Source organism: Thermodesulfitimonas autotrophica (genome assembly GCF_003815015.1).
Taxonomy (GTDB): Bacteria; Bacillota; Desulfotomaculia; order Desulfotomaculales; family Ammonificaceae; genus Thermodesulfitimonas; species Thermodesulfitimonas autotrophica.
Genome location: NZ_RKRE01000002.1, coordinates 57,672 through 114,362 on the forward strand (window position 1 = coordinate 57,672; position 56,691 = coordinate 114,362).

Below are 56,691 nucleotides of genomic sequence, written 5' to 3' on the forward strand. Positions count from 1 at the left end.
AGGGTCATCCCCATTGGCACCTCAATCAGCCCGGTGTTACGCGTCTTTCCCGTGATACAAAAGGCCTTCGTCCCCTTGGACCCCTCGGTACCGTACTGCGCGTACCAATCGCCACCGTTCAGAATAATAGCCGGAATGTTGGCGAAGGTCTCTACATTATTGAGACAGGTTGGCATTCCCCATAACCCCTGTTCGACTGACCGGGGCGGGGTTACCCGCGGTGCAGGGCGCTTCCCCTCGATGGAAATCATCAGCGTCGTTGACTCACCGCAGATGAACGCGCCCGCGCCTTTCTTCACGTGCAGGTCGAAGTTGAAGTTAGTGCCGAGGATCCGTTCGCCTAAAAGGCCGCGTTCCTTGGCCTGCTCTATAGCGAGCTCAAGGCGCTTAACCGCCAAGGGGTACTCAGCGCGAACATAGATATAGCCTTCATCGGAACCAATGGCATAAGCGCAGATTAACATTCCTTCTAGGACGGAGTGCGGGTTTCCCTCCATAATCGAGCGGTCCATAAAGGCCCCCGGGTCGCCCTCGTCGCCGTTACAGATGACGTATTTCTTCTCCCCCGGTGCCCGGCGCGCCCCTTCCCACTTCCTCCCCGTAGGAAAACCTGCACCGCCGCGTCCCCTCAGTCCCGACTTCTTGACCTCTTCTATCACTTCTTCCGGATGCATTTCGGTAAGCGCCTTAGCCAGAGCGAGATAACCCCCAACGGCAATGTAGTCCTCAATGTCCATCGGGTTAATTTCGCCAAGATCCTTCATGGCGATCCGCGTCTGGTAACGGTAAAAGGGCATATCCTTTTTCCGGCGGCAGACCATTCCCGTCTCCGGATCACGGTAAAAATGTTGCGGGAGCTCACCACCACGACGAAGGGCAATATCGACTATTTTGGGAACGTCAAAAACTGAAACCTTGTTCAAGAAGAACTGGTAAGGCTCTACAGATACAATTGGCCCGCCCTGGCAGAAGCCCTGGCACCCTACCGGGACCACCTTTGCCTCCAATCCCTGGCGTTCTACCTCCTCTTGAAAAGCCCGGAAAATCTCCTCCGCCCCGCCGCCCATACAGCCGGTGCCCATGCAGACTTTGACTTTTTTTTGAACCTGTGCCCGCTCAGCCGCCAATTTCTTTGCCAAGGCCTCAAGCGCCATCCGGCTTTCAATCCTGGCCAACAGCCTCACTCCTTTTTCAGAACCGACAGAACCTTACCAGGGTCGAGCACCTGTTGCGTCCGCTCATTCACAACTACCACGGGAGCCAAAGCGCAGCATCCTACACAACTAACTGTCTCGAGTGTGTATTTCAAATCTGGTGACGTCTCACCGCACTTAAGGCCCAATCCTTCTTCGAGCTTCGCCAGCACACGGGATGCACCCCGGACGTGACAAGCCGTGCCCGTGCAGACCCGGATGATATTCTTGCCCCGCGGTGTAAAGTAGAAACGCGCGTAAAATGAGGCCACCCCGTAAATTTCCGCCAGGGAGAGACCGCGCTCTGCAGCCACCACAGCCAGAGCCTCTTCCGGCAGATAGCCAAACTCCTCCTGCAGGTCCTCTAAGATGTGAACCAAAACGCCCTCTTTTCCTCTGTACCGCGCCGTAATTTCCCGGGCACGCGCCTCAATGCTGGTCATCGTCTTTTCGCTCTCCTTCAAGCACGTCTTTCAGCTTTGCCACTGCCGTCAAAAATTCACCCCCAGGCTCCCCGCCCTGGTAGGTCATTTCATCGAATGGAAGTACCCCCTTTACCTTTCCGGGGAAAGCAGCCGCAACCTTGGCCGCTTCGTCCGGTGACCGCACCTTATTGCCAACCACGATGATCCATGGCACACCAATCTCCGCGGCCAGCTTTTCCACCAGCCTAGCGGTATGGATGCTTCGCTCGTTGGGCTCAGTAACAATCACCATCACGTCCACGCCGCGCGCCGTTCCACGGGAAAGATGCTCAATCCCTGCCGGCATATCCATCACCACTACCTCGTCCCGTTCGAGAAGCAGCGCGCTAACCAGCGCGTTCAGGAAGGCATTCTCCCGGCAATAACAGCTCGTCCCCGCCTTCTTTAGCTCTCCCATGCGAATAAAGAGAATGTTGTCCAGTCGGTAACAGAAATCGTCGAGCACCTTGCCCAACTCCGGGTTCAGCCGGAAAAACTCCCCTTCGCCGCCCATTACCTCCCGGATCCGGTCTTTAAGCGCAATAACCGGCCGGATTTCCGCCGCCTCTTCCGGCGAAAGCCCAAGGGCCAGCGCCAGTGAGGCATCAGGGTCGGCATCTACGGCGTAGACCCGCCGGTGGGTAGCCGCGTACGCCCGGATTAAAGCCGCCGCCAGGGTCGTCTTGCCCGCCCCGCCTTTACCGGAAACCGCAATCTTTATTCCCCGCACAGCGCCAGGTCCTGCCTCGCCGTTAATTTTGATGCTTAATATAAAATTTCCGCCTCCGGCCTGTAAATACTCGTTAACCTAACGGGCAAAATTAGTCTTTCAAGCGCGCAAAAAGCGAATTTACTGGTCACAAAAACCGCTTGGGAACGGAAGGGCGCGGAAAATTTAAGGGAGCGCAATGCGCCCCCTTCTGCCGGCCCGCGTTTTACTTCGGTGGCGGTGAATCCTGGTTACTTAAACAGCAAAAAACGGCGTCTTAAGACGCGGTACTCGTAAAGGTAACCGAGGCCACTCAACCCTAAAATCAACACCATCGCCGCTTTGAGCCACATTATCGTTCGCGTCAGGCGCAGGATATGCTCTTCCCGGGAACTTACCAGTTGCCCCATATCGCGCTGCAGCCGCGCCATTTTCTCCTTTTCCCGCTGCACCGCCGCCCGTTCCCTCAAGAAACGTAAGTTTTCCTCCCGCGCGGCAAAAAGGGCCTGGCTCAAATCCCTAACCCTTAGCTCCAGCAGGTAGGCTTCGCTCTGGTCCGTGGTCTGCGCCAGAGCATTCCAGAGCACCAGCCCCTCCGCCTCCGGCAAGTTCACCCCCATGAAATAGGCAAGCGTAGGCGCTACGTCGGTAAGCGCTGCGGGAGGGAGAATTACGCCTGCTTTGAGCTCCGGTGCTTTCAGGATCAGAGGTGGGTCACGTGTGGTTCCGGTGACGCACAAAAAGCTGGTTTCAAACGTTCGGCTGCCGTAAAGATAGCTCAACAGGCGTCCGATCTGGGCATCCGCTGCCGTAACCGCTTCCCGATACTCCTGCCCGCTACCCCCCTTTGCCAAAACCGCACCCGGTCCCCGCAAAACCAGCGTCACAAAGTAGGGGTTAACCTCTCGCAGGTAGTCGATAGCCCGGTCTACCAGGCCGGCATCGTCCGGCGCCGTTACCAATTTCCCCGCCCGGCCAGCCGCGCTGCAGTCCTTTTCTCTGCCAGTCACGAAGAGCGCAGTCGCCGTTTCACGCCGCGCCAACAGAGAGGCGAGCGTGACTACACGGGGCTTATCGCCCGGACCGCGGACACCGTGGCGCGCCGGCCCAACGCCCGTAACAATCGAAGCCAGCGCCGCCTCCGAGGTTTGCGGCATCACCCCCGAAACCCGTTCTACACGGACACCGGCAGCGCCGATACCGCTGATGTTCGGTGTAGTCGTCGCCCCAACACACTCGTTCGTCAGGCCGTCCACCACAATCAGGATGAAGCGCTCCGTCCGGGGCGGGGGTTTGGCCTCCTCAACCTGCGTTTCCGTAGCCCCGGCGGGGCAAGGTAACAGCCAGAAAAAAAGAGGAAGAATGATAAGCGCCAGGCTTACCCGCATCTCTCTCCCCCCGGACAAAATGATGACCTTTACCATAATTACGGAAAGCCGGCGCCGCTTATGCCTACCGTGTCTGGTACCCTGTGCCCCATTCCCGCCGAAAAAAATTATTCCGTTACGCATAAAGCCTGTAACTCCCGGAAATAATGTAAACAGCTCCGCTAAAAACTCTATCTCTCCCCATCCAGCGGCTTCACCGCTGGACTTTTTTTTCTCAGCCACGTCTCGCAAGGCCCGCTGATTATTTTACTTGACGCGATGGATCGCTTTCGCTATAATAAATTCTGCGCGGCCATCCCGGGATGTAGCGCAGCTTGGTCAGCGCGCGTGCCTTGGGAGCACGAGGCCGGGGGTTCAAGTCCCCCCATCCCGACCAGCTTGGAGGTTGGAGGTTAGAGGTTAGAGGTTTGAAGACAGAGGAAGGGAATTCGCGCCGCGAATTCCTCCAAAAAATCCGACTTCTAACCTCTGGCGTCCAACATCTAAAACGGAGGGGTACCCGAGTGGCCAAAGGGGGCAGACTGTAAATCTGCTGGCTGACGCCTTCGCTGGTTCGAATCCAGCCCCCTCCACCATACGGGCCACTAGCTCAACTGGTAGAGCAGGCGACTCTTAATCGTCTGGTTGGGGGTTCGAGTCCCTCGTGGCCCACCAGGAAAACAAGCAGCGGCAAGGGTTTCGGGACTGGAAATCCTTGCCGCTTAGCTTTGAAGCACCTTTTAAAGAAAATTCTAAAGAAAAATTTTCTGAATAGGGATCAGCGGTAAAATCAGCGTGAAAACACTCCCCCGGCCGGGTTCGCTACTCACTTCCACCCGGCCGCCGTGCGCCTCGACAATACTCTTGACCAGGCACAGACCAAGCCCAAAACCTTTCCCCTGTTCCCGCGCGGAGTCGGCGCGGTAGAAACAGTCAAAGATTCGCGACAGATCGGCCGCCGCGATGCCGACGCCCGTATCCGCCACATTGAGCCGGGCCTCGTTACCAACCGCCGTGAGGGAAATGGTTACGCTCCCGCCGGAACGATTATATTTAATGGCGTTATCTACCAGGGCCCATACCGCCCGGCGCAGGTAGTCCCGGTCGCCTTTAATCATTATCCGCGGCAGGTCACCCGTTATGATGGTGACCCCTTCGGCCACCGCCCTGGCATCAGCCACCACCTCGGCTACCACCTCGTCCAACGCTACCTCTTCCGGCCGTAATCCCGCTGGCGATTGTACCCGCATCAGCAGCAGGAGGTCGTTCACCAACCGTTCCATCAGCCCCACCGCCCGGCTGATCGCTTCCTCGGCCTCGGCCGCCACCTGCGGGTCGTCTTTACCCCAGCGGCAGAGAAGCCCCGCGTAGCTCTTAACCACCGTCAGCGGCGTCCGGAGGTCGTGGGAAACGGCCGCCAAAAACTCCCTTTGCTTCTGAAAGCCTTCTTCGAGGCGGTCCAACATCCTATTGAAGGCCTGCGTCAGCGCGTAAAGCTCGTCCTGCGGTCCCTTTGGCTCCACGCGCCGCGTCAGGTCGTTAAGGCCTATCGCCAGCATCGTCCGCGTCAGCGTTTTAACCGGTCGCAAAGCCAGGCGGGTAAGTATCCATCCCCCAGCGGCAGCCAGCCCTATACCAATCAGTCCCGATAAAAGGGAAAGATGCAGTAGAGTAAAGAGAAAGCGGTATTCCCGCGTTAACGGCCGGGCTATCTGGACCGACGCCCGCGGCAGCCTCTTACCGAAGAGGATCACGCGTTCACCGAAAAGCCGCCGTTCCACCGGCGGCCCCACATAAGCGGGCAACGCCGCCAGGCCCAGGGACCGCGAGCGCTGCGTTATACCCCCGGGTCCCGTGATCTGCACCCACAACAGGGGGCTGCCGGCCGTCTGGGTCAGTTCCGGGTCGTCCAGGTCCACGTGCTCGTGATTTCCGCTGCCTTCCTCAGGCGCGGCAACCAACGTTTCAACTCTTGCCGCCGCATCCCGCACCTCCCGCGCGGCTTCGGTCACTAACAGGTGCCTCATCCCGAAAAACACCGCTATCAGAACCGCTGCCAGGATCAGCGCCAGCGCCACCGTGTACCAGAGTGTCAACCGCCAGGTAATACCCAATTTATCATTCCTCCCGCAGCACATAGCCCACCCCGCGCACCGTATGGATCAGCTTCCGCGGGAAGGGATCGTCCACTTTGGCCCGCAGGTAGCGGATGTAAACATCAACCACGTTGGTGTTCCCGAAGTAATCGAAGCCCCAAACGCGGTTCAGAATCGTTTCCCGGGACAAAACTACGCCCGCATTTGCCGCCAAGTAATGCAAAAGGTCAAATTCCCGTTTCGTTAAAGCGATCTGCTGTCCGCCCCGGGTGGCGGTCCGCGTTTTTAGGCAAATTACGAGATCGCCAACCGTCACCTTCTCGTTCTCCCGTTCCCCATCTTTCTGCCGGCGCAGCCGCGCCCGCACCCGGGCCAGGAGTTCTTCGGTGGCGAAGGGCTTACAGAGGTAGTCGTCCGCCCCGGCATCCAGTCCCTGGACCCGGTCGGCAACCGCGTCACGAGCAGTCAACATGATCACCGGCACCGTTGACTTCTCCCTTATCCGCCGGCATACCGTGAAGCCATCAATACCGGGGAGCATTACGTCCAGAATAATGAGGTCCCACTCTTCTTCCGCCGCCCGGACCACCGCCGCGTAGCCATTGCCCACCGCCTCTACCGCGTACCCTTCGTGCCCCAGTTCCAGTTCGAGAAAACGCGCCAGACTCCGGTCGTCCTCGACGACCAAGATCCGCGCCTTTTTCGCCTCCTTTTCCACCGCGCTCCCTCCCCGTCACCTCGATTATACTCCACGGAGATTAAAATTCCGTTAAAATCATCCCCCACCACTGCCTCTTCACGCATTTCGCCGCATTGCCAGTTTTCTAACCCAATTTTAATCCACCTCTAACCGTCCTCTAATGAAGCAGCGATAAACTAACAACAACTCCTGAAGAAAAACACAATTGCAAAGGGGGTGGTAAAGGCCCAACAGACAGTGAGGGAACAGGTAAGCACAAGTGCGGCGGAATCCAAAATTTTTTAAGAACAAAAACTCTCAGGAGGTACAAATGATGAAAGCACCCAACAAAAAGTGGGTCGGTTACCTAACCGCCGGCCTTCTATCCGTAACCGCCATCACCGGTATCGGAACCGGACTCGCAAAAGCGAAGGCGAACGCGGCGCCAGCTGTGCCAGCAGTCACCCAAACAGCCACTACCGGTAACCAGACCGGCCGGGAAGATGACCAGCAACCCCTCTACACCGCCAGTATCCGGGTAACAGAACCGCAAAACAATGAGCAAGATGAAGCCAACCAAGCAGCTGAAGCCCGGCAAGAAAAAAATGAGCAAAACGAAGCGGCTTCCCTCAAACAACTGGCCAAAATCACTCCGGACGCGGCTAAAGCAGCCGCGCTCAAAGCCGTCCCCGGCCAGGTTACCAATGTTGCGCTGGATAACGAGAACGGCAACCTTGTTTACAGCGTTAACGTAAAAACCGCTACGGGAACGGTGGACGTGAAGGTGGATGCCGGTTCTGGCCGGGTTCTCGCTCAGGACAGCGGCCAGGATGAGGAAAAGGGCGGCGCGGATACAGAGCAAGAAACTGGAAGCAACGGCAATCTCGACCAGCAGGAGGTAGAACGGTAAGCAAACTCAACCGCGCCGCTCTTCAAGGCCCCCGGATGGTCCGGGGGCCTTGTCTTTTTACCCCTTGAGCTCTTCTGCCACACGAGAAGACACTAGGCCTCTGGTCGCCAGCCGCGCGGCCTATACTCTCACCGCAACGCAGTTGGCCACCGCTCAGCAGAACTTAGGTACGGCGCTCACCAGCAGCGGTGCTACAGCGGTGACGCCGGAAACCAACACCTTTACCCTTACGGTGGGGGGAACCACCTACAACCTTTCGGTGAGCATCTTGTCCACGGACACTAACCAGACCGCCCTGGAGAAAATCGCCAAGGCGATCAACGCGGCGGGTGCCGGGGTCACCGCCACGGTAATAACCGATACGACAGCGGGCACCTCCCGCATCCAGATCACCGCCAACCGGACCGGTACCAACAGCGCCTTCAGCCTCGCCGACGTCACCGGTAATGCGGTCACCGCCACGGGCGCCAACACGGTTAACGTCGCTGCCGCCAACGCCCAGTACACCGTAAACGGGGTAAGCTACACTTCCCAGTCGAACACCGTCCTGCTGGACCGGGGGCACCTCACGGTAAACTTCCTCAAGACAAGTACCGCTACGGTTACCCTGACCGTGACCCCAAACACCCAGGCCATCACTGGCGCGGTCAACAACCTGGTGAACGCCTGCAATACCTTAGCTATCCTTATTGCGCAAAACGCAACCCTTATCAGCCCGCGGCTTAGCCAGGCGTTTAACCAGGCTTACACCGTTAAAGAGCAGGAACTGGCCGCGCTCGGCATCACCGCCGGACCTAACGGCACCCTGACGGTAGACCAGACCAAGCTGACCACCGCCGTTCAAAACAACCTGGGTCTGGTCCAGTCCACCTTCGGCGGCGCCAACGGCTTCGCCGTCAACCTCGGCCTCCTGGGCCAGGAGATCACCACCAGTCCGCTGTGGGGTTTCGCGGCGCCTGGAGCTTACCAGGCGAGTTTCTTCCCCAATACCTACTCCTATCTGTTGACTCTTAACCAGAGCCAGCTCGCCGCAGCGCTCTTTCCGAGCGGGACGATAGTAAACTACCTCGTATAGCGCCGAATCCCCGCTTACTAGCCCCGCCTCTGCGCGGGGCCGGTTTATTTCCCCGAGACCGAGACATGCTTCCGGCGGTCAAACCCCACCAAAACCTCTTTTCCCTCCGTCAAGCCTGTCGCCACACCGGGAAACAGGTACTCAAGCCAAGTTTCGTTCAAAGCCCCCATCGTGGCAGCAGTAGCGTTACCGGTTATTCCGGTTGAAATGCCGCACCAGGGGAAAATTTAACCTGTTCTTAACTTTCGGTTAACGGCCTTTTAAAAAACCGGCGCTACAGTCTTTTAAGGGGGGAGAAATTTACTGTAAGAAAGGGGGGGCAGAGCGAAAAAAGCCATAACCTTTGTCTTCGCAAACATTTTCTAATTCCGCGTAGAGGAACGAAGCACCAATTTTGTTAAGGAGGAGGGACCAATAGTGAGGAAAAGATTTCGGGCGGTCTTGATTACCGTGCTGCTGGCAATTGCCTTAACCGCCGCTGCCGGATGCGGCAAAAAAGAAGCCCAGCCGGGAAGCGAAACACACCCTGCTAAAGAAGCGGCGAAACTAGCGGGAAACATTATCGCAGTTGGCTCCACGGCAATGCAACCGTTTATGGAGGAAGCGGCGAAGCGATTCATGGAGCAATACCCCGGCGTCCAGATTAGTGTTCAGGGTGGCGGCAGCGGCACCGGGCTCAGCCAAGTAAGCCAGGGCGCCTGCGATATCGGGATGTCGGACATCTTCGCCGAGGAGAAGGAAGGCATTGACGCAACAAAGCTTAAAGATCACCCCGTCATCGTCCAGGCCTTTGCTGTAGTAACCCACCCGGACGTCGGTGTGGAGAGTCTCACAAAAAAGCAGCTCCAGGATATTTTTACCAGAAAAATCACCAACTGGAAAGAAGTTGGCGGCAAAAACCAGAAAATATTCCTGGTTAACCGGGCAAAAGGATCGGGGACCCGGGCGACATTTAAAAAATACGTCCTGGAAGGGATCGAGGAAGCCAAGGGGGATGTCGAGCAAGATTCTTCTGGCGCGGTCCACAAAATTGTCAGCGAGACACCCGGAGCCATTAGCTACTTAGGTATCGCCTACCTTGACGACAAGGTGAAGCCCGTCAAGATTGGTGGCGCAGCGCCGACGGAGGAGGACATTAGCACGGGCAAGTATCCTTTTTGGGCGTTTGGCCACCTGTACACCAAAGGCGAGCCGTCAAAAGTGGTTAAAGCCTTTATCGATTTCGTCCTGAGTAACGAGGTGCAGAACGGGTTAGTCAGGGAGATGCATTACTTCCCGGTTAAAGGGATGAAGGTCGAGCGCCGGCCTTAATCCTTAATAACCGAAGCGACCCTTTCAAAAACACGGAGCTAAAGGGGGAGTGACGGCTATCCCGACTCTCCCCCTTCAACTTCCGTCGCGGCCGGGATCCTCGCCCAATTCGGGAGGACAGACCGGTACTACCGGCAAATAAAAGAAGAAACGGCTTCCTTTGTCTAGTTCGCTTGTCACGCTTACTCTCCCGCCGTGAGCCTCCACGATGCGTTTAACGATTGCTAACCCCAGTCCCGCTCCGCCCAAAGCCCGGGAGCGAGCTTTATCCACCCGGTAAAAAGGTTCCCAAATACGCGGCAAACTTTCTTCGGGGATACCAATACCGGTATCCGCAACCTCCACCCTCACCCAACCTGGAAAAGCGACCGCGCTAACGCGAATTTCACCCTGGGGCATAAACTTCAGGGCGTTATCGACCAGATTCAGGAGAACTTGACCAATTAGCTCCGGGTCACCCAATACTGGCGGCAAATCTGACGGAAAATGCACCGTAAATTTTAATCCCTGCTCCCGCGCTCGTGCCGCAAAAACTGGCAGGAGGCGGAAGGTCACCTCGTCAAGCCTTATCTCCCGCCGGGTAAGTGCACTCCGGGGGTTTTCTAGGCGCGACAAGTCCAGAAGACTCTCAATTAACCGCTGGAGGCGCGCGCTTTCCGAAGCGATGATTTCGAGAAATTCAAACGCCGTATCCGGTTCCCTAAGTGCGCCGTTACGAAGCGTCTCCACGAAGCCCCGAATCGCAGTTAGCGGCGTCCTCAACTCGTGCGAAACATTGGCCACGAATTCGCTTCGCAATTGTTCCAGGCGCCTTTGTTCGGTTACTTCCTGCAAAACCACTATTGCCCCAGAACTTACAGGGGTGGTAACCGGAATAACGGTGACAACAAAAATCCGGGATGGATGCGTTGGAAACCTCAGTTCCCGCTTCGCCGGGATACCGGTAGCCAAAACCTGGTGGACAAGCCTTTCGAGCTCATGATACCGGATCACCTCTAAGATATTCTTCCCCTGGGCTTCTCCTGGTTTAACACCGAAAAGATTTTCCAGCGACGCACTGGCAAAGAGAATACTACCGATAGCATCCACTGCAAGCACTACGTCGTTGAGGGAGGCAAGAATACCCTCTAACCATAACTTCTGAGAATGGAGGGTGACAGACACCTCTTGAAGGTGCGCGGCGAGAGAATGCACGCTGGCGCTTAGCAACCCAACCTCGTCTAAAGGCTGTGCTTTTTCTTTTTCGTTAAGTTGAGCTAACGCGGAGGCTGCAATTACTAACTTGCTCAGGGGCCACACCAGCCACCGGTTGATTACCCACAACACCACGCTGGTTACTACCAAACCACTCGCCAGAGCCACCGCCGGATACATGGACCCGCGGTAAACAAGGAGACAAAAAAGCCCCCAGGACAAAACGACGAAAGCGAAACAGGCCCAGATTTGCCCCCGAATAGTCTTTTTCATCCTACATCATCCCGGAAGCGGTATCCCGCACCCCGCACCGTTTCGATAAGCGGCGGCGCACCCAGTTCCTCTAATTTCCGCCGGATGTACCGGATATGGACGTCCACAGTCCGCGAGTCACCGGCAAAGTTAAAACCCCATATTCGATCCAGAAGATATTCGCGGGAAAAAACACGCCCCGGATGAGTAGCGAGAAAATAAAGCAACGCAAATTCTTTTGGCGTAAGGTATTGCGTTGCTCTGCCCTAGGAAACCGTCAGCCGCTCTCCGTCGATCACCAGCTGGCCCCGCACAACCTTATCCCTTTTCTTCTCCGGAGCCCTCCGGCGGAGTTGAGCCCGAACCCGAGCAATCAGTTCGCGAACCCCGAAAGGCTTGGGTATGTAATCATCAGCCCCTGTCTCTAAGCCCAGAACCCTATCCTTTTCCTCCCCCCGACAACTCAAGATAATAACTGGTGTCTCCCGGAGCTTTTCGTCCGCGCGGAGAAATTTCAGGAAATCGAGACCACTCATCCCGGGAAGCATCAGGTCCAAAACGATGAGATCCGGACGTCGAGCATAAGCAACTTTCAGCGCCTCCACGCCATTCCCGGCGGTTAAGACCTCAAAGCCCTCGCGCTCCAGGGAGAAGCGGAGCAAACGCTGGATACTTTCCTCATCGTCAACTACCAAAACCAGCGCCATTACTCTGTGCCTCCGTAAACCGCGCAAGCGCCACCATTACCGCCCTTTAAGTTTATGGCCGCTACCTCACTATCAAAAATAACGGAGAATCTTCCACTCGTAGTTTGGTAGTCATCTCATCATCTACCCGCCCGTTAGCCGGCAGGTAAAGCGCCGCGCCACCCAGCGGGCAAAAAGGTTGAAGCCCAGCACCACCAGTACTAGCACCGCCGCCGAACCGTCCGCTACCCGCCGGACATCGGGAATCAAAGCTTCAGAGTTGATCTTCCAAATATGGACGGCGAGAGTCTCGCCCGGGCGGAAGGGATTCCAGGGGCAGGTAGGCTGGGTGATGTCAAGTTGACTAAAGTTTAGATGGGGAGTGGTCATTCCAGCCGTAAAGAGGAGCGCCGCCGCTTCGCCGAAAACTCGGCCGGCGGTAATGATAATCCCGGTGATGAGGCCCGGCAGAGCGGTAGGCAGCACCACCCGGCAAATCGTTTGCCACTTGGTAGCGCCAAGACTCAGGCTCGCCTCCCGCAAGTCCCGCGGCACGGTGCGCAAGTTCTCCTCCGTTACCCGGACCATCATCGGGAGGTTGATCACCGTAAGCGCCAGCGCACCTGCTACCAGCGAGTAGCCGAAACCAAACATGGTGACGAAAATTAACAACCCGAAGAGGCCTACTACTATCGAGGGAAGCGAGGTCAATGTTTCGATGCTCAAACGGATCAGGTTCGTGAACTGGTTTTGGCGGGCGTACTCGGCAAGGTAGATACCAGCTAAAACCCCCAAGGGGGCAGTCAGCGCCATTGAAAGGAAGAGCAGGTAAAAGGAATTGAAAATGTTCGGGCCGATGCCGCCCCCCGCACGGAGCGTTTCCGGCTCGCTCAGTAAGAATTGCAGGTCAATGGCCCGGTAACCGTGAACAATGATGTAGCCAAGGAGGGAAAACAAAATCAGGACTACCAGCCCCGCGCCAAGGTAAAAACCTGCCGTTGCCAGCTTATCTTTGACCTGGGCTTTCAATGAACCGCTCCCTTCCTTCCAAGCAACCGGATAAGAAAGATAAAGAAAAAGGAAAGAACCAGCAGGATCAGGGCCATAAACCAGAGAGTATCGTTCCACAGTGAGCCCTGAACCGTGTTCCCCATATCCATGGTGATGCCGCTGGTCAAGGTAATCAGCGGGTCGAGAATAGAATGGGGGATCTCCCGCCTGTTCCCGATCACCATCTGCACCGCAAGCGCCTCGCCGAAGGCCCGCGCCAACCCGAGGACCACCCCCATCAGAATCCCGGCCCGAGCACTGGGCAGAATGACCGTCCTGATCGCCTGCCACCGCGTAGCGCCTAGGGCTAGGGCGGCCTCCTTTAGCGTGCCCGGGAGGGCGCGGATCGCATCCGTAGCCATGCTGGCAATAGTCGGGAGAATCATCACCGCTAGCACCATCACACCGGCTAACAGACTAAACCCGGTTCCCCCGATGTTATTCCTAATAAAGGGCACCAGAACACTCAACCCGATATAACCGTAAACAACCGAGGGGATCCCGGCCAGCAGTTCAATAACCGGCTGCAAAAAACGCTGGCCAAGCCGGGGCGAAATTTCGGCCATAAAAACCGCCACCGTAACCCCAAGCGGAGCACTCACCAGAACCGCCAGCGTCGAAGTGATAACGGAGCCGAAAATAAAGGTGAGAACACCTACCTGCGGCCCTCCCGCACCAGCGGGACGGTCGGGCCACCAGTGAACGCTAAAGATGTTTGTCAGGCTTATTTTATGTTGGGTAAAAACTGCCAGTCCCTTCCAGCCGAGAAAGAGGATAATTGCCAAGGTTAACAGAATCGCAATCAAGGCGCAGGAAAAAGTAAGGCTGTAACCCAGAAACTCACGGCGGACATTCCGGTTTACCACTGCCCTTATATTGCTCCTTCATGTAAAGATAAGGTCACAACCCGATGTCTTACACGTTAATTATAAAATACAGGAGGGAGGAAAAGGCAAGTTTTCTCTCCCTCCCCTTATTATCCGGTCACTTTCGGTTACGGCTTACGCTCGACCTTCATCCCCTTTACAGGGAAGTACTTCATCTCCCTGATCAACCCGTTCTGTACCTCATCGCTCAGCACGAAATCGATAAAGGCCTTAACCACTTTTGACGGTTCGCCTTTGGTATACAGGTGGCCAAACGCCCAAAAAGGATACTTGCCGGTGCTAATGTCCTCTTCTGTCGGTGCCGCGCCATTGATCTTGACGGGCTTTACCTTACCGTTAAGGTAAGCAATGGCAAGGTAGCTGACGGCACCCGGCGTCTGGCTTACGATCTGGTAAACCGTCCCACTTGACTCCTGCTCCACATCCCCTTTTGCCTCTTCTTTACCGTCCATTACGTACTGGTGGAAGGTCGCCCGGGTTCCGGAACCTTTCGCGCGATTTACCAGGAAAATCTTCTGGTTCCTGCCCCCGACCTCTTTCCAGTTGGTGATTTTCCCGGTGAAAATGTCCTGAATCTGCTGCTTCGTAAGGTTATCCACGCCCACTTCAGGGTGCGTCACCAGCGCAAACGCCTGTACCAAAACCTTATGGTCCTTTAGTTGACCGGCATCAATACCTGCCTTTTCCTCGGCAAAGATATCGGACATACCGATATCGCAAGCGCCCTGGCTTACTTGGCTGAGCCCGGTGCCGCTGCCGCCGCCCTGAACGGTGATCTGAACCCCAGGGTTGCTTTCCATGAACCTCTTGGCCGCTTCTTCAATCACCGGTTGCATAGCTGTAGAGCCGGCCACCACGATCGTCCCGGTAAGCTTTCCTTCTCCCTGCGGGCCTCCCCCGGTGCCGCTCTTCTGGCCACATCCCGCGGTAAGCGCCAGGGAAACTGCCAGAATAAGAAATATTACGCCAAACCAGCCTTTCTTCGGCAGCAAGACAACCCCTCCCTAAGACTTTCCAAAATTAATTAGGAAATATTTAAGAGGCAGAAAACTGCTCTCTATCCCTCCTTCCCGAACCGCCGGGGTATAAGGCAAATATACCTTTTTCTGGTTAACGGTAGATTAACCTCCGATTAAAAATTCGTTAAGCCTTTGTTTTTTCCTCTGTCAAATACGTTGAAAGAAATGTTAAAGCCAAGAAGGAATCACGGCCTCAAGAGGGAATTTTTTGTGTAAAAATTCTGCTGAAATATGGAGGAAACTGTTGAACCGAGTTATCGATCTATTAGCTAAGATTCCCCTCTTCAAAGATTTTACTCCTGATGGACTGGTACGCCTCTCCCAGTATCTGCGGGCAAACCGGATCCCCGCCAGAAGCGTCCTCTTAGAAGAAGGCGAAACCGCAGACCGCCTGATCATCATCCTGCACGGGCGGGTCGGTATCAGCCGCCGCACGAGGCAGGGCCTCGTCTACGAAGCAGCTGGTCCAGGATCGGTCGTTGGCGTGCTTGATGTCCTCGAACAGGCACCTGCTACAGCAACCGTGCGGGCGGAAGAGGAAACCATTATCCTTTCCATAAGCCGTCAAGATTTACACTCTTTCCTGAAGGAACACCCGCACGAAGCGCTCACGCTTCTGGGAGTTCTGGCGGGCTACCTGCGCCAGACAGGCCTAGTTTTCGACGTGACGGTTCCACCAGCCGCCCCCAACACCGAAAAGGAGGCTCAAGACGAAACCCCGGGCAACCAAAAAGAAAACGGGAAAATGGGGGATTCGCCTTTTTATACGAAGCAACATATCTGCCCCGCCTGTGACGCACAGTTTCCCTCTCTATCCGTGAAATCGAAATACGTCCGCCTCACCAGAACAGACAGCGACTTTTGCCCCCACTACGCAACCGTGAACCCTATGTTCTACGAAGTGCTGGTCTGCCCCCACTGCGGTTACGCCTTCACCGAAGAGATGCCCCGGCTGACCGACCGGGAAAAAGCGATTCTCGCCGCCCAGCTGCCGGAAATCCGCAGTTCGCTTTCCTTCAGCGGCGAGAGAGACTTCGACCTGGCAGTAGAATCATTCCGCTTGGCGATCCGGTGCCTTGAAGCGATAGGGGCTAAAAAGCTTCTTTTGGGGAAATTTTACTTGAAGACGGCGTGGCTCTACCGTATGGCCGGGAAGGAAGAAGAAGAACGCAGAAATCTTCAAAAAGCCCTCGCTTATCTGGAACAGTCTTACCAGACAGAGCAGTCGGCCGACCCTGCGCTGGAGTTGAATCTCATTTACCTGCTCGGCGATCTCAACCTGCGCCTCGGAAACGAAGGGGCAGCTGCCCGCTGGTTCAGCCAAATACTGGAACACCCTAAGCGCACCGCAAATCCCGGCATTTTAAACCGCACCCGTGACCGGTGGTACGAGATCCGCCAGCGGCGCAAGGAAGAAGGCGACGCTTAGCCGGCAACTATTTTGACCAGCACTTTCCGCCGCCGGGGGCCGTCGAACTCACAGAAAAAAACCCCTTGCCAGGTGCCAAGCACTATCTTCCCGCCACTCACCAGGAGCGGGTGGCATACCCCCACAAGGCAAGACTTGATGTGTGCCGCCGCGTTCCCCTCTGCGTGGCGGTACGCTCCAGCGACCGGCACCAATTCCTCGAGCTTGTTTAAAATGTCTTCGGCCACCGTCGGGTCGTAATTTTCGTTAACGCATATACCGGCGGTGGTATGGGGGCAGTAGATGTACGCTACTCCCTCCGTAATACCGCTTTCCCGCACGACTTCCTGCACCTTGCCCGTGATGTCCACAAACTCCTGGTGTTTGTGGGTCACGACTTCAATCGTCTTTAACACCGCGGTCCCTCCTTTTTCGCGCTTTTACGGCAGGTGAGGTGATAGAACCGGCCATAGTTCCTGCAAATCGCTGCAATCAAGGCTTAGGTGGGCACAGGCGCAGACGGCTGGCTCGGCGTTAACCGCTATCCCGAGCCCCACCCTTTCAAATAGGGGGACATCCCCGTGGCTGTCGCCGATGGCCGCCGTTTCCGCAGGCGTAGTCCGGAAAAAGCGGCAGATTGAATCAAGGTGCGCCGGCTTTCCATCCCAGGGCACCCGGATATGCACGCGGCCGTCAACCACCCCGTTGGTAAAGCCGAGCCCGTTAGCCACCCAAACGTCAAAACCAAGCTCTTCCGCCACCCGAGCAACTAAAATGTCGAGACCGGAAGAAAGAAGCGCCAGCCGCACCCCCCGCTCTTTCAGCCTACCCACCAGTTCCTTCGCGCCGGGGCGGTAGGGGATTTCGGCTACGATCGCCGCGATGCGCTCCCGCGGTACACCATGCCAGGCTCCTACGTCACGCCGGGCGAACTCCTCATAGGTAATTTCCCCGGCCAAGAAGGCGGCCAGCGACCGGCTACCGTGACTCTCCCAGGTGCCGAGCGCCTCGTGGATATGCTGCCAGACACTCCGTACCGGTGTAAGCGTTCCGTCCAGGTCGAAAATAACCCCGCGCACCCTTTTTTCAGGCGCCAAGCCGACCATTACCGACTTTTGCTTCACTGCTGCCACCCCCTAAACGAAAAAGAGAAGCATCACAGGGAGTTTAAGACTTGTTAAGCGTTTTGTAAACTTGTTGACCGGTGACGATCCCGGCGAGAAGCGCTATACCGAGCAGCACGACGGCTGGCCCCGGCGGCAGATCAAGGAAATAGGCGATATGCAAGCCACCAAGAGCCATCCCCGTCCCCGCTGCGATCGCGGTGGCCACCGTCCCGCAAAAGCTCCTGTTTACCTGCATGGCGATTAAAACCGGTATGACCACTAACGCCCCGGTAAGCAGCACCCCTACCGCCCTAATCGCCACCCCCACCGTGAGCGCCGCCACTACAATGAAGGCTGCATTCACAAAGGTTACTTTCAAGCCGGCTGCCCGCGCATATTCCTCGTCAATGGCAATAACGAAAAGGTGCCTGTAAAACAAGAAAACCACCGTTGCCACAAAGGCCACCAGCAGCGTGATCACCCGCAGGTCTGTAGGGCTAATCGTTAGCAGGCTGCCGAAAAGATACCCGGTAAGATCAGCCCCGAAGCCCCGGCTTTTGCTTACCAGAATCACCCCGAGTGATAGGCCCCCCGCCATCACCGTTGCCAGAACAGCGTCGGCATGAAACCGTTGCCGCTGCCGCAACCATTCGACCGTGAAGGCCGCTACTACTACTACCACAAGAGTAACCACATGAGGGGAAACGCTCAAGATGAGTCCCAGCGCCACACCGGTCAGGGCGATATGGGCGAGGGCGTCGGCGAGAAAAGAATACCGCCGGGCGACGAGAAAGACCCCGACCAACGGGCAGGCAAAACCGCAAAGCACGCCCGCCGCCATTGCCCGGAGGAAGAAACCGTAACCCCAGATATCCACCCTACCGCCTCCTGCCCGACATTTTCCGGATTTGCCGTTCGGTCCGCGCCGGAACAAAAACCGGCATCCCGTAAAGCAGTGAGAGCTTCCCGTTTTCCAGGCATTCTTGCGGAGGCCCGGCGAAAACGATGCGCCGGTTCAGACAAATAACCTTTTTCACCCGCCGCGAAACCGCGCCGATATCGTGAGTTACGAGGACAATGCTGACGCCCCGCTCCCGGTTGAGCCGCTCCAAAAGGCCATAGAAGGCCTCCTCGCTTGCGACATCGAGCCCTTCCGCCGCCTCGTCAAGGAGCAGCAATTCCGGCTCCGCCGCCAGCGCCCGCGCGATCGCCACCCGCTGCCGCTGCCCCCCGGAGAGGGCCCGGACCGGGCGGCGGACGAGATTCTCGATTCCAAGAACCGCAAGCGCCTCCTTTATCTTTTCCCGGTCGGAACGGTCAAATCTTCGCCACAACCCGGCGCGGGCGATGCGCCCCGCAGCCACCACCTCCCAAACCGTAGCCGGAAAATCTCCGAAGGAGCCCGCCTTTTGCGGCACGTAACCGATGCGGTAGCGCTCCCGGAAGTGGGCACTTTCAACCCCGAAGAGCCTGACCGTTCCCGCCGTAGGCTTATACAGGCCGAGAATCACCTTGAGTAACGTAGTCTTCCCGGCGCCGTTTGGCCCGAGAATAGCCATGAAATCACCGCGCCTGATTCTCAAGTGGACATCTTCAAGGACATTACTCCCGTTAAAGCTAATGTTCACACCATCAAGGCTTACCAGCGTATCCGCCATCGATAGCCCCTCCCGGGGGTCGGACTTCAGTTGTCTCAACACCCTTCACCGCCTAAAGCCGTTATCAGGACGGCGAGGTTATCCTCCATCACCGCGACATAATCCTTTTGCCCCGATTTTTCCTCCGGACTGAGCCCCGCCGCCGGGCTGAGCACCAGGCTCTTTACCCCGGCCTCGCGGGCAAGCGTTTCCGCCAGACGGGGGCTTACGGCCGCATCGAAGAAGATGCACTTTACCCCGTGTTGCCGGACCAGAGTCACAAGCTCCTGCAGCCGCGCCGGCGACGGCTCCGCCTGGGGGGAAAGCCCCGCTACCGGGATCTGCCGCAACCCGTAGCGTGCCGCCAGGTAGCCGAAGGCCGCGTGGGCCGTCACAATTTCCCGGCGTTTGAAGTGGGCCGTCGCTTCCCGGTACGCGCGATCAAGCGCCGCCAGCCGCTCGATGTAGGCTGCCGCCCGCGTCTCATAATAAGCCTTGCCCGCCGGATCCACCCGGCTCAAACCCGCCGCAATCTGCCGGACGTAGTGCTGCGCTCTAACCGGGTCAAGCCAGGCGTGCGGGTCGTAAGGACCATGGTGGTGGTGTTCCGCAGCCGCTTCTTTCCCGGCATGATCTTCACCTTCACCCGTGTAAAGCATAAGGTCGAGCCCGCGCGTAGCCTCGACGACCGCCCGGCCACGAAACTCCGGCAGGACCCTATCCACCCAGGGTTCAAGCCCCGCCCCATTATAAACGAAAAGGTCCGCCCGGAGCACCCGCCTAACGTCCCGCGCCGTCGGCTCCCATTCGTGGACGCTCACCCCTGGCGGGACAAGGCAAGTCACCTCAACCCTTTCCCCGCCCACCTGCCGCGCGAAATCGTAAAGCGGGAAAAAGGTGGCCACAACCTGAACCTTGCCGGCGCCTGTCCCTTCCTTATCGCCAGCGCACCCGCCAAGAAGTAAACATAGCAGCAAAACCACCGCTATGACCAGCCGCACCGCGCCACCGCCTCCTCAATTCCCGGCTTTCCGGCACTCCCCGCAGTAACCGAAGACGGAGAAGCTGTGCCCGTGGATCTCAAAATCCGGGTTCGCCGCAGCCACCCGCATCACGCAATCATCCGGACAAAAAGGGAAACTTACCACCCGGCCGCAACCGAGGCAGATCAAGTGGTGCCGGTGTTCCCGCCGGAGCTCAAAACGCCTCCCCCCATCCGGGAAAACAACCTCGCTCACTAAACCCAGCTCCTTCAAGGTATCAAGCGTCCGGTAAACCGTGCCCAGCCCGATACCCGGAAAGCGCTTATTAACAAGCTCCCCGATCTCTTTCGCGCTGAGCGGCCTTTTCTCCCGCAGCAGAACGCGCACAATCTGCTGCCGCTGGGGCGTTAGCTTCAGCCCTTTCTCTTTCAGCCCCGCCAGTATTCCAGCCAAATTCACTCTTGCGGCCCTCCCTGCCACCGATCCATCCCTAACCGGCACCAAATACTCTTCGTAGCGGTAACATTGCCACGCCTTAAAAGCCGGCCAGTCCCTTCGCAATTGGTGCTCAAATAAGAACCCTTCTCAATTAATATGCTTTACCGGCCGTTAAAAGTCAAGAGGCAATCACCTACGAAGAATTTCCGGCGCCCCGTCCCCGCAGGCCGCCCGTTCCCGTACCCTTAGAAAACCAGGGCGCAACCACTCTGGAAGAGACTCCACCTCAACGCTGGCAAAGGCCACCAGCGCCCGGTCAAACTCCCCCAACCGCCGGCTGATCTCCCCAACCAGATAGCCAACAACCGCCGCCTCCATCCCGGTAAGGCCGCCGAGCGCCGCACCAAAATGCCGCCGCGCTTCCTCCTGGTGGTACCGCTCCGCCTCCCGGTTTTTTTCCTCCCGCGCGCACCACGAGCCTCGCAGGTGAAGGTAAGCTATCTCCAGCGCGCCTGCCCCTCTTTTCCGCGCACTTTGCACCGCCAGCCGGTATTTCTCGCTCCCGGGATAAAGGCGCCGTTGCTCGCGGAGAAACGCACCGAGAGCCCGCTGCAGCGGGTGATACTCACTGTAGTGGGGAAATTCGCAGAGAAAATCAAACTCCTGGTGGTAAGCGGTAAACCTGCACCCGGGGCAAACCACCACGAAAAAGGGATAGGGGAAAATATTACCGGCCCGGTAACAGAGGTCGCTTTCCAGCACCCCTCCCGATCCGGTGCTCCGCATGATTTCCGCCGGGAAAGTCGTATAACACTCCGGGCAGCGGAGGCGGCAAAACTCGAGAATCTGCCCCATAATTCAATTTAGCCCCGGAGGCGGGCCACATTAGCCCCCCATTATTTGTCTCGGGAACCAGATTCGCTACCCGCCACCGTCATTCCTGCCGCCATAAGACTTAAAACCTTTCGGCCCCGATTCCTCAAAGAAAAAATTCTCCGGTCCGGGTTGCCAAAAAATCTTGACGGATACCACCCCGCCCCGCTAAAATTGCTGATAAGACCCAAATGTAGACTTAGTCTCAGTCTCAATAACATGTGACTGTCGCTCAACAACTTGCAGATAGCGGTTTCCCAAAAGCATAGTTCCTAGGGTGAAAATATGCTTAAAGAACTCGAGAGTTTCCGGAATTTCCTGATGACCCGCGGGGGCAAGCTAACCGCAGAACGGAAGGCTATTCTCGAGGCGATCTCTACCTTCCACGATCATTTCACCGCTGAAGAGCTCCTCGACGAGATCAAGGCTCGCGGCGCTAAGGTCTCCCGCGCTTCGGTCTACCGCGCCCTGGAACTCCTTGTCGCTTCCAATCTTCTCCGGAAACTCGACCTCGGCGAAAATCGCAGCCACTACGAGCGCCATTTTGATACCCACCACCACCTGGTCTGCGTGCGGTGCAACCGGGTCATCGAGTTTGCCGCCGAACCGATGAAAAAACTCGAGGAGGAGCTCTGGAGGCGGTACGGTTTCGACGCCCGGGGATTTCCGCAAAAAATCCTGGGCTACTGCTCTGAATGTAACCAGCCCCGCCAAAAGGAGGAGCCATAACAAGGTGATGAACAACGCGCAACTAACCCTTTCGGAACTCAAAAACGGAACGCACGGACGCATCATTAAGATCGGCGGCGGCCAGCAGGCGGTTAAGCGCTTAAGCGCCCTCGGCATTGTACCCGGCAAGGAAATCGTGAAGGTGAGCGGGCTGCCGCTACACGGCCCGGTCATTGTGGATGTGGACCGGACTCAGGTCGCCTTAGGTTTTGGCCTGGCTAAAAAAGTCTTCGTGGAGGTCCTGGATGAAAATTCTGCTGGTCGGTAACCCGAACGTCGGCAAAAGTGTCGTCTTCTCCCAACTCACCGGGACAAGGGTCATTTCTTCCAACTACCCCGGCACCACCGTAGAGTACACCAGGGGCTACCTGAACCTCAACGGTGACCGGGTGGAGGTGATCGATGTTCCCGGCTCCTACACTTTGGAACCGACCTGCAAGGCTGAAGAAGTAGCCGTAGCCATGCTCCCTCACGGGGATATCGTTATTAACGTGGTTGACGCTACCAACCTGGAGCGCAACCTCTACCTCACCCTCGAACTTATCGCCCGGCAGGTTCCGCTCATCGTGGCGCTCAATCTCTGGGATGAAGCGCAGCATAAAGGCATTGTCATAGACGTACCGAAACTTGAAACGCTCCTCGGTGTTCCCGTGGTGCCCATGGCCGCCATCAGGGGCGAGGGCATCAAACAGCTAGTCGCGCGCCTTCCCGAAGCCCGCAGCGGCACCGTTACCTGGCAGACAACCGATGAGCGGTACGCTACCGTCGGCCGGATCGTCCGGCAGGTGCAGCGGGTGACGCACCGCCACCACACCCTACTGGAGCAGCTTGAGGATTTGAGCGTCATGCCCCTGACCGGTTTTATCCTGGGCGGGCTCGTACTCTTCTGCGCCTTCAAGATAATCCGCTTTATAGGTGAAGGATTGATCGGTTTTCTCTGCGAACCCCTTTTTGAAAATTGGTACCGGCCTTTTCTTCAGAAGCTGAGCGTGGCCCTTGGCGGCACGGGACCGCTTCACGACCTCCTTATCGGCCAGCTAATCAACGGGCAAATCGATTTTGTTCAGTCGCTCGGTATCTTAAGCACCGGCCTTTACGTGCCCCTGGCGATGGTTTTTCCGTACATCGTCGCCTTTTACCTGGTGCTCGGCTTCCTCGAGGACTTCGGTTACCTGCCGCGCCTTGCGGTCCTCTTTGACGGTCTAATGCACCGGGTGGGGCTGCACGGCTACGCCATCATCCCGATGATTTTAGGACTTGGCTGCAACGTCCCGGCAGCCCTCTCGATCCGCAACCTCGAAAGCCACCGCCAGAAATTCATCGCCAGCACGCTCATGGCCATCGCCGTCCCGTGCTTCTCCCAGACGGCCATGATCTTCGCGCTGGTCGGCCCCCACGGCGGCCTCTACGTAGGCCAGATCTTCCTGACGCTTTTCTGCGTCTGGCTCACCCTTGGCCTTTTGCTCAACCGGCAACTCGCAGGCTACACCCCCTCCCTGTTGGTCGAAATACCGCCCTACCGACTCCCGGGGGTAAAGGTCCTGGCCAAAAAGCTTTATCTCCGCATCAGTCACTTTTTCAAAGAAGCCATTCCTTTCATCCTCCTGGGAATCCTGGTGGTCAACCTGGCCTACCTCTCGGGTTTCATCCACCTTCTAGCGCGTGCCTGCGAGCCCCTTTTCGCCTTTTTCTTCGGACTACCTGGCGACGCCGCCATCGCTCTTCTCCTCGGTTTTCTGCGGAAGGATGTGGCCCTCGGCATCCTGGCCCCGCTCAACCTCACCCCAGAGCAACTGGTCGTAGCCAGCACCGTCCTGGCCGTTTACTTCCCCTGCCTGGCTACCTTCCTCATCCTCTTACGGGAACTCGGCTGGCAGGATATGCTCAAAGTGACTGGCATCATGCTGGTTACCGCCCTTGCCGCCGGCACCTTTGCAAACCTCGCCCTGAACCGCCTGGGCCTCCTTGCCTGGATTGGCGCGGGTATTCTGCTCAGCCTCCTGATCCTCCTCGAAGTAACTCACCGGAAGAAAGAGGCGTCGGCCTGATAATCCAGGCACAGGTAACTCATCCTCCCATAGCGCACATGAAAAGGGGCTGCCCCAATCGAGGCAGCCCTCACGCAGCGGCTTCCAGTTTACTCTTCGTTTGCTCCCACGTTCGTGGTGGTAACAGAGGCCGTGCTTGCACTCGAAGAAGCTGCCGGACACTGCGGCGGGAAGAGGTCGGGCGGGCAGACGAAGGGAGGCCCGGGCAACACCTGCTCGCACTCCTTGGGGATGCAGAAGCCGTAGGTCGGCACCAACAGCTTCACCACCGCCAGCGACTGGAAGATGATGCAGAGCTCGTAAGTGCAGCAGACCTGCGTGCCCACAATGATGCACGGGCCGCAGGCAACGTTGACCACCTTGCATTCAGTGAAAGTTCCGGCCGGAGCGCAGAGCACCACCGTCTTGGTGAAGCCAAAGTCCTTCGTTTTGTCGAAGATTACTGTTGAATCCTTGGTTATCTTCACCCTCACGGTGACAATAAAGGCAAAAGAGACGTTGGACCGGCCTTGCGCGTCGGGCGGCGTGCGGCTGATCTCCTTGCAAGTAGCGTTTTTCACTTCGCAGGTGATGACCGCACCCTCGGGAACCTGGACCTGACACAGGTCAAAGCAGGCATTATCCCGCCGCTCCCGCTGAAAGCAGAAGTCGTAAACCTTCAGCGTCTCGATGCAGACCACTTCCTGCGGCACCTGCTGGCTGTTAACTTCTGCCATATGTATACCTCCTTTCCAGGAGATGCAATTTCTTCCTCTGGTAGTCTATGTAAGTGGCTGCCTAACTGTTACCACGCGAATCTCAAGCCATCCCGCCGGTAACAAAAGCCGAACGCCGCCAATATAATGAACCAGGAATCATCCTCGCCGAGGTGAGAAGAGGATGCCGCGTTACTGGCACCCGCTATTCGGCTTTTTTACCGTTGAGCCCCGCCGGAGCCGCGCCGCAAAAGCCCCGGAAGAGGGTCATGATAAGCAGACCCAGCGACGCATACCGGCAGAAACTACCGGCACACAGGACAAACTCCCGCCGGACAGCACCATCATCTCGACTAATATCCCGGCAACAGCAGCGAAACCTTCCCCTGCCTCAACACCCCCGCAGCTCTTAGGCGGCCAGTTTGAACCGGTTGCCCCAGGAATCTTCCGCTTCCGCTCCCCCGAAATCGCAGCGAAGGGCGAGGCAGATACCCCTAATCCGGCTCCCGCCAAGGTCCTCCCCCCGCCTCCACTTCCCGCTTTCGAGAAAACAAGCGGAACGCGCGACGGCCTATCAATTTACCGCTTCAGGTGAAAGAAGTAAAGAGGCCGGCGGGTGCCGCCGGCGAAATTAGAAGGAATTACAGGCACTCTTAAGAGACGGACCGGCATCCGTCTCTTTCAGTCGCCTATAAAGAGCTGCGTTACGTAAACGCCGTACGGGGTGGTCACGATTCCGATCCCGATGGCGTCGTGGCGCGGGTCTAATATATTGGCCCGGTGCAACTCACTGCTCATGAAGAGTTGGTGCGCCCTCGCAACCGTCGCCGCCTTGGCGATATTCTCGCCACCCATTACCCGGGCGCTTATCCCTGCCCGCTTCTCCATATCGTAGGCGGTCCCGTAAGTGGGCGAAACGTGGCCGAAATAGTGATTCTGGTACATATCCTGGCTCTTCAGGCGAGCCAACTGGACAAGCCGCATATCCAGTACAAAAGGATGAAGGCCCGCTTTGACCCGTTCCTGATTTACCAAATCCAACATCTCTTTCTCGGCAGCGGTAAGGGCTTCAACCGCGCCCGTGCTGGTCGGTGCAGGATTACTACTTGCCGGCATAGTACTACCATTATTCTCGGGCGGACCGTTCTGGGATGGGGAAGCGGGGGGAATAGGCACCGGCTGAGCCGTCACGGAGGGAAAAGTCTCCCCTAAGAGGCGGGAATAATAACCGGCTCGGTCCGCGACAGGCATGATCACCACGGTCGCGTTCGGAAGGGCAGAGCCAGAGCTAACTGTTACGCCAGGCTTTACCGTACTGGTATTCGTGTTCCCCACACTGGTATTCGTAGTCAGAGAGGGATATGCGGTGCCTGACCTGCTCCATTGGGCGTAGTAATCCGAAACCGAAAGGTAGGCGTGTGCCGCTCCGGCGGTAAGGAATAGCGCCACTACTAACGCCGCGAAGAGTACGGAGACGTGGGCGAACAATTTTTGCCGCATTGCAAAACCTCCCGTGAGAAATGAGGTGCAGTCTGATTTGTTGCCGCAAATACTACCTGAAGCGTACCTGCGCCGCTCTCACCCCATCTCCCTGGCAGCCACCCCGCCACCGAAAGCGATAACCGGCAACAAATGGCGGAAACGGAGGATATTGGCCGCTATAAAATGCCTGGTGTAGCTATTTTAACTTATTTTTAAAATTTAAATCAAAATCGCTATTTTTCGCCATACGACGACATTCCTTGTTCTGTCAGCCCCACCACAACTTATAGTTTTCTATCAGAAAATGGAGGCGGCCTGCGCCCGCGGAAGAGGTTATTCCAACTTTCCACCAGCTTAACCACCTCTTTTCCGGGGCAATCCAATCTTAATTACCGCGTCAATCTCCTCGCCCCGGAAGCGAAGCCTGGCAAGACTCTCCTTAAATTGGCCGCCGTTTTCTGTATTTTTATCTTGCCAAAAACAACCTTTTGGGGATCTTATCGAGCCGTATAACCTCCATCTATGACCAACTCGCTACCCGTGACAAACTTTGATTCATCAGAGGCAAGGTAAAGGATACCGTAAGCAATATCATCTGGCTCTCCAACATGCCCGATGGGATGGAGGCTCGCCAGTTGCTCCCTTCCTTCTTCGGGATCGATACCCGATGATTTGAGGTAATTTTCCACCATCGGTGTCCAGATAAATCCGGGATGGACCGAGTTCACCCTAATGTTATCCCTTGCGTAAAAGAGAGCATCGGTCTTGGTCATCAGTCTCACGGCACCTTTTGATGCGTGATAGGGCGGAACATCCGGGGCGCTTATGATGCCGTAGATAGAGGACAAATTGATTATACTCCCACCACCGGCCTGCCGCATGTAAGGGATCGCATGTTTAGTGCAAAAGAAAACGCCCTTGACATTTACAGCCATCACCTTGTCCCATTCCGCCTCAGTTATCTCGTGCGTCGGCTTGCTTACTCCGGCAATTCCCGCGTTATTAACAAGCACGTCAATCTTTCCGAATTCCCCGAAGATGGCGGCAAAAACCTTTTCCACCTCCTGCTCGTTCGTAACATCAAGATGCCAGAACTTCGCTACTCCACCGAAGCCTTTGATTTCACCCCCTACCTCTTCGCCCTCTTTATCCAGGACGTCGGTCACGGCAACCTTTGCGCCTTCTTTCGCCAGAAGCAGGCAGGTCGCCCGACCAATTCCCACCGCACCACCTGTTACAACAGCTACTTTACCTTCCACTCTGCCCATTTTTACCTTCTCCTTTCTTTCGTCTTTTTTCATTAATTCTACCCTGGTATCAGTATACCCCGCTTCGCCCAACGTTCCCACTTCAATCCCTCAATGGTCTGATTTTAAGTCGCTAGTCGTCGCCCGTTCGTGATCCCCTGGCCAAAGGGAACTCCCGGTAAGTCTCCTCATCAACCGTCTCCTTAGCCGCCACCAGTTCTCGGAGCACCGCCATCGCTTCGTCCTCCCTGTCCCTCATCAGGAAGAGCGCGTAACGGTAACGGCCGAAGTGCCAGTCCGGCATCGCGGTCATAACCGCGTGGTAGATTGCCTCCGCTTCGTCCCTCAAGCCCGCAGCGGCCAGAAGATCCGCCATTGCAAAGCAGATCCCTTTTCTCCTCTTCACCGGCCGCCATTGCGAGCAACTCCTCAGCAACCGGCAGCCCCCTGCCCCCCAACTCCGCCTCAAACTCGAGGTTCAGGTCCAACAGGTCCTGGAGCGCCTTCTTCAAATAACAGCTCGCACCGCCGAAAAGGATGCCGGACCCGAAAAACGCCGGGGCTTTCGGGGAAAGAAGAGTTGGCCGGTCTTTTGCGAAGCGGAAAACTGCCCGAGGAGCACTTTGTTCAGGTGGCCAACTTCTTCAGCGACGTGTCCCTACGGGCGATGGTCGAGTTTCTCGAAAGGCACGGTCTCTCGGCAGAAGAGCTGCGGGAGTACTACCAAAAGCACGTGAGAAACGTTTACCCGAACCGGGATCTGGAGGAGATGCTCGGTTGACTTCTTGGGAAATCTTGTTCGGTAGAGCGATGGAAGTTCTCGACGCGGCAGGCATTCCCGCGGAGGAGTGGACCTTCGGCGGGGGAACCGCGCTGGCTTTTCGCTTCAACCACCGGGTGAGCCGGGGCGTGGACATCTTCCTGACCGACGCGCAGCTTCTGCTGCTTGCCACGCCTCGCCTCAATGCCAAGGTCGCGGAGCAGGTTTTGAATACGAAGAGGCGGCATCGTTCTCCAAGTTGTCTTTTCCGGAGGGTCTGGTGGACCTCATCGTGGCGCCCCATCTCACGCAGGATTACTTCGTGGCGGAAACCATTTGCGGTCGGAGCGTGCGCGTCGAAACGCCAACGGAGATCGTGCTAAAGAAGCTGTTTTACCGGACTGAACTCTTGAAGGTCCGCGACGTGGTGGACGTGGCCGCCGTGCTGAAACGTGACCCAGAAACGGAAAGCCAGCAGCTAAGAATAATGGCCTGCGACTATAAATTGTTTGTTGGCCGGACCGGAACCCGAAGAATTGGGTTCCGGTTTTTCTTCTTTCAGTCCCCTTGTCGTCGGGGAAATGGCTGCAACTTTTACATAGAGACATTTAATCGGCTTGCCCAAGGAGAATCGGCAGGCTTTGCCACAACAGAAGGCGCCGCTTTTTCTTTTAGTAAGATTACTTATTGCCTTTGGTAAGAATTATTGATAAAATCATTCTAAAAAGTAACAGGGAGGGAGCAGGAAAATGCAAAACCGTTTTGTAAGCCCGACCGAGCGCGGGCAGGTGACCATCCCGAAGGAAATCCGGCAGAAGCTGCGGATTACGCCCACCACAAAACTCAGAGTCTACGTGGAAAACAATAAAGTGGTCCTCGAACCGGTGACCTCTCTCGAAGTTTTACTGAAAGACCTGGTGGCCGAAGCTAAAGATAAAGGATATACCCGTCGGGAAATCGAGCAGGAAATAGAGGCCGTTCGGGAACGGCTTTTTAGAGAACTCTACGGAGATCAGGCATGAGGGTAATGCTTGATACCAACGTGCTGATTTCCGGGATGGTTTTCCACGGACCGGAGCGCCGGTTATTGGATACTATCCTCAAGAACGATCACATTTTGGTGCTGTGCGAACAGACAGAAAGAGAGGCCGAGATGGTCCTGCTGCGCAAGTTTTCCGTCTCGGAGAGGTTCCTCCAAAACTTCCTCCGGCTGTTTCATGTCGAGCGGGTATCCCTGCCTTCGCGGGCGGCGATTGAAGAAGCCCGCAGCCTTATCCGGGACCCGAAGGATGCTCCGATTCTAGCCGCTGCCATTATAGCCCGGCCCGATCTGTTCGTTACTGGCGATAAGGACTTCCATACCCCGGAGGTAAAGAAACTGATCCCGGTTCAAACCACCTCCCAGGCCTTAGGCTCCCTTTAAGGATGGAGTCCGAATTCTTCCCTACCGTTGCTTCAAGCTGGACTTTGTTTTTTTATCTTGGGCAAACGCTTCTCCCGAAAGGCCAATCCCCCCATCGGTATTTCTTTGGCGCTCTGGCACCTACCGGGAAGTCGAAGTGCCCACTTTGGTGGGTACAATAAGAGGTTGAGCTATGGAACTCTTTAAAACCAGAAAACCGGCGAACTCGTGGCCTTTCTCCAGCGTGACTCCACCAACAACCTCTATTTTTTCAGTTACCTGGACGAACTCTCTCGGCTGGACGCGGAAACCGCTATCTATGTAGCCTGGAAAGACGGCGCGATCGTGCTGGCGCTCCTCGTTTCCCCGGTCCACTGCTGCGTTTCGGCTGCAGACTGTAGCTTCATTGATGCCCTTGCCGGCCGGCTTCCCTCTCTGGAAAGCGTCCACGTCTTGGGGCGCAGCGATCTGACCTGCAGGTTGTTAAGCCTCGCCCGTAGCCCGGCCCGCCGGCAGAAGTCCTACACGTTCTGTAAGCTGAACCCGGAACGTCTCCCGGATGCCGGAAATTGCCGCAGCATAAAGGCCGCCGCGACAGACCTGCCCGCCCTGATACGCCTTTACGCCAAGAGCAACATCCTTGCTTGTCAGGGTGAAAGTTACTTTCAGTCCCCTTGTCGTCGGGGAAATGGCTGCAACTTGTAACCGTCGGCGGCGATAGAACCGTTAGCTTGCACTTTCAGTCCCCTTGTCATCGGGGAAATGGCTGCAACATCTTTCCGGCCACTACAAAAGTAGCGGTGACAGGCGCTTTCAGTCCCCTTGTCATCGGGGAAATGGCTGCAACCTTTTTCCACTCCCTCAAACCCTCGTCTAACGTCCACCTTTCAGTCCCCTTGTCATCGGGGAAATGGCTGCAACTGCGAAGGGGTCAAGCCCCAACCGCTTGGCGGTGAGCCTTTCAGTCCCCTTGTCATCGGGGAAATGGCTGCAACGCCTGGCAACGTCAACAAATTTCAAGAGAACAAGCACCCTTTCAGTCCCCTTGTCATCGGGGAAATGGCTGCAACCCCGGCCGGGCGCGGCAGGGCCGGGCGAGGCCAGGCACTTTCAGTCCCCTTGTCATCGGGGAAATGGCTGCAACTGTACTGCTCGTAGAGCTTTTCCGGCGTCGGGAGGAACTTTCAGTCCCCTTGTCATCGGGGAAATGGCTGCAACATTGCAGACGACTTCGGCGGGGACGAGAACAGGTTCCTTTCAGTCCCCTTGTCATCGGGGAAATGGCTGCAACTTTTGTAAACCCTTGCACCCGAACGTTTCCCCTTTGACTTTCAGTCCCCTTGTCATCGGGGAAATGGCTGCAACCGCTATGTCCCGGTAGCGGAGGAAGATATAACGAACTCTTTCAGTCCCCTTGTCATCGGGGAAATGGCTGCAACAGAAGAAAGGCGGAAATAAAAACTTCGCCCAGCCGGGCTTTCAGTCCCCTTGTCATCGGGGAAATGGCTGCAACTCCGGCGTTTGTATCCTTCAGGCCCCGCTCGCCGCACCTTTCAGTCCCCTTGTCATCGGGGAAATGGCTGCAACGCACCACCTGGGCAGTTTACCGCAACGCCTGGCCGCTCTTTCAGTCCCCTTGTCATCGGGGAAATGGCTGCAACCTTGACCGCCGTTTCCATCTCGCTGCGAGTCCAGCGCCCTTTCAGTCCCCTTGTCATCGGGGAAATGGCTGCAACCCCGGAAATCTGCTCGTTCGGCGTGCCGCCCAGGACGCTTTCAGTCCCCTTGTCATCGGGGAAATGGCTGCAACGTCTTCGGACTTCGCCAGGTAAATCGTCCGATCGTAGACTTTCAGTCCCCTTGTCATCGGGGAAATGGCTGCAACAGAAGTTAAGTTCGGCAGCCGGAAGGTCGGCACCACTTTCAGTCCCCTTGTCATCGGGGAAATGGCTGCAACTGCGGCCATCGCCGCGGGCGGTAGCGCTGTGGCAGGCTTTCAGTCCCCTTGTCATCGGGGAAATGGCTGCAACTATAAGTGGTTGGAGGGTGTCGACTTCGTGGCGTTGACTTTCAGTCCCCTTGTCATCGGGGAAATGGCTGCAACCGGGTGGTTCAAGGAAGTGACCGGAGCCGCGGAGACCCCTTTCAGTCCCCTTGTCATCGGGGAAATGGCTGCAACTCCCAAGCGAGACGGGAGGCATTATGCGATACTCTACTTTCAGTCCCCTTGTCATCGGGGAAATGGCTGCAACTTTAAGCCCCTTACCCCGCGCCGCCGCTGTGAATCCTTTCAGTCCCCTTGTCATCGGGGAAATGGCTGCAACCGGGGAACGGGCCGGGCCTGGGGGGAATTTCAAAGAACTTTCAGTCCCCTTGTCATCGGGGAAATGGCTGCAACGCTCAGATGCAGGAGCCATATCTCCTGCACCCGTGACCTTTCAGTCCCCTTGTCATCGGGGAAATGGCTGCAACTTTGAGCGGTGAATAGATGGCACGCGCGTTTAGATCCACTTTCAGTCCCCTTGTCATCGGGGAAATGGCTGCAACTCGAGTGCATCCCAGTTTGCCCCGAAATTTGTTACCACTTTCAGTCCCCTTGTCATCGGGGAAATGGCTGCAACTCCATTGCGAATCGCCGTAATTTCCGTTGGTATGAATCTTTCAGTCCCCTTGTCATCGGGGAAATGGCTGCAACCCGTTTACAGCTTGCAAACTTCACGGCTGGCGAAGCTTTCAGTCCCCTTGTCATCGGGGAAATGGCTGCAACGGCCTTCCCGCAGCTCAAAGACCGGGCGTTTGTTGACCCTTTCAGTCCCCTTGTCATCGGGGAAATGGCTGCAACTCCGGAAACCACCAGCTTGATCATCTGCCCTCGGGTCCTTTCAGTCCCCTTGTCATCGGGGAAATGGCTGCAACTCCCAGCCCGTCTTCACCGGGTCGGCCTGGAACAGCGCCCTTTCAGTCCCCTTGTCATCGGGGAAATGGCTGCAACCATTGTATCCCTCGCAGTGAGCGCCAATGGTTTCTTTCTTTCAGTCCCCTTGTCATCGGGGAAATGGCTGCAACTGATCCGGCAGGGCGTTGACGCTGAAGATACGCCGCTTTCAGTCCCCTTGTCATCGGGGAAATGGCTGCAACTGAGGGCAACCTTTTCACGGCGTCGAAGGATTACGAACTTTCAGTCCCCTTGTCATCGGGGAAATGGCTGCAACGAAGTCCAGGCCCCGAAACCGGCCAAGGTGGTGACGCCTTTCAGTCCCCTTGTCATCGGGGAAATGGCTGCAACGTTACCTCCAGGTGATCGGCCCTGCGGTGGACTACCCTTTCAGTCCCCTTGTCATCGGGGAAATGGCTGCAACCAAGCCCGTTGAAATGCTCGCACCTTGCCCTTGGCCCTTTCAGTCCCCTTGTCATCGGGGAAATGGCTGCAACAACCTGAAGGAGAGCCTCAAACCCGGTGACCGGGTGCCTTTCAGTCCCCTTGTCATCGGGGAAATGGCTGCAACAGACAGGCTTTACAAGGGGCAGCCCGGCACGACTGACTTTCAGTCCCCTTGTCATCGGGGAAATGGCTGCAACGTTGCGGTATATTTTCGGCGTTAAAGACCGGGTATTTCTTTCAGTCCCCTTGTCATCGGGGAAATGGCTGCAACCGTACCGCTTCCCGGGCCAGATAACGATCCATCGCCCTTTCAGTCCCCTTGTCATCGGGGAAATGGCTGCAACTTAAACCCCCGCTACCGCCGGGAAACTACCGCCGGGCTTTCAGTCCCCTTGTCATCGGGGAAATGGCTGCAACATGTCCCGGGAGCTATTTCCGCCTCGGCAACTGTCTTCTTTCAGTCCCCTTGTCATCGGGGAAATGGCTGCAACTTTTGCGGTTAGGTGCAAGCCCCCGAATTTATTCGGCTTTCAGTCCCCTTGTCATCGGGGAAATGGCTGCAACACCGCACCGCGTTTATTCCCGCCGCCCCTTGGAACCTGAGGCTTTCAGCCACCAGCCAGCGTCTCCAAATACGCTCTTTTTTCGAAAATGCCCTTTTTGCATAGAGACTCCTTTTTCTTTCGAAAAACCGCCGGACGTTTAAAAACCGTCAGCCACAAGGATTTGCGCCCTCCGCCTTGGCAACGCCATACTTTTTTGCTGCCAAGATTTAGGGGAAAACCTCTTCATTTTCGAAAAAACTTTTTTCTAACCAGCCTAATCCACCTTCCCGCTAACGTAACTTAAAATTCACCACCTCCAAGAATAAACCCTGCCCAAAAGTCTAAATTTTTCAGCCTCCAAATTAGCTTAAAAGTTAAGTCCGCCCTTAATGAACAGGAAATACCCAGCCGCTCACCCGGGTAGTCTCCAACTTACCCAAAACAAACATGGTGATACGGGCAACCCTCGTAGCAATCCCCCGTCCCCGGATCGATCTCCTCCGCCACCAGGCGGGCCTTCTCGTCGCGAGTTTCGATGAACCACTGGCGGAGCTCGTCGCTGATGATGTGGATGTCTTTTTTCACGATCAAGCGGTCGCCGCGGAACTCACCATAGACTATACAGCCGAGGTTTACCGGAAACTCGTAAAGCGCCTCCATTACCAGGGCGTAGCCAGTGGTGGTCAGGCGGTGAAAATCGCGCGGCTTGTCAAATTTCAGGTCAAGCACCATCGGCTCCCAGAAGACGCACGCGTCGGTGCTAAGGTTGGGGCTCAGGCCTAAAAACGACCCATCTAACTTCTGCTCCACCACTACCGGCAGCGCCAGACTAACTAATGAATCCTCGCCGATGTAAGGCTGTTTGGTGAGTATTTCCTGCAGCCGCGCCAGCACGCGGGTTTTCTCGAAGGCCGCCAGGATTTCCACCTTCGAAGCAGTATCGGCAAGCTCTTCCGGGGTAAGCTGCTCCGCCCAAGCGTCAAGCGGCAAAACAGGGTGGTTCTGCACCCGCTCCACGATTGTCCGGTAGTTAGCCACCCCTTCGCCATAGATCGCCCGCTTCGCGGCTACGATCACGTCCGCGACCACGGCGTGGAAGATCGCCCCCTGAAGCATCGCCAGGTTGGGCCGGCCTTTCTCCCTTTGGACCCGGCGCAGGAAAACGTCGCGCCCGGTCGGGCAGTAGGCGTTGGCCACTTCGTAAAGCGCCAGGACTACGTCGCGGTAAACCGGCTCCAGCGGCGGCTGGTGCCAGTTCCAGCCCCGCAGCTCCTCGGCAACGCCGCGCTCCCGCGCCCTGGGCAGGTGGTAGCGCAAGAGGTGCTTCTTCTCCTCATCCGTGAAAAAGTACATTATCCCACGTCCCCGCAGTAGTTCCGGTACTCGCAGTCGGCGCAGCGCCCGCGCCGCCGGGGCATTTCCGGAAAGTGTTCCCGCGCAACGAGGTTCCGCACGGCGCCGATCAGCCGCCTTGTGTAAAGCCGGGCGTCGGGCGTGAGCTCGATATAGTGCGCCCGTTTGTGCGGAATGAGGTAGATGAAGCCGCCGCGCACCGGCCGGCCAAAGTGATCCTCCAAAAGCAGGGCGTAGGCGATCAGCTGGTACTTGTGGTTGAGCGCCACCCGGCAGGCGTTCTTGAAGTCGACCGGGAAATGACCCTGCGGCGTGGCAACGTACATATCAAGCACCCCTTCGAGTCCCAGACGCGCGGAGTAAAAATAGGCATTGAACCGCCGCTCCCCTTCGGAAAGCCTGTAGGCCCGCAGCCGGCGCCGCTCCTCTAACCGCGCGGTGGTGAAATGCTCCTCCTTGCCAATCGCCATCTTCGCCGTGACCTTTTTCTCCACCGGCGCCACGTAGGTAAAATAAATGATCCGCGGGCAGTAGAGGTATTGCTTCAGGTCGCCAACCTTAACGACCACCGCCCAGCCCCCTCAGCCTGCATCCTCAATAAATCAGCGGCCCCCCACCGCCTTGTGCTCCCCGCGCCCGGCAGGCTACTTCCTCCGGCACCGCAATCTCAAGCATCAACGTCAGGTCCTTGTCACAAATGGGACAGATGATAATTTTCCCTTCGTTTTTGCCCAAAACCCGCCGCAGGCGCTGGTAAAGCTCCTGCCGCCGGTTCTGGTTGAGTGGCCCGAAGAAGGCCGAATACTGGATGTGGGTGAGGCCATAGTCCTTGCAGGTTTCGAAAACCTTTGTCCGGATGCGGTCATCGGGAATGTCATAAACCACTAACGTCTTCACTGCCTAACACCTCGTGTCAAAGGATGAAGGATGAGGGATGAAATATGAATTAGCGACGCTTCGATTTTATTGTTCTCACCATAGTCACAAAGATCGCTATTAACTCGTTGCATTCCTGCCGGAGCGAGGTCGATTTGTCTTCGTTAATTAGGCTGCAATCCTGCAAGAGTTCTAACCAATATTGCGTTTCTTCAAGTTCCTGCAATGCTCCCTCAACTTTATTAATAAAATCGGCGTTTGATTTTGCCCTTTGCGCCTCCCGGTAATGTGCTCCTACTGATGTTCCGGACCGGAGCAACTGTTTACCGAGCACCTGTGCTTCCGTCGTTTTCGGTAAGGCCGAGTACAGCCTAATAACCTGCAACGCAAAGTCCTTCGTCCTAACCCTCAAATCCCTATTTTTCCCAATTTTCATCTTTCATCTTTCATCCTTCATCCTTCATCCTTTCTTCCTACCACCCGGCCACAAACGGCTTATACCGCCCCTCACCCCGCAAAAAACTCGCGACCCGCCGCGCCTGCCGCTGGATGATTGTCTTGAGTTTATGCTTTTTACCGTCATAGTTTTCTTCCGCTTCCAATCGTTCCAATACCCGCTGCGCCAGCTCCCGCCTGGTTTCGTCAGTCAGGCGTCCTTCTTCCATTTTCACCGAGCCGCCCCGCAGCAGCATTCCCACGATCGTCCGGTCTACAATGCAAGCCCGGAACTCCTCGGTAAGGTCGAGCACCAGGCTCGGCTTCCCCGGTCGGTCGGTATGCAAAAACCCGGCGAAGGGCTCCAGGCCCGCCAGCATTACCGCGCCCCACACCTGGGAGTACAGTATCCCGTACCCGTAGTTCAGCGCCGCATTTACCGGGTCCTCGGCGCCCCGGCGCTCCCGGCCCGCAAATTCAACTCTTTTCCCAAGCAGGAGCCCGACGCCGTCCCAGTACTCCTGGGCCGCCCGCCCCTCGATGGAAAAAATGGTGCCGCGCAGCTCGTCCACCGTTGTTCCGGTCAAATTCCCGAGTTCGCCGCGGATATCCTCCAGCCGCTTCAGCTGCGCCTCAAGCTCACGGTAGAGTGCCGGGTCGGCCGCCCGCCGGTATTTGGCAAAATACTTTAAGACGTTCGCTTGGTTTTTAAGCTTTCCTTCGATAAAAGCCACGGCCAACGCCGCACCACGCTCGTCGGTGTAAGCTAAAATCTGCTCCCGGCGCGTGAGCACCGTCCCGCTCAACTGCGGCGAGGTCACCTTGGCGTAAGGCTTGCCGGAAGAAGTAAGAAAATTTATCTGGATGCCGTGCTCAACACACTCGCGAATCACATCCGAGGAGAGTGAAACCCCACGCGTAGCGATAGTGAGCGCAGAGATGTCCCGGAAGGGAATCTCCTGAACCACCTTACCCTGCTCTTTGATCAAGAGCCGCTCGCTTTTTTTACCGAGGGTTGTCCCGAAGTTGATGATAAAAACCTCGGCCAGCACGCCTCACCCCCGAGAGCCCATCATGCCACCATCCCGGCTTTGAACACTCGAAGCCAGTCTCCACGAGCTTCTGGCTCCCCTTTAAGGTATCAAAGCAGCGTGTCCTTCACGCCTTCGCTGCTCTCAGGCTGCCCTCCCCGGCTGGCCCGAACCAGTGCCGACGTGTTCTCGGCAATGCGGAAGAGAACGATAATTGTCTCCATCCAAACCCGGCCGCCGATCACCCAGAGGAAAAAGAAGACCACCGCCCAGATCAAGCTCAGAAAGAAGCTGCTCCCCGACCAGCCGTAGCCGAAACGCATTATACCTACGCCGCCCGTAAGCATACCAAGCGCCACTATGACCCCGATGGCGATCCAAAGGCCATACAGAACCGGAATGATTTTCAGGGTGACGAAGGAAGAGAAGGAAAAATCGAAAAGCCGGGACCAAAAAGATTTTTCGGTCATTCAAGATACCTCCTGCTCGCTCATAATAACCTCTCTTGCTTAAGGAGCTCGAAGTAAAAGTCTGGTACGCAGAGACCACTGTTGGGAAAGGCAAATTCTACGTAGCCGACTTCTTCTCGGGTGGTTCCTCGCAAGATGATATACCGCAGAGTAGCAGCCAACACTTCAAAAGACTCAAAGCGCTGCCAATACTGGCGATGGTTGGCATACAACTCCAACCAGCCAGTGATGCATTTCCCGCGTTTCCATCTTCCCTCAACTACCCCGGAAAGCTCCACGATCTGGAACATCGTCCTTTTTTTGCCTAGCAGGAAAGTCTGGCCTTCGGCAAACCTCTCCAACAATTCAGGTCTGGCCGAAAAGCCATAAGTTACCAACCGCTGGTCGGGCTTGATTGCCTGGATGGTACCGTAGGTCGGAACATAGTAAGGCCGGTCTTTTTCCTCCAAGCTGCCCTTTTTGTATATGTAGATTCGGCTGGTGCTGGGATAGAACTCGTGCACGACGTTGAAGGCTGTAGTGTCTAGATAGACATCGGGCAGGCGATGGCTTCCCTCTGCGATGAAGATCCCTGGTAAGAACCAAACAGGCATAGCCGCCACGTCATAGGCCTGGGTAAAGGCGTCCGGGTCGTTTCTCAAGTTTATCAGGCGTGGCTGCCAAGTGGCACCCCGTGTGAGGCTGGCATAGAGGGCCTCGCTGGTCACGTGGGTGTGGGTTCGGTAATCCGACCCGAAGTCAGAGGCTACCACAGTAAAGCGCCCGCAGTTCCTGAGAGTGATGGCCCTAGCGTAGAGCACCGCCCATCACCCCTTATCCCAGAGCCGTAAAGTACTCTTCGAAGGCCTCCGTAAGTTTACCCGCCAGGGCTTCAATCTCCTCCCCAAAGAGAGCCACGCTGCCGTTCAGGTCATCAAAGTGCACCTTCCGCTCGTCAAACCGGCTTTCCAGCGTCCCTTCATCGGCCCATTTCAGCATATCCAGTACCGAGAAGCGGGGATAGCCTGTGGCCACCACCAGGAACTCGGTATCGAACTTGCCGTGGTTGGCCGAGTACTTGCCGTAGCCGTGTTCGTCAGCCCGGCGTACGGTGTGCAGGTAGCCGACTACGTCAAGCAGCGTAGGACTTTCGATAATCGTAATGAAAGGGAAGCGGGTGCCAGCCTTCACGTACTCGTATAGATGGTAGGTTTCGGCACCACGGCCTTTGTTCACGTCCTCATAGACCTGGTTGCCGATGCCCATCCCTTCCTCGCTGCCCTCCATGGCTATGCAATCTACAGCATCTTCAACCGAGTAAGTGTCAAAATAGCGGATGCGGGAGAATGTAGCCCCTTTACCGGCTTCAAGCCCGCCGAAGAGGGAGCAGTTCCAGCAAGCGATACACAAGCTATCTGGAATGGTGCATTCTCTGTCAAACTTGGCAGTGAAGTAAGCTTGCCAACTGCTACTGGTCTTCTGTTCTACCAGCTCCCGAAAAAGACTCATGTGAGCGCGACGCTCAATCCCTTTAAGCTTACGACTGATAAATTCGGCTCGCGTCTTACCTAGGAGTTCCAGTTTATCCACATAAGACTCGTTACCATAGCCTTCGTGGGAAACCGGCAGAAAACGGGTTTTCACAGTCTTTACGCCGACAATAGTGACCACCCTGCGGGTGTAAATAGGCTGGGCCACACGCCGTTTGTTGACCACCTTAGGAACCAGAACGTTAACATTGGCCATTCGGTTAACAAAGAGTTCAATCTGGCTCATGGGACTTCCCTCCTCGTTTTTGAGATCTTCAAACAAAGCCTTACTTCAAAATTAGGTTCCAGCCGCCTCTCCAGGTGCTTCCATAACCTCCATTTCCCGCAGCTTCCAGCGATAGCGCTGGCGGTTGGCGATAAGAAACTCCTCGGCTTCGGCAACGATGGCCTGAAGTCGCTCACCTTCGCCGTATATCTGGGCCAGTCTGGCGATGTGCGGCTGAACCACTTGCCGGAAGTTGGCCCGGACAGCATCTTCCTCTAGAGCGTCCGGATTTCCCCGGTTGGCCTCGGCGTAGGTCCCGGTGAGCAGCCGCCGGGGGTAGAGGTACTCATAGACCCGAGCGTAGAGGCTGCGCTTAAGATGGTTCAAGTTGTCCTTGCGCCCCTCAAAAAGGTTCCGATGCTCCAGGAGCCATTTCTTGAGGGCCAGGAGTTCAGGGAATTCCTGTTGCCGCCGGTAGTCGCTGGCATCCCGCAGCACCTTGCTCTTCCACTCCTCAAAGCCAGCCTCCACGTTGTCGTAGTAGCGGATGTGGCCCAGGAGCAGGCGGGGGTATTTCTCATAGGCTGTGGGCCGTTCGCTCAGGAAGAGCGGCAGAAGGTCTCTATCCCGCTTTCCGCCCAACCGGTCTAAAGCGCGGAAGAGAAGCTGACAGAACTCGTCCAATTCCGTTGTGTTTACCTGTCTTGGCATCGTCTCACCTCCTCGATTTGCTGACGCCGCAAACGGCTGGGGTCATAATTGTTTGAGTTGCTCTATCAGTTTCAGATACTCTGTCCCATCAATCACCCCCATTCCTTTCGCGAACTCATTGGAAAGGCGTCTGTATCGGGCTTCGCGCAAGTCGTCGCCGACTCGTAAGGGCGAATCCCGCAGGACCTCCGAGAAAGTGCCCAGAGGATCTTCTTGAAGCCGCTCGGCTAAGAGAATCCAGTCGGCCAGAAGCGAATGCCCTTCCTGCCGCTTGACTACTCGCCGGGCGAAGTTGGCGATGGCGCTGAAGTGCCGGATGGCCTCGTCGGCGTTTTCGGCCTTGCCCTGGACGTAGAAGGTGTTGGCGTCGAACCCGCCAGGGGCCAGAGTAGGTACAGACTGAAAGTAATACGGCCCATCGCAGCCGCACAGCTTGCGTAAGAGGGCCAGCAGGGTGAAGGCGGCCAGACGGCTCCGGGAGAAACGCCGCTGGACGAAATCCAAGGCCTCGTCGCGGCCCGGTTGGAGCTGGGGCAGGATGAAGGCCAAGAGGCGGTAGTCGCCCACTCCCAGCGGCAGGACTTGGGCCTGCACATCGGTGCGCATCTGGCCCAGGGTCTCCAGACCGGGGGCCACGGTGTCGTCTGCAATTAGCGCAGCGAAGGCTTCTTCGGCGCTGGGGATCTCCCCTGCCGAGCGAGGTTCCGCGGCCTGGCGTTCCCTTTCCCACCGAGCCAATTCCTCCCGCATATACTCCACTGAGAATGGTTTCTTCTCCTCCCGGGCCCTCTGCTGGAAAGAACCGATTCGGTCAAACAAGTAGTCAATCACGGCGGCGAGCCGCTGGGCTCCTGCCTCGTCGTGGTGGCCGTAGTGGAAGAGGAGGTTGTAGAGACGAGGAAGTTGGGGCAATTTACCTCCCAGCGGGGCTGGCCCAGAACCCAGCACTCTCTGCTGCAAATAGGCCGATAGGGCACACTTGGCACATGTGTTGGGATCGTCTTTCCGGTCAGATTTCTTGGCACTTTCATTGTGGAAGCGGAAGACATTGACACCAAGGGTGATGAACCGATCCCGTACCCTGGGAAAGCGAACACCACATAGACGACAACCTACCTCACCTTCGACTACTACTGGAACAGCAGGCGACGCATAGCCCATTTGAACACCTGTCAGAGCCTCGCTCAGAAATTCTTCTGGTGTTATCTCTATCAACTTTCTGTCCTTCCGGATAAATCCCAGTAACCATTCATCTTTGCCTTGTTCAATCTCTGCCTGGAAGTAGGCAAGTAATTCTCCAAGCAGGTTTCGCAGATCTTCTCTGGAAAACTGCCCTGCGTCTATCTTGTCTTTGATTTCATTTTTGGTGACTTCTTTGATGCCAAAGACCCTGGCAACCGTCTCGGCAGGCAACACTCTGTACACATCAACGAGCCTGTACAAAAACATAGCAAAGCTCTGCGCGTCGCCCAGTCCACCGCTGGTCTGACCGTAGAAGAAAGAGAGGGCAGCCATGGCCTTGCGAGCATTTTTATCAAAGTCCTCTTCTGAGAGAAGCCTTTGAATCTGTCTCCGGACACCTTGCTCTAAAGGCTTGGCCAAGAAATGGGGGACAGAATACACAGGAAATGGTTCAAAGTCACTCTTCTCGAAAGTAAACATTCGCTCCAACTTGCCATGAATGCCCCGGGCCGGGTCCTCATCGCCAAAGTAAAGGTTGGGCAGACTGGAGAGAATCTCTTGCCAGAAGCGTTCAGCCATTTGGTCCAGAGCCGCCTCTCCGTGGTAGAGATAGTAATAGTTCTCCAGATCGTTGGCTAAGAGCGCCATACGACCCAGGCCGCCTTGCTCCACAGCCCGCATCAACGCCTTACTCAGAAAATCGTTAAGCAGCACGTTACCCAGGAAGACCTCCTCCCGCTGCACCACAGGCGAAAAGAGACGGATCACGGCCAGATGAGAACCGTCTGGGAGGGCCCGCTCCCAATAGGCGGCGCCATCGGCTACCCGAGAGGCCACAGTATGGCTGCTGACCGTGTCGGCCAAACCCCAATTATTCAAGGTCTCCTCCGTCGCTTGAACAACGAATGCAAAGGGGTTCCTGTTCATCGAATTCCTCCCGCTATCAGTTTCAGGGTTTCCTTTAGCCCGTAGTCTCTGGGGTCATAGAGTTTGATCCCCGCTTCGATCTCATCGGCGTACTCGGTGAGGTGCGCGAACACCTCCCCAAGGCTCGATGCCTGGCTAAAAAAGGTCTGGTAGTCCTTCCCCTGTTCGTGGCAGTACGAAGCCACAAGATCGCCAATCATCACCAGGCCGCCCAGAGGATGATAGGCGAAGAGCAGGTCCACCAGTGTTATGCGCCGCTCCTCATTGGGGTAGAAGGAAGTCCACTGGCGGCGAATGAGGGGGCGCAGGATACCGGCTTTGTCTCGCTCATAGGACACGTGAAAGAGCCCGTGGTGGGTCACGGCGAAGGCCCACACATGATCCATGGCTTCTCCCGCCACATGCTTCAGGTCCAGGTCGTACCCGCACGCTCCCCGCAGTTCCTGCCGGATGGCTTCCTTGTTCTCTTCCACCAGGCGGGGATGGTCGTAGTCGAAGGTGCTGGCCTCATGTTTCACCTTCTTCCCAGGTAGGGGCTGACCACTGGCAGCTGCCTCCAGCATGGCCTGGAAAGCCGGATCGAGCTTTCCCACGTCATGTACGAAGGCAGCAAAAACCAGCCGATCCAGGCGTGGCCCCGGTTCCTCGCCGGCCAGCCGGGCCACCCGTAGCGCCACCTCCACGCAGGACAAAGAGTGATCGTAAAGGGTTTGCCGGCCTGTGGACTTGCCCAGCGCAGCCTTATACCTATCTATCAGCATACTCCACCAGCCTCCGATAGACATGGAAACAGGCCCCGGCCACCCGGTCGAGAAGCACCGGACCAATGCTTCCTGGCACCTGCAGGGCGTTCCAATCGTAGATAACCTCTTCTAAATCAAGGACGGAAGCTTCTCTCAATCGCTCCTCCGCCGCCTCCTTGGTATGGTCGTATAGAATTAACCAGGTTTGGTCGGGCAGCACTAGCGGGTTGCCAAGTTGGTCCTCCACCGGCTCAGCAATACCATCCGCATCCACCCGCAGAAGATGCACATCACCCTGGCCCAGGACGAGGCGAGAGTAAGGCTCGAAGAACAAGGGTAATGCCTCTCCTATCCGAACCAGAAGCTGAGGAAGTGGCTTGGACGCCTCAGGGCGTATCTTCGAGAGAAATCCTTCCAAATCATGCCGAATTTGCTCCTCCAATGCCTTTAAGAGAACTCTAACGGGTTGCCCTTTGGCGACCGGTTCGTTGCTAAATAACTTCACATAATCCGCGGCGATACCATAACCGACCCGTAAGTGCCAGCGGCCATTTTGCCACCAAAAGAGCGCCTGGCTGGCTTCCAATGTTGCCTTGGCGTCCACTACAATGGCTTTCCATGGCGCCGGCTTCCATAGGAATTCAAGGTACCACATCTCGGCCCTGGCCATTTCGAAGGGAGAGTCGCTGTGGAGGAGCCGCTCATTGGATACCTTGCACAGGATATAGAACGGGTCTCCGCCCGCGCCACCTTGCAGAACGACCTCTGGAAGCGTCCCCCGCAGGCCATAAGTGAAGGGCAGGCTCGCTTCCCGCAACTTCCGGCCCAAGGTGGCCACTTCGTTTCCAAACATGGCCTGATTGAGCCATGTGCCGATCTCTCCCAGTTGGGCGTTAACCATCCAGTGGGTAGCGTCTAAGAAAGCCGAGCCTTCGGCGTAAAGCCGGGCCGGAAAGAGACCGTCTGCAGGATCGGCGATGAAGGCGGAGAACTCCTCCCGGCTCATCTGGGGCTGGTGGCACTGAAACAAGCGCACGTAGGCCTCGCCATTCCTTACCAGAACGATTACTTTGCCCTGGATACCCGGACGGCGCCCCACCCGTCCGAAGCGCTGCAAGAAACTGTTACCGTCGCATTGCTCGGTGATCAAAACATCAGCAGCGAAATCCACCCCGACTTCAACGGCCGGCGTGGAGATCAGCACTGCTCTGGGAAGCTTACTAAAGGCATCTATCAGTCCCTCGCGCTCGGCCCGGGACATCTTGCCGGTGTAGATGACGACCGGCACCCCCGTCTCGCCCCAAGTAGCGATGTGGCGGGCCTCAACCTCCAGTTCCTTCGCTGCCAAAGCCTGATGTATACGCTCAACCAGTGCCTGCTGCCGTGAGGGATCCGCGACTAACCAGTCCAGCCAAGAAAGGGCCACGCGCCGTTCGGCCAACTTCCCGGAAGACATCCTGTGTTCCACACCACTTTGTTCCGGAAGCTCTACCGTGTGCCTGAGATGGCGGGTAATTGCCTCGGCCAATTCCGGGCCTGCTCCTGCCTGCTGTAGAGATTCCGTGATCTCTCTGCAGGCCGGAGCGGTCACCCGCAGCGAGTCCTCCGCCCAGAGACGTTCCAGCCCGGTCTGAATAAGGCTCATATGAGCCTCTAAAGCCTCAGCGACAACGTTAACATCCGCTTCCCGGTTCAACTTCGGCCTGACCTCATTCCACAGCAACCGGGGCAACATTCCTTTGCCTCTCAATTGCCGGTCCATGGCTTCAATCAAGTGCTGTTCTCCCTCCCGATTTAGGGAGTGGAGGAGACGCCTGAGGCCCCAGGTCTGACCCTCCAACAACCGGGCTACCCTGGCGGCCAATGTCTCACTGGACAGGTCAACCCAGGTTCCCTCATCCAGGTCCTTTAGGTAGAAAGGCCCTTCTCGCTTTAGCCACCTCTCTATCTCCTCCATGGTTTCCATCGCAATCCCTTCCTGCCCCAGCCAGGCCTTGAACTTGTCCCACCGGATGCGTCCAAACCGCCACTGCAGGTCGGGCGGCAAGTCGGGTCGGGATCCGCCCTTGATGCCTTCAAAGACCCGGTGGGCCAGGTCAGCAGAGTTGAAGACCAGAAGCACCTTCTGGGCACCATCGGCCAGGGCCGATTCGACAGCGCCAATCAGTCTGTCCTGACGCTCTTCGTAGCCCCTCGCCGGGTCAAGAAATGTCACCTCTACATCGCCGCATTTGGACTGGCCCCGCACATCCGCTCCGCTCGTAAGACGGCGCAATTCTGGCGTGGGCGTAGCGGTGAGGATGTGCCACCGCGGGCGCTTGCCCAGCCTTTCACCAAGCAGACATATTCTTTGCTTGAAATGCCTCAGGTTTCGTAGCATCAGGCCGTTGAACAGGTGTGCTTCGTCCAGAACAAACTCGTCCACCAACGCCAGGCCGTAGAGGAGCAAGCCGCCATACTTCACATTCTTGCGGAAGAACCAGTAAACCTCGTCAGGAGTGGCCAGAATGACCGGCCTGTTGAGCGCGGCCATCAGTTCTATGCGCGACATCCCGCCCCGCAATTGGCCTATCTGCAGGCCCATAAGCTCGGCCAAGGTATCCATCACCCGGCGCTGGTCTTCCATCAGGGCTATGGTGGGATACATCAGCAAAACCTTGTGAATGCGCCCCTCGCGCAACTTATGAAACAGCGGCACAGCGATGGCCAGGGTCTTTCCTGCAGCCGTCCCCGCCACCAGGAATATCTCCTGATCTTCCAAGACCCGACGAAAGACTTCAGCCTGATGGCGGAAAGGAAAGTACGTTTCTCCGTACTTAACCCGAGTGTAGGCTTGGAAAAGATTTTTCACCGGTTCAGGAACGTTTTCGTCAGTTTCGGGTGGTTGGTTAGTAACTAAAACCGACAAAGGCACTCGTAAATTCGCCCCTTCGCCAAATAAAAACCTTGGTTAGGTTCATCTAAAACTTAAACTTCGACCTCTGGCTATCTTTTCCTGCCGGCTGGTGGAGGATTTTGCCTTGTGGGCTGTGCGGCGTTTTCATTGCTTGCGAATGCTTCCCTCCTTTAATTCTACCGCTGCCGGCTCGTAGGAAACTAGGCGGATCGTGGCGGCGGAGCCGTCGCGCCGGACTTCGATGTGCAGCCGCTCGTTGGGGTCGTAAGCTTCACCGCAAAACGCCACGACGCGGGCGGTAAAGGACTCGCCCTGCTCGCAGCGGGTGGTGAGGACGGCCGCCAGTGGCCGGTGCAGGTAGCCCAGCGGTGCACCCCAGGGGGTGAGCACCGCAACGGCGCTCGGGTCGTGCGGGTTCTCGGGTTCCCGGACCAGGTAGACCGGCATCCCCGGCGCGAGTTCCGCTGCTTCTGCCAGGCGCGCGCCGTGGCGTAGTCCCACAATACGGGTGATAAAGCATGGCGCGGTGACAAAGTAATTCGGCACCGTTAGTGCCGCGGGGCCCAGGATAGCGCCAAAGATTAAAAGTAAACGCTTGTCCCGCTTAAAGGCATTATGGTAAAGTTCAGCGGTAGCGTTCAGAAGCACCTCCTCCGGAACGTACTTCGCCAGGAGTTTAGCGGCCAGCGCGTGCCACCGCCCGACCGCTTCCAGGTCCCGGATGCCGGCCCAGAGGGCTCCCTGCTGCAGGTGCCGGATGCCCCGCAGGAGCACAACGAGGTCAGTCCCGTCATCGTCGGGCCATTCCTCAAGATAGCCGAGCCGGGCAACGTCTTTCAAGAGTGCGAGCATGCCGCTCCCTCCTTTCGGTGTGGTAACACCCCTTTTATAACATAACAACGGGAACCTTGTGGTTCCCGTTGTCTAAAGCGTCAGATTTTCTTATTTTACTGCTGCTTTTTGTTGAAGTCAGGTACAGGCAATGTCTGGAGGTTGCAGTCAGGTAGCTTCTCTCGGATTAGCTCATAGTGCCGGTCGTGATGCACCAGCATGCAGGAGTAAACGATGGCGAAAGCAGCGATGAGAACATCAATCAAGGGTATGGTGCATCCTTTACGCCGCAGGTTAAAGGCCAGACTGGCAGCCTCTTCGTAAACTGCGTCGGAAGATGGCAGTTGCGATAAGGCATCAAGTTCTTGCTTTAGTGAGGCGTAATGTGCTTCATCCCTAGCGCCGAGCAGGAGTTCGACTTTTACGAGCGGCACCAGGACTACCTCTTCCCTATCAAGGGCGTTATGCAGCCAAGCAGCCGCTTCGGAGGAGCCATCTTTGCGCAGGGCCAGTACCCACGTTGAGGTGTCTACGATAAATAATTGCTTACCGTTCACTGCGCCACGCCTCGACATCCTTCAGGGTAATCGCTAACTCTTCCTTACCCAGCCGCTCCCGCAGGCGAGCAACCCGACGCCGGCGAACGAACTCTTTCAGGGCTATATTCACCACTTCGCTCTGTTTCTTGCAGCCGGCGAGACGCATCGCCTCTTCCAGAGCTGCCCGGTCAATGTTGACGGTGGTCCGCATTATCATCACCTCTCGATATCATTATATGCTTTTGTTGAGCATCGAACAAGAATATATTTTGGTGTCGGTACGGCTTTGTCCGGCAACTCAATTCTTAACCAACCCCCGAGCCCAAGATTTCCGCAGCCAAATTTAAAAGGGGCCTGCGCGGCGGTGCGCAGACCCCTTTACCTTTAAGTCCTTATTGCGCCGGCTTAACCGAAAGCACCCGGAGGATCGGCCCGCGCATGTAGATGTTCGGGCCGGTTTCGAGATAACCGGTGACGGTGAGCATTTTGCCTTCGCTCGCCCTAAGCAGATTCGCGGTGAGGCGGTCGGCCGGGTCCGGCAGGAGGACGTAAGTCTCCTTGTCGCTCACCAGCTCCCAGTGGGTCTTCTCCACCGTGCTCCAAGTGAGCTTGCCGGTGACGGTGACCGTCTCGGTGTAAAGACCGCGCCGCTCGGCGAGGCGGTAGAGGATCGCGGCCGCCTGCGCCCGCGTCACCGGAGCCTTGGGCGCGAAGCGGTTCTCGCCCACGCCGGACATTAGCCCCGCCGCCGCTGCGGTGGCGACCGCCTGCCGCGCCCAGGGGGCGATCTCCTGAGCGTCGGCGAAGGCGGGGGTGAGGTCCTGGGTGCTGATGCCGGCTACGCGCAGGGCTACCGCCGCTAGTTCTTCGCGGGTGAGGGTAGCGCTCGGCCGGAACTTGCCGCCGGCGCCGGACATCAAGCCCTCACTCTGCACCGCGGCTACCGCCCCGGCGTACCAGGCGTCAGGCGGCACGTCGCTGAAGGCGCTCGTGGTCTCCGTGGTTTTAAGCCCCAGGAACTTCGCCAGCAGCGCCGCCAACTCGGCCCGCGTGAGCAGTTTTTCGGGCTTAAAGCTGCCGTCCGGGTAGCCGGCGATCACGTCCCGCGCGGCCAAAACGCCGATCTCCTTCGCCGCCCAGTGGCCGGCGGTGTCGCTGAACTCCTTCCGTACGCCAAAGACCGCGTAGTTCGAGAAGTGGTCGAGCACCACTTTAACGGCGTTGGCGCCCCGGTCGAACTTGCCGCCAACCGGTACCCAGGCGCCGTCGTCCCGCTCGCGGAAGACCAGACACGCCCGCGGGTCGAGGCCGCCGAGCTTCGCCGGGTCGAGAGCAAAGGCGACTGCGATGGGTTTGGCCGGCGCGGTCGCGCTTTCGATGCTGATCACGGGGCTCACCGCCAGCGCACCCGCAGGAGGTTTCTCCGGCATGTCGGCGGCGAGCTTAACCGTCACCTTTGTCTCCTTTGGTAGAGCGCCCGCGGGAATCGCAAGCGTTACCTTGCCGTCAAGAAGCGCAGCCGTCTGCTGCTCACCGGTGGCGGTTACAACGGCGGTACCGGCCGGCAGCTCCTCTTTCTTAGGCAGTGCGGCGCCGCCGCCTCCACCACCACCGCCGCCACCGCCGCCGGAGGGTGCAGCCTGGGTGGTGAAGGAGAAGCTAAAGTCGCCGTTGGCCTGCCCGCCGAAGTCGGTCACGGCGTAGGCGGCCAGCCTAACGGTGTAAGTGTGGCTGTAGGCAAGGCTCAGGCCCGAAAAGGTGATGTCGAACCCGTCAGGGCTCAGCTGCGGCGTAACCCCGGTAACTTCCGTATTGCCGTCGTAAACCGCAACCCGGGTAGGATCGAGTGCCTTGAGCAGCTTGTTGGCGTGCACCTTCACGGCGGTCGTAAGCGGCACACCCGTTGCGCCGTTGGCCGGCGTAGGTGTCAGCACCAGCGGCTTGGCTGCGGCCGCCTGCAGGAGCGCCCCGGCGTTGAGCGTCCCGCCAGAGGCGACGTAAGTCGCCAAGGCCACCGACGGCGTCGCCGTCTGCTTGAGCAATTCGATCGCCCCCGCCGGCGACACCTCGTAAACCGACGCCAGTAGCCCTGCGGCTCCGGAAACGAAGGGCGCCGCCATCGAGGTGCCGGACCAAGCTTCGTAAGGCTGGTAGCTAAGAACAGCCTTAGCGTTGGGATTTGCAGGCCTGAGAACATCAATAAACAGCCGGGGGCCATTTAACGGCCACGGATCCATTGGGTATGACGCTCCGGTGAAAGGTTCATATACACCTGTGACTGTTGAAGGCCCGTCCCATTCATATACAAAGATAGCACCCAAATAACCGCGGTAAAACGGGCTATCTTCAACACCAAAGCCGGCGTCGCGCCCGCAGAGGAAGACCTTGCCGCCGGCCTCCAGGTACTGCGATAGGTAAGCCTGGTCGCTTACCGTAAGATTCGGGACAGTTCCAGTCGTGGGATCGCTGCACCAGGCATGTCCTGTGAACCAGATCGCGCCGCTGTAAACGGTCCCGTCAACCGCCGGGCCGTCGGCACCGTTCGGCACGGGGTAAAGGGTGTAGACGTAGCCAGCGGTGGTAAGGGCGTTGCGGTAAAGCGGGCTCACGTCAGGTAGGGTAAAGGTAACAGCTTGCCCGTTGATGGTGATCGTATACGTTCCGCTCTGGTCGTCGTCCACGACCAACAAAGGCTTGGTCTGTGTATCCGCCGGTGTTACTCCGAAGAAATTATATACTGTCCGAATAATGCTATCGTAGACCGCACCTGTGGTGCTGGTACCGCCGGAGGGGTCGTTCAGGTCCTCCGCGCCAAAGCCCCAGAACATCACCTTGTCCCCGTAAACCGCGTCGTAAACCGCTAGGGCCACGCCGCCGTCCGCCGGGGGCGCGGGAACGGTGCTGTTGATGTTTTCGCCGGGGGCGGCAAGACCGACGGAGGTCGCTCCGTAGTTGGAAAATAAGGCGAGAGCTCCAGGGTTAGAAGCTGGGTCGGCCAGTGCCGCCACGGCAATGATATTGGGCAGGTCATAACAGGCCGGGTAAATAGGGGTTGTATCGTTGTTATCGCCTATGCCGTCCGCCCCGCCGTTCCCCGCTGCCGCCACGAAAAGAATATCCGGGTGATTAGCGATAGCGTTGTACTGATACTGGTCAAAAGAATAACCGCCAAAACTCATATTCACCACTTTCGCCCCGTGGCTCGCAGCGTAGTTGATACCGTCCACCACCGAAGCGGTAGTCCCGCTCCCGTCGGCGCCCAGCACCTTCACCGCCATCACCTTCACGCCTGGCGCGATCCCGGCTACGCCCGTCCCATTCAAGGCCGCGGCGATGATGCCCGCCACGTGGGTGCCGTGGCCAAAGTCGTCCATCGGGTCGTTGTCCCCGTTATAAACGTCATAACCCACCGCGTTGGTCTGCGGGTCGTGCCACATATTAGCCGTCAGATCCGGGTGGTTGTAATCCACGCCGGAGTCAAGCACCGCCACTACAATCCCGTCGCCGTAGGTGTACTGCCAGGCAGTTTCCGCCTGCACGCCGTAGACCGCCGTTATGCCCCAACTGACTAGCGGGTCGCTTACGGCGCAGCACCGGTAGATGAAGTTCGGCTGGGCGTATTCCACCCGCGGGTCGCGCTGTAGCGCCGCCACCGCCTGCGGCACGTCCGCCGCGGTTTTGAAGAGCGCCGCGCCGTGCGGCAGCGTCCGCGCCATCCGAAGGCCCAAGGCCCCGTGCGCCGCCGCGAAATCCGCCGCGGCCGCCGCGAAGGCTTTGCCCTTTACCGCCTCGCCCTTAAACTTCACGATCACCTCGCCGGGCACGTATCCGGGACCTTGGACCGCGCCTGCCTGCACCTGCATTTGCCGGCTAAAAGGCCGAGGCGCCGCTACTGCCGGCAAAACCGCGCCGAGGACCAGCGCCGCCGCTAATAAAAGCCCTATTCCCCGGGACAAAGAACCTTTTCGCTTGACCATCTCTTTTCCAAACCTCCGTCTCACCTAATCTTTTTAATTCCACCAAGCCCACACTACCACCTGCCGGAACTTTTTCTCCCTCCGCAAAAGAGCGCCACCACCCCCCTTGCTAACTCGACGCATCCTTCACTTTGGCTTAGCAAAATTAGAACACGGCCGCGGGAAGGATGCCCTTCCCATTTTCGTTAGCGAACCACCACAACAGGAATTTTTTTCTTATTGCTGATTTCTGCAAAAAAAACTCCTCCCTCAAGGGAGGAAAAATTTTGCGGCTCTGCGCCACCGGATAAAGGGCGGCACGTAAGAAAGCGCACCTTCCGGAAAAACCGCTACTCGCTTCTGCCTCCTGGCCCCGGCGCGGCGCCCGGTGCACCGTTCACTTCCGCCGCCCGGCGGTGCTCCGCGGCCAATTCTTCCCGAAGCTCCGGTGGTGCCAGCACCTCGACGCGGCTGCCGTAGTAGAGCAGCCAGTTGATAAAATCGGGCGTAATGGCGATGTGCAACCGAAAAAGAACGCTGCCGTCAGGTTGTTCCGCCACCTGCTGGCTCGGGTGCCAGCTTTCCTCTGCCACCCGCCTTCCGGCTTCCGGCGTGAAGCGCAGGACCACATCCACCGGATCGCTGGCCGCTCCCCGCATGACGCCCCAAACCGGACCAAGGTAGGCCGCTACGTCGAAATCTCCCGGAATCCGGTAACACTCTTCGAGAAGGACGGCCTTGCGGATGCGGTCCACTTTAAAGACCAGCACGGCCTCCCGCCACTCGCAGTAGGCGATCAGGTGCCAGCTCCGCACGTGCGGCAAGAGGTGGTAAGGGCGCACCACCCGTTCGGTCTGGGCGCCGCCGCGCGAGTGAGTAGTGTAAAGAATCCGCACCTTGCGGCCCTGAATGAGCGCCTGGTTGAGAAGCAGCAGCATCCGCTGCCGGTGCTCCCGCTGCGCCGTGACCGCAGGGAGGCTGGCCGCCTGACGCAGTAGCGTACCGAACTCCGGTGGAAAAAGCGCGGCCAGCCGGTTGAGGGCCGCAGCAAGTTCCGGCGACCCGGCGCCGGAAACGTGGCGTGCTGCCTGAACAGCCAGGAGCAACGCCAGGGCTTCGCTGAAGGTGAACTGCAAAACAGGCAGGAGTGGCGTTTTCTCAAAATAGTAGCCCTGGAGCGACCGGACAAGCGGTAGTTTGAGGCCGTGCCGGATGATATCAAGATCCTTCTGGATGGTCCGTTCGCTCACCCCAAAGCGCGCGGCAAGATCGCAGCGACGGTAGCGGCGCGGGGAGACCGTAAGAATATGGATGAGCTCGAGGATGCGCGAGACGCGCTTCAATTCCTCTAAGGGCCGGCCTGAACCGGGAAATTGGCGCTCGATTTTTCCTCGCCCCCTCTTTAACGGTTCCCGTAGCAGCTCAGATTTTAGTAACGCGGAATTTCCCCTGGCCAAAAACGGAACCCTTGCCGACGTGGAGGAGTTTCCCAAGGCGCAAAAGCGGCCAGAACCCGCCCAGTGGCCCGCTATAAGCGGCCCAGCCGACCAGCCCGCCGCAGGGCACTTTCTTATTCTGGCGGAACGAGTAGCGCTCCCACGTAATCCACCGGGTACTGTGCACAACCAGCCGGACCTGCGCGGCGCAGGCAATGATCGCCGGAAAATCGGCCTCATAGGCAAAGCCGTGGTGGAAGTAACAGAGCGACGAGATGCGCCGCAGCAAGTTGCGAATAACGATATGGAACTCCGGCACAGTAACGGGCTTCCCCGCAAAGGTAAGCCGGGTGGGTGTGAGAAACTCCAGTCTTAGTTTTTGCTGGTCCGGCGCGAAGCTCGCGAAACTAATTTCGCCTCCGGACGGAGAGCTTGCAGGACGGCTGTTCTCCTGACCGCCTGAATGCATCCAGACATCCTTCGCGGTAATGCTCAGATCTCGGGGACGCACTATGCGGTCGGCGCCATTGTAGATTGTTGCCCTCTCCCCGGTCAGCGGGTTTAAGGCCTCAATCCGCTCGATACTGAAAGGCCGGCGCCCCCGGCCGATGCCGTGGCGACTAAATTCGTCAAGCGTAACAATAAAGTAAGGGAGAAGGTTGAGCGCGCGACCGAAAAGCACAAGGTGAAAAACCACCGGTTCGCCGGGCGCATATTCGGTTTTCGTTTCCAGCGGCGGCTCTAAAATGAAAGGGCGGGGAATGCTCTCGTAATTCCGCAACGCCTCCGCCCCTGGCGGCGGCTCGCTCTCGAAGACCAAGGCATAGGGGCATTCCTGCTTTAGCGGACAGGGTTTGCACTGCCGCGTTCCGGTACTGCAGACCAGACGTTGAAAGGTGCCAGCGAAGCCGCCGCGGAACGTTGAGCCCTTGTAAGCCGGCAGGGAAAGGCCCATGGGCCCCGCAAGCAACCGAATGCGGTACCGGGCAAGAGTCAATTTTTCCGGACAGGGCACCAAAACCACGCCGTCGCACCGTGTTTCGAGGGCATTTTTGTTTTTATTCGACCCAGAATCTCTTTTTCCTGCCTGTGGTAAACGCGCGATCAACCACGCGAACCACAGCCCCCCGAAACGCAAAAAGCCGGTCTTTCCGGCTTTTATCCCCGAATAGCAGTAAAATCGTCCCCAGCAAAATGCCGCAGCGACTGGGTAAAGATTCGCGAAATTATAGAACCCTTGAAAATACTGGTGCCGGAGGCGGGATTTGAACCCGCACGGGCTGCGAAGCCCCCGGGATTTTAAGTCCCGTGCGTCTGCCTTTCCGCCACTCCGGCCACCAAGCTACATTGTAGCAGAAAACCGGGTGAGCTTCAACCACCGGTATTCAACCGCTTGCGCCAGGTGAAGGGACCGCGACGGCTTACCTGCACCGTGTTTGGTCTCCAAACACCAAAGCTGTTTACGTGCATAGCCGACCCGGCGCAGGCTATTCACCCCGGACCCGTGGCGCTACCAGCGGAAGCGATACGCCGCGGGCTTCCAGGTAGTTAAAGAGCGGGCGGCCAAAAACGAAAAGCTCGTAGTCCGGGCACAAACCCAGTTCCCGCTCCGCGTAAAGGCGGAGGGCCAGGTCCCGGCGGACGAGAGTGGTAAGCCGCGCCAGGGCTTTATCCCGGTGATGTGGGGTAGACAGTGCCGCGATCAGCCGTTCCACCTCTTCGCAGGAGCACTCCCTCTCGTGCAGGGCGATCATTTCGAGGATCGGGTCGCCGGGGTTAATGAGGTCCGCCCGGACCAGCGTCTCCTTCCCGACTACAGCAAGAAGGTCAGCGGGGTCCCAGCATTTTAAAAGGCGGCACTCGCGAAAGCGGTGCGGGTAGATGGTGCACGCAGAGCGCGCCGCGTCAAAAAAAGCGCAGCACCACTCTTTTCCCCGGCCGCGAACCTTAACGAGTTCCTGAGCGGCAGGCCGCAAGCCGTTAGAGAGCGGATCGAAAGCCATTTCGCCCCTTCTTATCGTTATCAGGTGCTGGTAGCCGGCGTGCCCGGCGCGGATGATTTCCTTGTCCTGGTGGTGGAGAACCGGGCCGCCTTTCCGGCAGCAGGTGCCGCACCGGATGCACCCGCGTTGGCTATGTTTACCCATTCTTCAAGTCCTGAGCCACAAGAATTGTTTAGGTCTTCTTTCGCCCTTTCCCGTGCGCGTTCCTGCTTTTAAACCAATAAAGCCTGTAGCCGAAGTTTAACCTTTTTTAACGTAAACAAAAACCTTTTCGGTCACCGCCTCGCTACGCCCCCTCCCTCAGGAGGTCAGCGTAGGTACCAAGACGCACCGTCATAGCCCTGAGCCACTCCTTTAGTTCTGGGTCACAGAGAACCCCGAGTTCTCCCTCCCGTTCAGCAACATAGCCGCTCAGCCGGGCCAGTTCCCGGTCGGCATATCCCGGGTGGGTCATTATCTCGAGAGAGAAAAGGCCGCGGCGCAACGCGTTGGCGACAAAGACCGTAAAAGCCTCCAGCGTGGCTTCGGCGGCAAACCAGTCCCCGCAGAAGGCCGCCGTAGTTTTCACACCGGCAGCTTCGAGAATAGCCCGCATTGCCGGAGTGAGGTGACGGACTGCCAAGCCGTAACTTTTCGCCACTTTTACGAGCGCGGCAAGGACCACCGGGTGGGTATGGATGTGGTGGTGGGTGTCCAAGTGATCAAGGGGAATGCCGTAAGAACGGACGAGCTCTACCTGGGCAAAGAATTCCCGCGCGACTTCCTCCCCGGAGAGCTCACCTGATAGCAACGCCCGCCGCCCTTTGAAGTTGCCACTTTTATCGGTAAGCGAAGGAATTTCCTCCGGGGGCGAAAGGGGGCGCCCCTTGGTAAGGCAAAGGTGTACACCGACACCAACACCCGGTAGCGCGCCGCGCCGAAGCATAGCCAAGGCTTCGGCCGTCCCGGGCTGGTTGGGAAGCACGCTCACACTGGTAACAAGGCCGCAGGCAATCGCGCGGGTGATGCCGGCGTTTACTCCCGGTGTATAGCCGAAGTCGTCGGCGTTAACGATAAGGAGCATTTTTTTCTGCCGCCTTCCCCCTTTGCAAACCCTACTTGTCGCCTTCTTCCGGGACGATACAGAGAAAAATTAGCGCCTTGGTACCGGTATTCAAAAACTGGTGTTCTGCCCCGCCTGGAATGTAGGCGATGGTGCCCGGTTCGAGCTGATACTCTTGGGCCTCCAGGTAAAGCTGCCCTGCCCCTGCAACCACGTAATTTATGTGGGGCCAAGGATGCTGGTGGCGCGGCGTAAATCCGCCCGGCGCTAAAGTAAACTGGCGCATTACCCAGCCCGCCCAGCCTTCCGCCGGGCCTATCAGGCTCTGTTTGGTCACCCCGGCGGCACCCGGAAGATTTACCGTCGCCTCTTCTTTTTCGCGAACGTGACCGACAAACAAAAGGATCCCTCCTTTAGTGTTACGGCAGCCCTTCCAGCCGCACCCTCGTTCCCGGAGCAAGAGGCAGAAGGGCAACCGCACTCCCTTCTCGCACCGAAAGCTCAAGGGTACCTGCAGACCCGGTAATCACGAAGGGCTTCCCCGGCGGTGCCGCCGCATAAGTCTCGAAAAACGGGAGATCTAAGCTAAGATTCGCCGCCGTAAGGTGGTAGCGGCGCGCTCCCGGTTCTGGCGGCAGGTTGGTAACGATATTCCCGAACGCATCTACATGAACCACTTCGCCTTCCCGGCCTTCCAGGTAAAAAAGAAGCCGCGTTTTGATTTTACCCGGCGCCCCAAGGGCCGATAGCGGTTCCCCCCGGGCCAAGCGCGCGGCGGCTGGGGCAAAGATGTCGCGCGCCTCAAAAGTCAGTGAAGCTTCTGGCGGCCGGGGGAGGACCACCGTCTCCTTTATTCCGTCAGCAGAAGCCGCCGGGTAAAGTAGCCCGTTGTCGGGGCC

The 56,691-nt window shown here is 57.4% G+C and carries 56 protein-coding genes, 4 tRNA genes, 2 pseudogenes and 1 CRISPR repeat array (2 of these 63 running past the window's edge); of the genes and pseudogenes, 15 read left to right on the plus strand and 47 right to left on the minus strand.

Translation table 11 applies throughout. The features are described 5' to 3' along the window. From EDD75_RS04085 to EDD75_RS04100, 4 genes are all read right to left on the minus strand, one after another. Nucleotides 1-1,154 carry the 5' portion of an NADH-quinone oxidoreductase subunit NuoF gene (locus EDD75_RS04085; RefSeq protein ID WP_123930288.1) on the minus strand. Its footprint begins 691 nt before the window's first position, so the window shows 1,154 of its 1,845 coding nt (coding positions 1-1,154); the start codon lies at nt 1,152-1,154; its stop codon lies off the left edge, out of view. 26 nt (nt 1,155-1,180) lie between these two features. Beyond that, nucleotides 1,181-1,636 (minus strand): NADH-quinone oxidoreductase subunit NuoE, encoded by a 456-nt coding sequence (gene nuoE / locus EDD75_RS04090; protein ID WP_123928512.1) that lies wholly within the window; start codon nt 1,634-1,636, stop codon nt 1,181-1,183. Next, a complete protein-coding gene (locus tag EDD75_RS04095) occupies nt 1,623-2,387 on the minus strand; it encodes an ATP-binding protein (protein ID WP_211328090.1) in 765 nt (254 codons plus the stop codon). The genes nuoE and EDD75_RS04095 overlap by 14 nt, the downstream gene beginning before the upstream one ends. A 230-nt stretch (nt 2,388-2,617) precedes the next feature. Beyond that, nucleotides 2,618-3,754 carry an alkaline phosphatase family protein gene (locus EDD75_RS04100; protein WP_170157703.1) on the minus strand — a complete coding sequence of 379 codons (1,137 nt, stop codon included), beginning with the start codon at nt 3,752-3,754 and terminating at the stop codon, nt 2,618-2,620. Between the two features lie 298 nt (nt 3,755-4,052). Between EDD75_RS04100 and EDD75_RS04105 the strand changes: the two genes are divergently transcribed. The 3 genes from EDD75_RS04105 (at nt 4,053) to EDD75_RS04110 (ending at nt 4,408) form a co-directional block, all read left to right on the plus strand. Beyond that, nucleotides 4,053-4,130: transfer RNA gene (locus EDD75_RS04105), tRNA-Pro, on the plus strand. A gap of 113 nt (nt 4,131-4,243) precedes the next feature. After that, nucleotides 4,244-4,329 (plus strand) — tRNA-Tyr (locus EDD75_RS11275). Nucleotides 4,330-4,332: 3 nt separating this feature from the next. Beyond that, nucleotides 4,333-4,408: transfer RNA gene (locus EDD75_RS04110), tRNA-Lys, on the plus strand. A 77-nt stretch (nt 4,409-4,485) separates the two neighbouring features. Here the strand turns inward: EDD75_RS04110 and EDD75_RS04115 are convergent. Beyond that, on the minus strand, nt 4,486-5,847 hold the full coding sequence (locus tag EDD75_RS04115; RefSeq protein WP_170157704.1) for a sensor histidine kinase: 1,362 nt from the start codon (nt 5,845-5,847) through the stop codon (nt 4,486-4,488). Between the two features lie 4 nt (nt 5,848-5,851). Beyond that, on the minus strand, nt 5,852-6,547 hold the full coding sequence (locus EDD75_RS04120; protein WP_123928520.1) for a response regulator transcription factor: 696 nt from the start codon (nt 6,545-6,547) through the stop codon (nt 5,852-5,854). 295 nt (nt 6,548-6,842) lie between these two features. On the opposite strand from EDD75_RS04120, the gene EDD75_RS04125 reads away from it, so the two are divergent. From EDD75_RS04125 to EDD75_RS04135, 3 genes are all read left to right on the plus strand, one after another. Next, nucleotides 6,843-7,418: a PepSY domain-containing protein gene (locus tag EDD75_RS04125; RefSeq protein WP_123930294.1), complete on the plus strand. Its 576-nt coding sequence runs from the start codon at nt 6,843-6,845 to the stop codon at nt 7,416-7,418. A 49-nt stretch (nt 7,419-7,467) separates the two neighbouring features. After that, the gene (gene fliD, locus EDD75_RS04130; RefSeq protein ID WP_123928522.1) at nt 7,468-8,493 is read left to right on the plus strand and encodes a flagellar filament capping protein FliD; all 1,026 of its coding nucleotides are present in this window, start codon (nt 7,468-7,470) and stop codon (nt 8,491-8,493) included. Nucleotides 8,494-8,907: 414 nt separating this feature from the next. Continuing rightward, on the plus strand, nt 8,908-9,804 hold the full coding sequence (locus EDD75_RS04135) for a phosphate ABC transporter substrate-binding protein (RefSeq protein ID WP_211328129.1): 897 nt from the start codon (nt 8,908-8,910) through the stop codon (nt 9,802-9,804). A 75-nt stretch (nt 9,805-9,879) separates the two neighbouring features. Here EDD75_RS04135 and EDD75_RS04140 read toward each other — a convergent pair whose 3' ends face one another. The 6 genes and pseudogenes from EDD75_RS04140 to EDD75_RS04160 all read right to left on the minus strand — a co-directional run bounded on the left by EDD75_RS04140 (nt 9,880) and on the right by EDD75_RS04160 (nt 14,865). Further along, nucleotides 9,880-11,271 (minus strand): sensor histidine kinase, encoded by a 1,392-nt coding sequence (locus tag EDD75_RS04140; protein WP_123928526.1) that lies wholly within the window; start codon nt 11,269-11,271, stop codon nt 9,880-9,882. Next, nucleotides 11,268-11,486 (minus strand): annotated as a pseudogene (locus EDD75_RS11550) (winged helix-turn-helix domain-containing protein); the annotation flags it as partial. The gene EDD75_RS04140 and the pseudogene EDD75_RS11550, both read right to left, overlap by 4 nt. Before the next feature lie 30 nt (nt 11,487-11,516). Continuing rightward, complete coding sequence (locus tag EDD75_RS11555; protein ID WP_425451643.1) at nt 11,517-11,957, minus strand: response regulator; 441 nt, start codon at nt 11,955-11,957, stop codon at nt 11,517-11,519. Between the two features lie 123 nt (nt 11,958-12,080). Then, nucleotides 12,081-12,965, minus strand: coding sequence for a phosphate ABC transporter permease PstA (gene pstA / locus EDD75_RS04150; RefSeq protein WP_123928529.1), 885 nt, complete (start codon nt 12,963-12,965; stop codon nt 12,081-12,083). Next, the gene (pstC, locus tag EDD75_RS04155; protein WP_245963063.1) at nt 12,962-13,852 is read right to left on the minus strand and encodes a phosphate ABC transporter permease subunit PstC; all 891 of its coding nucleotides are present in this window, start codon (nt 13,850-13,852) and stop codon (nt 12,962-12,964) included. Before pstC ends, pstA begins: the two co-directional genes overlap by 4 nt. Before the next feature lie 128 nt (nt 13,853-13,980). Continuing rightward, nucleotides 13,981-14,865, minus strand: a complete 885-nt coding sequence (locus EDD75_RS04160) for a phosphate ABC transporter substrate-binding protein (protein ID WP_170157705.1) — start codon at nt 14,863-14,865, stop codon at nt 13,981-13,983. 271 nt (nt 14,866-15,136) lie between these two features. Between EDD75_RS04160 and EDD75_RS04165 the strand changes: the two genes are divergently transcribed. Beyond that, on the plus strand, nt 15,137-16,321 hold the full coding sequence (locus EDD75_RS04165; protein WP_123928536.1) for a DUF2225 domain-containing protein: 1,185 nt from the start codon (nt 15,137-15,139) through the stop codon (nt 16,319-16,321). Here the strand turns inward: EDD75_RS04165 and EDD75_RS04170 are convergent. The 7 genes from EDD75_RS04170 to EDD75_RS04200 form a co-directional block, all read right to left on the minus strand. Beyond that, entirely contained in the window at nt 16,318-16,716 is a 399-nt protein-coding gene (locus EDD75_RS04170) for a secondary thiamine-phosphate synthase enzyme YjbQ (protein ID WP_123928540.1), read from the minus strand. The genes EDD75_RS04165 and EDD75_RS04170 overlap by 4 nt on opposite strands. Before the next feature lie 24 nt (nt 16,717-16,740). Then, nucleotides 16,741-17,424: an HAD family hydrolase gene (locus EDD75_RS04175; protein WP_245963064.1), complete on the minus strand. Its 684-nt coding sequence runs from the start codon at nt 17,422-17,424 to the stop codon at nt 16,741-16,743. A 43-nt stretch (nt 17,425-17,467) separates the two neighbouring features. Then, entirely contained in the window at nt 17,468-18,283 is an 816-nt protein-coding gene (locus tag EDD75_RS04180) for a metal ABC transporter permease (protein WP_123928543.1), read from the minus strand. Nucleotide 18,284: 1 nt separating this feature from the next. Next, nucleotides 18,285-19,064, minus strand: a complete 780-nt coding sequence (locus tag EDD75_RS04185) for a metal ABC transporter ATP-binding protein (protein WP_123928545.1) — start codon at nt 19,062-19,064, stop codon at nt 18,285-18,287. Nucleotides 19,065-19,099: 35 nt separating this feature from the next. Then, nucleotides 19,100-20,044: a metal ABC transporter substrate-binding protein gene (locus EDD75_RS04190; RefSeq protein WP_123928548.1), complete on the minus strand. Its 945-nt coding sequence runs from the start codon at nt 20,042-20,044 to the stop codon at nt 19,100-19,102. A gap of 15 nt (nt 20,045-20,059) precedes the next feature. After that, nucleotides 20,060-20,485 carry a Fur family transcriptional regulator gene (locus EDD75_RS04195; protein ID WP_170157706.1) on the minus strand — a complete coding sequence of 142 codons (426 nt, stop codon included), beginning with the start codon at nt 20,483-20,485 and terminating at the stop codon, nt 20,060-20,062. Between the two features lie 168 nt (nt 20,486-20,653). Next, a complete protein-coding gene (locus tag EDD75_RS04200; protein WP_123928554.1) occupies nt 20,654-21,319 on the minus strand; it encodes a DUF2225 domain-containing protein in 666 nt (221 codons plus the stop codon). Between the two features lie 303 nt (nt 21,320-21,622). Between EDD75_RS04200 and EDD75_RS04205 the strand changes: the two genes are divergently transcribed. From EDD75_RS04205 to EDD75_RS04215, 3 genes are read left to right on the plus strand one after another with little or no spacing between them, the layout of a single operon-like run. Next, on the plus strand, nt 21,623-22,066 hold the full coding sequence (locus tag EDD75_RS04205; RefSeq protein ID WP_123928557.1) for a Fur family transcriptional regulator: 444 nt from the start codon (nt 21,623-21,625) through the stop codon (nt 22,064-22,066). A gap of 7 nt (nt 22,067-22,073) precedes the next feature. After that, a complete protein-coding gene (locus EDD75_RS04210; protein WP_123930305.1) occupies nt 22,074-22,334 on the plus strand; it encodes a FeoA family protein in 261 nt (86 codons plus the stop codon). Then, nucleotides 22,312-24,114, plus strand: coding sequence for a ferrous iron transporter B (locus EDD75_RS04215; protein WP_123928561.1), 1,803 nt, complete (start codon nt 22,312-22,314; stop codon nt 24,112-24,114). Before EDD75_RS04210 ends, EDD75_RS04215 begins: the two co-directional genes overlap by 23 nt. A gap of 89 nt (nt 24,115-24,203) precedes the next feature. Here the strand turns inward: EDD75_RS04215 and EDD75_RS04220 are convergent, their stop codons facing one another. The 5 genes from EDD75_RS04220 to EDD75_RS04240 form a co-directional block, all read right to left on the minus strand. After that, on the minus strand, nt 24,204-24,830 hold the full coding sequence (locus EDD75_RS04220) for a hypothetical protein (protein ID WP_123928564.1): 627 nt from the start codon (nt 24,828-24,830) through the stop codon (nt 24,204-24,206). A gap of 246 nt (nt 24,831-25,076) precedes the next feature. Next, nucleotides 25,077-25,322, minus strand: a complete 246-nt coding sequence (locus EDD75_RS04225; protein ID WP_123928567.1) for a hypothetical protein — start codon at nt 25,320-25,322, stop codon at nt 25,077-25,079. A 168-nt stretch (nt 25,323-25,490) separates the two neighbouring features. Then, nucleotides 25,491-26,309 carry a CAP domain-containing protein gene (locus EDD75_RS04230; RefSeq protein ID WP_211328091.1) on the minus strand — a complete coding sequence of 273 codons (819 nt, stop codon included), beginning with the start codon at nt 26,307-26,309 and terminating at the stop codon, nt 25,491-25,493. 479 nt (nt 26,310-26,788) lie between these two features. Continuing rightward, the gene (locus tag EDD75_RS04235; protein ID WP_211328092.1) at nt 26,789-27,631 is read right to left on the minus strand and encodes an SDR family NAD(P)-dependent oxidoreductase; all 843 of its coding nucleotides are present in this window, start codon (nt 27,629-27,631) and stop codon (nt 26,789-26,791) included. A 40-nt stretch (nt 27,632-27,671) separates the two neighbouring features. Continuing rightward, complete coding sequence (locus EDD75_RS04240; RefSeq protein WP_123928570.1) at nt 27,672-27,914, minus strand: hypothetical protein; 243 nt, start codon at nt 27,912-27,914, stop codon at nt 27,672-27,674. 204 nt (nt 27,915-28,118) lie between these two features. Here EDD75_RS04240 and EDD75_RS11165 point away from each other — a divergent pair, with 204 nt between their 5' ends. The 5 genes and pseudogenes from EDD75_RS11165 to EDD75_RS04255 all read left to right on the plus strand — a co-directional run bounded on the left by EDD75_RS11165 (nt 28,119) and on the right by EDD75_RS04255 (nt 29,721). Beyond that, nucleotides 28,119-28,319, plus strand: a complete 201-nt coding sequence (locus EDD75_RS11165; RefSeq protein WP_170157707.1) for a hypothetical protein — start codon at nt 28,119-28,121, stop codon at nt 28,317-28,319. 29 nt (nt 28,320-28,348) lie between these two features. After that, nucleotides 28,349-28,489: pseudogene (locus EDD75_RS11560) on the plus strand (nucleotidyl transferase AbiEii/AbiGii toxin family protein); the annotation flags it as partial. Between the two features lie 68 nt (nt 28,490-28,557). Continuing rightward, nucleotides 28,558-28,998, plus strand: a complete 441-nt coding sequence (locus EDD75_RS11170; RefSeq protein WP_170157708.1) for a hypothetical protein — start codon at nt 28,558-28,560, stop codon at nt 28,996-28,998. 49 nt (nt 28,999-29,047) lie between these two features. After that, nucleotides 29,048-29,320: an AbrB/MazE/SpoVT family DNA-binding domain-containing protein gene (locus tag EDD75_RS04250; protein ID WP_123928577.1), complete on the plus strand. Its 273-nt coding sequence runs from the start codon at nt 29,048-29,050 to the stop codon at nt 29,318-29,320. After that, nucleotides 29,317-29,721, plus strand: coding sequence for a putative toxin-antitoxin system toxin component, PIN family (locus EDD75_RS04255; protein ID WP_123928580.1), 405 nt, complete (start codon nt 29,317-29,319; stop codon nt 29,719-29,721). Before EDD75_RS04250 ends, EDD75_RS04255 begins: the two co-directional genes overlap by 4 nt. 641 nt (nt 29,722-30,362) lie before the next feature. Beyond that, nucleotides 30,363-33,646: a CRISPR direct-repeat array (repeat unit 37 nt; unit sequence CTTTCAGTCCCCTTGTCATCGGGGAAATGGCTGCAAC). 413 nt (nt 33,647-34,059) lie between these two features. On the opposite strand, the gene cas4a is transcribed toward EDD75_RS04255, so the two are convergent. The 23 genes from cas4a to EDD75_RS04370 form a co-directional block, all read right to left on the minus strand. Further along, nucleotides 34,060-34,980 carry a type I-A CRISPR-associated protein Cas4/Csa1 gene (gene cas4a, locus EDD75_RS04260; RefSeq protein WP_123928584.1) on the minus strand — a complete coding sequence of 307 codons (921 nt, stop codon included), beginning with the start codon at nt 34,978-34,980 and terminating at the stop codon, nt 34,060-34,062. After that, nucleotides 34,980-35,549, minus strand: a complete 570-nt coding sequence (gene cas4 / locus EDD75_RS04265; protein ID WP_123928588.1) for a CRISPR-associated protein Cas4 — start codon at nt 35,547-35,549, stop codon at nt 34,980-34,982. The genes cas4a and cas4 overlap by 1 nt, the downstream gene beginning before the upstream one ends. A 25-nt stretch (nt 35,550-35,574) precedes the next feature. Further along, nucleotides 35,575-35,877, minus strand: coding sequence for a CRISPR-associated endonuclease Cas2 (cas2, locus tag EDD75_RS04270; RefSeq protein WP_123928591.1), 303 nt, complete (start codon nt 35,875-35,877; stop codon nt 35,575-35,577). Nucleotides 35,878-35,926: 49 nt separating this feature from the next. After that, nucleotides 35,927-36,292: a four helix bundle protein gene (locus EDD75_RS04275; protein ID WP_123928594.1), complete on the minus strand. Its 366-nt coding sequence runs from the start codon at nt 36,290-36,292 to the stop codon at nt 35,927-35,929. A 37-nt stretch (nt 36,293-36,329) separates the two neighbouring features. Then, nucleotides 36,330-37,343: a CRISPR-associated endonuclease Cas1 gene (gene cas1 / locus EDD75_RS04280; RefSeq protein WP_245963065.1), complete on the minus strand. Its 1,014-nt coding sequence runs from the start codon at nt 37,341-37,343 to the stop codon at nt 36,330-36,332. An 89-nt stretch (nt 37,344-37,432) separates the two neighbouring features. Then, complete coding sequence (locus tag EDD75_RS04285) at nt 37,433-37,792, minus strand: DUF4282 domain-containing protein (RefSeq protein WP_123928596.1); 360 nt, start codon at nt 37,790-37,792, stop codon at nt 37,433-37,435. 20 nt (nt 37,793-37,812) lie between these two features. Then, nucleotides 37,813-38,592: a hypothetical protein gene (locus EDD75_RS04290; protein WP_123928599.1), complete on the minus strand. Its 780-nt coding sequence runs from the start codon at nt 38,590-38,592 to the stop codon at nt 37,813-37,815. A 13-nt stretch (nt 38,593-38,605) separates the two neighbouring features. Further along, complete coding sequence (locus tag EDD75_RS04295) at nt 38,606-39,547, minus strand: type I-D CRISPR-associated protein Csc2 (protein WP_123928602.1); 942 nt, start codon at nt 39,545-39,547, stop codon at nt 38,606-38,608. A 51-nt stretch (nt 39,548-39,598) separates the two neighbouring features. Then, nucleotides 39,599-40,237: a hypothetical protein gene (locus EDD75_RS04300; protein ID WP_123928604.1), complete on the minus strand. Its 639-nt coding sequence runs from the start codon at nt 40,235-40,237 to the stop codon at nt 39,599-39,601. Nucleotides 40,238-40,279: 42 nt separating this feature from the next. Next, nucleotides 40,280-42,346, minus strand: a complete 2,067-nt coding sequence (locus EDD75_RS04305) for a hypothetical protein (RefSeq protein WP_123928606.1) — start codon at nt 42,344-42,346, stop codon at nt 40,280-40,282. Further along, entirely contained in the window at nt 42,343-43,107 is a 765-nt protein-coding gene (locus EDD75_RS04310; RefSeq protein WP_123928609.1) for a CRISPR-associated endonuclease Cas3'', read from the minus strand. The genes EDD75_RS04305 and EDD75_RS04310 overlap by 4 nt, the downstream gene beginning before the upstream one ends. Next, nucleotides 43,094-46,003 (minus strand): DEAD/DEAH box helicase, encoded by a 2,910-nt coding sequence (locus tag EDD75_RS04315; RefSeq protein ID WP_123928612.1) that lies wholly within the window; start codon nt 46,001-46,003, stop codon nt 43,094-43,096. The genes EDD75_RS04310 and EDD75_RS04315 overlap by 14 nt, the downstream gene beginning before the upstream one ends. A 126-nt stretch (nt 46,004-46,129) precedes the next feature. Next, on the minus strand, nt 46,130-46,837 hold the full coding sequence (locus EDD75_RS04320) for an HIRAN domain-containing protein (protein WP_123928615.1): 708 nt from the start codon (nt 46,835-46,837) through the stop codon (nt 46,130-46,132). A 95-nt stretch (nt 46,838-46,932) separates the two neighbouring features. After that, nucleotides 46,933-47,373: a type II toxin-antitoxin system VapC family toxin gene (gene vapC, locus EDD75_RS04325; protein WP_170157709.1), complete on the minus strand. Its 441-nt coding sequence runs from the start codon at nt 47,371-47,373 to the stop codon at nt 46,933-46,935. Then, nucleotides 47,363-47,566 carry a type II toxin-antitoxin system VapB family antitoxin gene (locus EDD75_RS04330; protein ID WP_170157710.1) on the minus strand — a complete coding sequence of 68 codons (204 nt, stop codon included), beginning with the start codon at nt 47,564-47,566 and terminating at the stop codon, nt 47,363-47,365. Before EDD75_RS04330 ends, vapC begins: the two co-directional genes overlap by 11 nt. 181 nt (nt 47,567-47,747) lie before the next feature. After that, entirely contained in the window at nt 47,748-51,332 is a 3,585-nt protein-coding gene (locus EDD75_RS04335; RefSeq protein ID WP_123928625.1) for a S8 family serine peptidase, read from the minus strand. Between the two features lie 329 nt (nt 51,333-51,661). Beyond that, nucleotides 51,662-52,654: a helix-turn-helix transcriptional regulator gene (locus EDD75_RS04340; RefSeq protein WP_245963067.1), complete on the minus strand. Its 993-nt coding sequence runs from the start codon at nt 52,652-52,654 to the stop codon at nt 51,662-51,664. Nucleotides 52,655-52,733: 79 nt separating this feature from the next. After that, nucleotides 52,734-53,567, minus strand: a complete 834-nt coding sequence (gene cas6, locus EDD75_RS04345) for a CRISPR system precrRNA processing endoribonuclease RAMP protein Cas6 (protein WP_245963068.1) — start codon at nt 53,565-53,567, stop codon at nt 52,734-52,736. Between the two features lie 427 nt (nt 53,568-53,994). Further along, nucleotides 53,995-54,082, minus strand: a tRNA-Leu gene (locus EDD75_RS04350). A 152-nt stretch (nt 54,083-54,234) separates the two neighbouring features. Next, nucleotides 54,235-54,894: a YkgJ family cysteine cluster protein gene (locus EDD75_RS04355; protein WP_123928628.1), complete on the minus strand. Its 660-nt coding sequence runs from the start codon at nt 54,892-54,894 to the stop codon at nt 54,235-54,237. 142 nt (nt 54,895-55,036) lie between these two features. Further along, nucleotides 55,037-55,813, minus strand: coding sequence for a carbohydrate deacetylase (locus EDD75_RS04360; protein WP_123928631.1), 777 nt, complete (start codon nt 55,811-55,813; stop codon nt 55,037-55,039). Between the two features lie 31 nt (nt 55,814-55,844). After that, nucleotides 55,845-56,192, minus strand: coding sequence for a cupin domain-containing protein (locus EDD75_RS04365; RefSeq protein ID WP_245963069.1), 348 nt, complete (start codon nt 56,190-56,192; stop codon nt 55,845-55,847). Nucleotides 56,193-56,211: 19 nt separating this feature from the next. After that, a protein-coding gene (locus tag EDD75_RS04370; RefSeq protein WP_170157711.1) for an SAM hydrolase/SAM-dependent halogenase family protein crosses the window boundary here: on the minus strand, nt 56,212-56,691 show its 3' portion. It continues 267 nt past the right edge of the window; the window shows 480 of its 747 coding nt (coding positions 268-747); its start codon lies off the right edge, out of view; the stop codon is at nt 56,212-56,214.

What these genes read in the sequence shown, in the direction of transcription:
- EDD75_RS04310 (WP_123928609.1), bottom strand. Translation starts at nt 43,107, where the DNA reads ATGCTGATAGATAGGTATAAGGCTGCGCTGGGCAAGTCCACAGGCCGG.
- EDD75_RS04210 (WP_123930305.1), top strand. Translation starts at nt 22,074, where the DNA reads ATGAACAACGCGCAACTAACCCTTTCGGAACTCAAAAACGGAACGCAC.
- EDD75_RS11555 (WP_425451643.1), bottom strand. Translation starts at nt 11,957, where the DNA reads ATGGCGCTGGTTTTGGTAGTTGACGATGAGGAAAGTATCCAGCGTTTG.
- EDD75_RS04185 (WP_123928545.1), bottom strand. Translation starts at nt 19,064, where the DNA reads ATGGCGGATACGCTGGTAAGCCTTGATGGTGTGAACATTAGCTTTAAC.
- EDD75_RS04240 (WP_123928570.1), bottom strand. Translation starts at nt 27,914, where the DNA reads ATGGCGGATCTTCTGGCCGCTGCGGGCTTGAGGGACGAAGCGGAGGCA.
- EDD75_RS04300 (WP_123928604.1), bottom strand. Translation starts at nt 40,237, where the DNA reads ATGCCAAGACAGGTAAACACAACGGAATTGGACGAGTTCTGTCAGCTT.
- EDD75_RS04355 (WP_123928628.1), bottom strand. Translation starts at nt 54,894, where the DNA reads ATGGGTAAACATAGCCAACGCGGGTGCATCCGGTGCGGCACCTGCTGC.
- EDD75_RS04275 (WP_123928594.1), bottom strand. Translation starts at nt 36,292, where the DNA reads ATGAAAATTGGGAAAAATAGGGATTTGAGGGTTAGGACGAAGGACTTT.
- EDD75_RS04250 (WP_123928577.1), top strand. Translation starts at nt 29,048, where the DNA reads ATGCAAAACCGTTTTGTAAGCCCGACCGAGCGCGGGCAGGTGACCATC.
- EDD75_RS04140 (WP_123928526.1), bottom strand. Translation starts at nt 11,271, where the DNA reads ATGAAAAAGACTATTCGGGGGCAAATCTGGGCCTGTTTCGCTTTCGTC.
- EDD75_RS04220 (WP_123928564.1), bottom strand. Translation starts at nt 24,830, where the DNA reads ATGGCAGAAGTTAACAGCCAGCAGGTGCCGCAGGAAGTGGTCTGCATC.
- EDD75_RS04255 (WP_123928580.1), top strand. Translation starts at nt 29,317, where the DNA reads ATGAGGGTAATGCTTGATACCAACGTGCTGATTTCCGGGATGGTTTTC.
- EDD75_RS04330 (WP_170157710.1), bottom strand. Translation starts at nt 47,566, where the DNA reads ATGCGGACCACCGTCAACATTGACCGGGCAGCTCTGGAAGAGGCGATG.
- EDD75_RS04360 (WP_123928631.1), bottom strand. Translation starts at nt 55,813, where the DNA reads ATGCTCCTTATCGTTAACGCCGACGACTTCGGCTATACACCGGGAGTA.
- EDD75_RS04200 (WP_123928554.1), bottom strand. Translation starts at nt 21,319, where the DNA reads ATGGGGCAGATTCTCGAGTTTTGCCGCCTCCGCTGCCCGGAGTGTTAT.
- EDD75_RS04285 (WP_123928596.1), bottom strand. Translation starts at nt 37,792, where the DNA reads ATGACCGAAAAATCTTTTTGGTCCCGGCTTTTCGATTTTTCCTTCTCT.
- cas4a (WP_123928584.1), bottom strand. Translation starts at nt 34,980, where the DNA reads ATGTACTTTTTCACGGATGAGGAGAAGAAGCACCTCTTGCGCTACCAC.
- EDD75_RS04215 (WP_123928561.1), top strand. Translation starts at nt 22,312, where the DNA reads ATGAAAATTCTGCTGGTCGGTAACCCGAACGTCGGCAAAAGTGTCGTC.
- EDD75_RS04205 (WP_123928557.1), top strand. Translation starts at nt 21,623, where the DNA reads ATGCTTAAAGAACTCGAGAGTTTCCGGAATTTCCTGATGACCCGCGGG.
- EDD75_RS04295 (WP_123928602.1), bottom strand. Translation starts at nt 39,547, where the DNA reads ATGAGCCAGATTGAACTCTTTGTTAACCGAATGGCCAATGTTAACGTT.
- EDD75_RS04125 (WP_123930294.1), top strand. Translation starts at nt 6,843, where the DNA reads ATGAAAGCACCCAACAAAAAGTGGGTCGGTTACCTAACCGCCGGCCTT.
- EDD75_RS04320 (WP_123928615.1), bottom strand. Translation starts at nt 46,837, where the DNA reads ATGCTCGCACTCTTGAAAGACGTTGCCCGGCTCGGCTATCTTGAGGAA.
- EDD75_RS04100 (WP_170157703.1), bottom strand. Translation starts at nt 3,754, where the DNA reads ATGCGGGTAAGCCTGGCGCTTATCATTCTTCCTCTTTTTTTCTGGCTG.
- nuoE (WP_123928512.1), bottom strand. Translation starts at nt 1,636, where the DNA reads ATGACCAGCATTGAGGCGCGTGCCCGGGAAATTACGGCGCGGTACAGA.
- EDD75_RS04305 (WP_123928606.1), bottom strand. Translation starts at nt 42,346, where the DNA reads ATGAACAGGAACCCCTTTGCATTCGTTGTTCAAGCGACGGAGGAGACC.
- EDD75_RS04335 (WP_123928625.1), bottom strand. Translation starts at nt 51,332, where the DNA reads ATGGTCAAGCGAAAAGGTTCTTTGTCCCGGGGAATAGGGCTTTTATTA.
- EDD75_RS04230 (WP_211328091.1), bottom strand. Translation starts at nt 26,309, where the DNA reads ATGCGGCAAAAATTGTTCGCCCACGTCTCCGTACTCTTCGCGGCGTTA.